Source organism: Rhodococcus wratislaviensis, from assembly GCF_900455735.1.
GTDB lineage: Bacteria > Actinomycetota > Actinomycetes > Mycobacteriales > Mycobacteriaceae > Rhodococcus_F > Rhodococcus_F wratislaviensis.
On sequence record NZ_UAUI01000010.1, the window covers coordinates 1 to 56420 of the forward strand.

General features: G+C 69.0%; 57 protein-coding genes and 1 pseudogene (1 of these 58 running past the window's edge). 21 read left to right on the forward strand and 37 right to left on the reverse strand.

Annotated elements, in window-relative coordinates:
* The 13 genes and pseudogenes from DTA22_RS13135 to DTA22_RS13190 all read right to left on the reverse strand — a co-directional run.
* Positions 1 to 113: pseudogene (locus tag DTA22_RS13135) on the reverse strand (phosphoribosyl-AMP cyclohydrolase); the annotation flags it as partial.
* A complete protein-coding gene (hisF, locus tag DTA22_RS13140; protein ID WP_005247506.1) occupies positions 110 to 883 on the reverse strand; it encodes an imidazole glycerol phosphate synthase subunit HisF in 774 nt (257 codons plus the stop codon). The pseudogene DTA22_RS13135 and the gene hisF, both read right to left, overlap by 4 nt.
* Complete coding sequence (locus DTA22_RS13145; protein ID WP_112299692.1) at positions 880 to 1713, reverse strand: inositol monophosphatase family protein; 834 nt, start codon at positions 1711 to 1713, stop codon at positions 880 to 882. The genes hisF and DTA22_RS13145 overlap by 4 nt, the downstream gene beginning before the upstream one ends.
* Before the next feature lie 9 nt (positions 1714 to 1722).
* Positions 1723 to 2457 carry a bifunctional 1-(5-phosphoribosyl)-5-((5-phosphoribosylamino)methylideneamino)imidazole-4-carboxamide isomerase/phosphoribosylanthranilate isomerase PriA gene (gene priA / locus DTA22_RS13150; protein ID WP_112299693.1) on the reverse strand — a complete coding sequence of 245 codons (735 nt, stop codon included), beginning with the start codon at positions 2455 to 2457 and terminating at the stop codon, positions 1723 to 1725.
* 19 nt (positions 2458 to 2476) lie between these two features.
* On the reverse strand, positions 2477 to 2734 hold the full coding sequence (locus DTA22_RS13155) for a hypothetical protein (protein WP_112299694.1): 258 nt from the start codon (positions 2732 to 2734) through the stop codon (positions 2477 to 2479).
* Complete coding sequence (hisH, locus tag DTA22_RS13160; RefSeq protein ID WP_112299695.1) at positions 2731 to 3366, reverse strand: imidazole glycerol phosphate synthase subunit HisH; 636 nt, start codon at positions 3364 to 3366, stop codon at positions 2731 to 2733. Before hisH ends, DTA22_RS13155 begins: the two co-directional genes overlap by 4 nt.
* A 9-nt stretch (positions 3367 to 3375) precedes the next feature.
* Positions 3376 to 4557 (reverse strand): MFS transporter, encoded by a 1182-nt coding sequence (locus DTA22_RS13165; RefSeq protein ID WP_112299696.1) that lies wholly within the window; start codon positions 4555 to 4557, stop codon positions 3376 to 3378.
* Positions 4557 to 4709 (reverse strand): hypothetical protein, encoded by a 153-nt coding sequence (locus DTA22_RS36265; RefSeq protein WP_007297398.1) that lies wholly within the window; start codon positions 4707 to 4709, stop codon positions 4557 to 4559. Before DTA22_RS36265 ends, DTA22_RS13165 begins: the two co-directional genes overlap by 1 nt.
* A gap of 13 nt (positions 4710 to 4722) precedes the next feature.
* Positions 4723 to 5337 carry an imidazoleglycerol-phosphate dehydratase HisB gene (hisB, locus tag DTA22_RS13170; protein WP_005247522.1) on the reverse strand — a complete coding sequence of 205 codons (615 nt, stop codon included), beginning with the start codon at positions 5335 to 5337 and terminating at the stop codon, positions 4723 to 4725.
* Positions 5334 to 6476, reverse strand: coding sequence for a histidinol-phosphate transaminase (locus DTA22_RS13175; protein ID WP_037237486.1), 1143 nt, complete (start codon positions 6474 to 6476; stop codon positions 5334 to 5336). The genes hisB and DTA22_RS13175 overlap by 4 nt, the downstream gene beginning before the upstream one ends.
* Entirely contained in the window at positions 6473 to 7795 is a 1323-nt protein-coding gene (hisD, locus tag DTA22_RS13180; RefSeq protein WP_112299697.1) for a histidinol dehydrogenase, read from the reverse strand. The genes DTA22_RS13175 and hisD overlap by 4 nt, the downstream gene beginning before the upstream one ends.
* A 106-nt stretch (positions 7796 to 7901) precedes the next feature.
* Complete coding sequence (locus DTA22_RS13185) at positions 7902 to 8963, reverse strand: zinc-binding metallopeptidase family protein (protein ID WP_112299698.1); 1062 nt, start codon at positions 8961 to 8963, stop codon at positions 7902 to 7904.
* Between the two features lie 111 nt (positions 8964 to 9074).
* Entirely contained in the window at positions 9075 to 11018 is a 1944-nt protein-coding gene (locus tag DTA22_RS13190) for an acyl-CoA dehydrogenase family protein (protein ID WP_112299699.1), read from the reverse strand.
* An 87-nt stretch (positions 11019 to 11105) separates the two neighbouring features.
* Between DTA22_RS13190 and DTA22_RS13195 the strand changes: the two genes are divergently transcribed.
* From DTA22_RS13195 to DTA22_RS13205, 3 genes are all read left to right on the forward strand, one after another.
* Positions 11106 to 12383, forward strand: coding sequence for a glycoside hydrolase family 1 protein (locus DTA22_RS13195; protein ID WP_112299700.1), 1278 nt, complete (start codon positions 11106 to 11108; stop codon positions 12381 to 12383).
* Positions 12384 to 12420: 37 nt separating this feature from the next.
* On the forward strand, positions 12421 to 13050 hold the full coding sequence (locus DTA22_RS13200; protein WP_112299756.1) for a LysE family transporter: 630 nt from the start codon (positions 12421 to 12423) through the stop codon (positions 13048 to 13050).
* Positions 13051 to 13182: 132 nt separating this feature from the next.
* Positions 13183 to 14382 carry a DDE-type integrase/transposase/recombinase gene (locus DTA22_RS13205; RefSeq protein WP_245973472.1) on the forward strand — a complete coding sequence of 400 codons (1200 nt, stop codon included), beginning with the start codon at positions 13183 to 13185 and terminating at the stop codon, positions 14380 to 14382.
* A gap of 65 nt (positions 14383 to 14447) precedes the next feature.
* Here the strand turns inward: DTA22_RS13205 and nadC are convergent, their stop codons facing one another.
* The 3 genes from nadC to nadA are packed head-to-tail and all read right to left on the reverse strand — an operon-like array spanning position 14448 to position 17919.
* Entirely contained in the window at positions 14448 to 15317 is an 870-nt protein-coding gene (nadC, locus tag DTA22_RS13210; RefSeq protein ID WP_112299701.1) for a carboxylating nicotinate-nucleotide diphosphorylase, read from the reverse strand.
* Positions 15317 to 16885, reverse strand: coding sequence for an L-aspartate oxidase (locus DTA22_RS13215; protein ID WP_112299702.1), 1569 nt, complete (start codon positions 16883 to 16885; stop codon positions 15317 to 15319). Before DTA22_RS13215 ends, nadC begins: the two co-directional genes overlap by 1 nt.
* On the reverse strand, positions 16882 to 17919 hold the full coding sequence (gene nadA / locus DTA22_RS13220; protein ID WP_005247541.1) for a quinolinate synthase NadA: 1038 nt from the start codon (positions 17917 to 17919) through the stop codon (positions 16882 to 16884). Before nadA ends, DTA22_RS13215 begins: the two co-directional genes overlap by 4 nt.
* Positions 17920 to 17997: 78 nt before the next feature.
* On the opposite strand from nadA, the gene DTA22_RS13225 reads away from it, so the two are divergent.
* Positions 17998 to 18723, forward strand: a complete 726-nt coding sequence (locus tag DTA22_RS13225) for an NUDIX hydrolase (protein WP_112299703.1) — start codon at positions 17998 to 18000, stop codon at positions 18721 to 18723.
* Positions 18724 to 18742: 19 nt separating this feature from the next.
* On the opposite strand, the gene DTA22_RS13230 is transcribed toward DTA22_RS13225, so the two are convergent.
* On the reverse strand, positions 18743 to 19342 hold the full coding sequence (locus DTA22_RS13230; RefSeq protein WP_112299704.1) for a TetR/AcrR family transcriptional regulator: 600 nt from the start codon (positions 19340 to 19342) through the stop codon (positions 18743 to 18745).
* A gap of 83 nt (positions 19343 to 19425) precedes the next feature.
* On the opposite strand from DTA22_RS13230, the gene DTA22_RS13235 reads away from it, so the two are divergent.
* A complete protein-coding gene (locus DTA22_RS13235; protein ID WP_112299705.1) occupies positions 19426 to 20238 on the forward strand; it encodes an SDR family NAD(P)-dependent oxidoreductase in 813 nt (270 codons plus the stop codon).
* Here the strand turns inward: DTA22_RS13235 and DTA22_RS13240 are convergent.
* The 3 genes from DTA22_RS13240 to bioB are packed head-to-tail and all read right to left on the reverse strand — an operon-like array spanning position 20228 to position 22051.
* Positions 20228 to 20785 carry a DUF2567 domain-containing protein gene (locus DTA22_RS13240; RefSeq protein ID WP_112299706.1) on the reverse strand — a complete coding sequence of 186 codons (558 nt, stop codon included), beginning with the start codon at positions 20783 to 20785 and terminating at the stop codon, positions 20228 to 20230. The genes DTA22_RS13235 and DTA22_RS13240 overlap by 11 nt on opposite strands.
* Before the next feature lie 10 nt (positions 20786 to 20795).
* Positions 20796 to 21041, reverse strand: a complete 246-nt coding sequence (gene bsaP, locus DTA22_RS13245; protein ID WP_409372239.1) for a biotin synthase auxiliary protein BsaP — start codon at positions 21039 to 21041, stop codon at positions 20796 to 20798.
* Positions 21038 to 22051 carry a biotin synthase BioB gene (bioB, locus tag DTA22_RS13250; RefSeq protein WP_037240763.1) on the reverse strand — a complete coding sequence of 338 codons (1014 nt, stop codon included), beginning with the start codon at positions 22049 to 22051 and terminating at the stop codon, positions 21038 to 21040. Before bioB ends, bsaP begins: the two co-directional genes overlap by 4 nt.
* 154 nt (positions 22052 to 22205) lie before the next feature.
* Between bioB and DTA22_RS13255 the strand changes: the two genes are divergently transcribed.
* From DTA22_RS13255 to DTA22_RS13270, 4 genes are all read left to right on the forward strand, one after another.
* On the forward strand, positions 22206 to 22835 hold the full coding sequence (locus tag DTA22_RS13255) for a TetR/AcrR family transcriptional regulator C-terminal domain-containing protein (RefSeq protein ID WP_005260290.1): 630 nt from the start codon (positions 22206 to 22208) through the stop codon (positions 22833 to 22835).
* A gap of 77 nt (positions 22836 to 22912) precedes the next feature.
* The gene (locus DTA22_RS13260) at positions 22913 to 24043 is read left to right on the forward strand and encodes a lipase family protein (protein WP_112299707.1); all 1131 of its coding nucleotides are present in this window, start codon (positions 22913 to 22915) and stop codon (positions 24041 to 24043) included.
* Positions 24044 to 24102: 59 nt separating this feature from the next.
* Positions 24103 to 24840 (forward strand): FadR/GntR family transcriptional regulator, encoded by a 738-nt coding sequence (locus DTA22_RS13265; RefSeq protein WP_112299708.1) that lies wholly within the window; start codon positions 24103 to 24105, stop codon positions 24838 to 24840.
* Positions 24837 to 25508, forward strand: a complete 672-nt coding sequence (locus tag DTA22_RS13270; protein ID WP_112299709.1) for a sterol desaturase family protein — start codon at positions 24837 to 24839, stop codon at positions 25506 to 25508. Before DTA22_RS13265 ends, DTA22_RS13270 begins: the two co-directional genes overlap by 4 nt.
* A 43-nt stretch (positions 25509 to 25551) precedes the next feature.
* Here DTA22_RS13270 and DTA22_RS13275 read toward each other — a convergent pair whose 3' ends face one another.
* From DTA22_RS13275 to DTA22_RS13290, 4 genes are read right to left on the reverse strand one after another with little or no spacing between them, the layout of a single operon-like run.
* Complete coding sequence (locus DTA22_RS13275; protein WP_037240754.1) at positions 25552 to 26304, reverse strand: succinate dehydrogenase/fumarate reductase iron-sulfur subunit; 753 nt, start codon at positions 26302 to 26304, stop codon at positions 25552 to 25554.
* A gap of 1 nt (position 26305) precedes the next feature.
* On the reverse strand, positions 26306 to 28240 hold the full coding sequence (locus tag DTA22_RS13280; protein WP_007297414.1) for a fumarate reductase/succinate dehydrogenase flavoprotein subunit: 1935 nt from the start codon (positions 28238 to 28240) through the stop codon (positions 26306 to 26308).
* Between the two features lie 21 nt (positions 28241 to 28261).
* Positions 28262 to 29086 (reverse strand): hypothetical protein, encoded by an 825-nt coding sequence (locus tag DTA22_RS13285; RefSeq protein ID WP_037240749.1) that lies wholly within the window; start codon positions 29084 to 29086, stop codon positions 28262 to 28264.
* A complete protein-coding gene (locus DTA22_RS13290; protein ID WP_037240747.1) occupies positions 29083 to 29367 on the reverse strand; it encodes a hypothetical protein in 285 nt (94 codons plus the stop codon). Before DTA22_RS13290 ends, DTA22_RS13285 begins: the two co-directional genes overlap by 4 nt.
* A gap of 171 nt (positions 29368 to 29538) precedes the next feature.
* Between DTA22_RS13290 and DTA22_RS36045 the strand changes: the two genes are divergently transcribed.
* The gene (locus tag DTA22_RS36045) at positions 29539 to 29925 is read left to right on the forward strand and encodes a VOC family protein (RefSeq protein WP_037240744.1); all 387 of its coding nucleotides are present in this window, start codon (positions 29539 to 29541) and stop codon (positions 29923 to 29925) included.
* Between the two features lie 22 nt (positions 29926 to 29947).
* Positions 29948 to 30322: a VOC family protein gene (locus tag DTA22_RS36050; protein WP_037240741.1), complete on the forward strand. Its 375-nt coding sequence runs from the start codon at positions 29948 to 29950 to the stop codon at positions 30320 to 30322.
* Positions 30323 to 30329: 7 nt separating this feature from the next.
* Here DTA22_RS36050 and bioD read toward each other — a convergent pair whose 3' ends face one another.
* Together bioD and DTA22_RS13305 are read right to left on the reverse strand one after the other, a co-directional pair.
* On the reverse strand, positions 30330 to 31025 hold the full coding sequence (gene bioD, locus DTA22_RS13300; RefSeq protein WP_112299710.1) for a dethiobiotin synthase: 696 nt from the start codon (positions 31023 to 31025) through the stop codon (positions 30330 to 30332).
* On the reverse strand, positions 31022 to 32176 hold the full coding sequence (locus DTA22_RS13305) for an 8-amino-7-oxononanoate synthase (RefSeq protein ID WP_037240736.1): 1155 nt from the start codon (positions 32174 to 32176) through the stop codon (positions 31022 to 31024). The genes bioD and DTA22_RS13305 overlap by 4 nt, the downstream gene beginning before the upstream one ends.
* A 65-nt stretch (positions 32177 to 32241) precedes the next feature.
* On the opposite strand from DTA22_RS13305, the gene DTA22_RS13310 reads away from it, so the two are divergent.
* The 4 genes from DTA22_RS13310 to DTA22_RS13325 are packed head-to-tail and all read left to right on the forward strand — an operon-like array spanning position 32242 to position 39211.
* A complete protein-coding gene (locus DTA22_RS13310; protein WP_112299711.1) occupies positions 32242 to 33537 on the forward strand; it encodes an adenosylmethionine--8-amino-7-oxononanoate transaminase in 1296 nt (431 codons plus the stop codon).
* 51 nt (positions 33538 to 33588) lie between these two features.
* The gene (gene glgX / locus DTA22_RS13315) at positions 33589 to 35844 is read left to right on the forward strand and encodes a glycogen debranching protein GlgX (RefSeq protein ID WP_112299712.1); all 2256 of its coding nucleotides are present in this window, start codon (positions 33589 to 33591) and stop codon (positions 35842 to 35844) included.
* Positions 35845 to 35857: 13 nt separating this feature from the next.
* Entirely contained in the window at positions 35858 to 38215 is a 2358-nt protein-coding gene (gene treY, locus DTA22_RS13320; protein ID WP_112299713.1) for a malto-oligosyltrehalose synthase, read from the forward strand.
* A 54-nt stretch (positions 38216 to 38269) separates the two neighbouring features.
* A complete protein-coding gene (locus tag DTA22_RS13325) occupies positions 38270 to 39211 on the forward strand; it encodes an NADP-dependent oxidoreductase (RefSeq protein ID WP_112299714.1) in 942 nt (313 codons plus the stop codon).
* Between the two features lie 17 nt (positions 39212 to 39228).
* On the opposite strand, the gene DTA22_RS13330 is transcribed toward DTA22_RS13325, so the two are convergent.
* Both DTA22_RS13330 and DTA22_RS13335 read right to left on the reverse strand, forming a co-directional pair.
* Positions 39229 to 39855, reverse strand: a complete 627-nt coding sequence (locus DTA22_RS13330) for a TetR/AcrR family transcriptional regulator (RefSeq protein ID WP_112299715.1) — start codon at positions 39853 to 39855, stop codon at positions 39229 to 39231.
* Between the two features lie 91 nt (positions 39856 to 39946).
* Entirely contained in the window at positions 39947 to 40135 is a 189-nt protein-coding gene (locus tag DTA22_RS13335) for a DUF1918 domain-containing protein (protein WP_005247576.1), read from the reverse strand.
* A gap of 109 nt (positions 40136 to 40244) precedes the next feature.
* Here DTA22_RS13335 and DTA22_RS36270 point away from each other — a divergent pair, with 109 nt between their 5' ends.
* Both DTA22_RS36270 and treZ read left to right on the forward strand, forming a co-directional pair.
* The gene (locus tag DTA22_RS36270) at positions 40245 to 40394 is read left to right on the forward strand and encodes a hypothetical protein (protein ID WP_005260252.1); all 150 of its coding nucleotides are present in this window, start codon (positions 40245 to 40247) and stop codon (positions 40392 to 40394) included.
* Between the two features lie 40 nt (positions 40395 to 40434).
* Positions 40435 to 42168: a malto-oligosyltrehalose trehalohydrolase gene (gene treZ, locus DTA22_RS13340; RefSeq protein WP_112299716.1), complete on the forward strand. Its 1734-nt coding sequence runs from the start codon at positions 40435 to 40437 to the stop codon at positions 42166 to 42168.
* On the opposite strand, the gene DTA22_RS13345 is transcribed toward treZ, so the two are convergent.
* The gene (locus DTA22_RS13345; RefSeq protein WP_112299717.1) at positions 42135 to 43700 is read right to left on the reverse strand and encodes an MFS transporter; all 1566 of its coding nucleotides are present in this window, start codon (positions 43698 to 43700) and stop codon (positions 42135 to 42137) included. The two genes, treZ and DTA22_RS13345, sit on opposite strands and share 34 nt — an antisense overlap.
* 124 nt (positions 43701 to 43824) lie before the next feature.
* Here DTA22_RS13345 and DTA22_RS13350 point away from each other — a divergent pair, with 124 nt between their 5' ends.
* Positions 43825 to 44349 (forward strand): TetR/AcrR family transcriptional regulator, encoded by a 525-nt coding sequence (locus DTA22_RS13350; protein ID WP_037226667.1) that lies wholly within the window; start codon positions 43825 to 43827, stop codon positions 44347 to 44349.
* Positions 44350 to 44353: 4 nt separating this feature from the next.
* On the opposite strand, the gene ilvA is transcribed toward DTA22_RS13350, so the two are convergent.
* The 3 genes from ilvA to DTA22_RS13365 are packed head-to-tail and all read right to left on the reverse strand — an operon-like array spanning position 44354 to position 48014.
* A complete protein-coding gene (gene ilvA / locus DTA22_RS13355; protein ID WP_037226701.1) occupies positions 44354 to 45706 on the reverse strand; it encodes a threonine ammonia-lyase IlvA in 1353 nt (450 codons plus the stop codon).
* Between the two features lie 43 nt (positions 45707 to 45749).
* Positions 45750 to 47525 (reverse strand): pyruvate dehydrogenase, encoded by a 1776-nt coding sequence (locus DTA22_RS13360; RefSeq protein ID WP_112299718.1) that lies wholly within the window; start codon positions 47523 to 47525, stop codon positions 45750 to 45752.
* 54 nt (positions 47526 to 47579) lie between these two features.
* Positions 47580 to 48014 (reverse strand): nitroreductase family deazaflavin-dependent oxidoreductase, encoded by a 435-nt coding sequence (locus DTA22_RS13365; protein WP_037226700.1) that lies wholly within the window; start codon positions 48012 to 48014, stop codon positions 47580 to 47582.
* 171 nt (positions 48015 to 48185) lie between these two features.
* Here DTA22_RS13365 and DTA22_RS13370 point away from each other — a divergent pair, with 171 nt between their 5' ends.
* Positions 48186 to 48422 carry a hypothetical protein gene (locus tag DTA22_RS13370; protein ID WP_112299719.1) on the forward strand — a complete coding sequence of 79 codons (237 nt, stop codon included), beginning with the start codon at positions 48186 to 48188 and terminating at the stop codon, positions 48420 to 48422.
* 3 nt (positions 48423 to 48425) lie between these two features.
* On the opposite strand, the gene dnaE is transcribed toward DTA22_RS13370, so the two are convergent.
* From dnaE to lspA, 5 genes are all read right to left on the reverse strand, one after another.
* Entirely contained in the window at positions 48426 to 51962 is a 3537-nt protein-coding gene (dnaE, locus tag DTA22_RS13375; RefSeq protein WP_037226662.1) for a DNA polymerase III subunit alpha, read from the reverse strand.
* A 98-nt stretch (positions 51963 to 52060) separates the two neighbouring features.
* Positions 52061 to 52978 carry an EamA family transporter RarD gene (gene rarD, locus DTA22_RS13380; RefSeq protein WP_037226661.1) on the reverse strand — a complete coding sequence of 306 codons (918 nt, stop codon included), beginning with the start codon at positions 52976 to 52978 and terminating at the stop codon, positions 52061 to 52063.
* Positions 52975 to 53652 (reverse strand): hypothetical protein, encoded by a 678-nt coding sequence (locus tag DTA22_RS13385; RefSeq protein WP_112299720.1) that lies wholly within the window; start codon positions 53650 to 53652, stop codon positions 52975 to 52977. Before DTA22_RS13385 ends, rarD begins: the two co-directional genes overlap by 4 nt.
* A gap of 1 nt (position 53653) precedes the next feature.
* On the reverse strand, positions 53654 to 54580 hold the full coding sequence (locus DTA22_RS13390) for an RluA family pseudouridine synthase (RefSeq protein ID WP_112299721.1): 927 nt from the start codon (positions 54578 to 54580) through the stop codon (positions 53654 to 53656).
* Positions 54577 to 55173 (reverse strand): signal peptidase II, encoded by a 597-nt coding sequence (lspA, locus tag DTA22_RS13395; protein ID WP_174233796.1) that lies wholly within the window; start codon positions 55171 to 55173, stop codon positions 54577 to 54579. Before lspA ends, DTA22_RS13390 begins: the two co-directional genes overlap by 4 nt.
* 51 nt (positions 55174 to 55224) lie before the next feature.
* On the opposite strand from lspA, the gene DTA22_RS13400 reads away from it, so the two are divergent.
* Together DTA22_RS13400 and DTA22_RS13405 are read left to right on the forward strand one after the other, a co-directional pair.
* A complete protein-coding gene (locus DTA22_RS13400; protein WP_112299723.1) occupies positions 55225 to 56178 on the forward strand; it encodes a hypothetical protein in 954 nt (317 codons plus the stop codon).
* Positions 56178 to 56420, forward strand: the beginning of a protein-coding gene (locus DTA22_RS13405) for a sensor domain-containing protein (RefSeq protein WP_112299758.1). It continues 510 nt past the right edge of the window; 243 of the gene's 753 nt are visible here — the first part of the coding sequence; it begins with the start codon at positions 56178 to 56180; its stop codon lies beyond the right edge, outside the window. The genes DTA22_RS13400 and DTA22_RS13405 overlap by 1 nt, the downstream gene beginning before the upstream one ends.

A 56420-nucleotide genomic window follows, 5' to 3' on the forward strand; every position in this document is an offset into this window, starting at 1 on the left:
TCCATCCACGCCACCATCAGGACGTCGCCCGTCGACCGCTCCTGCGCGACGGCACTGAACAGTCCCGCCTCGTTGCGCTTGAGGCGGGACGCGATGGCGGGGTCGAGACTCATCGGACGGTGATCCCTTCTTCACGCATGGACTTCTTCACGTCGCCGATCGTCATGTCGCCGAAGTGGAAGACACTGGCTGCCAGGACGGCGTCCGCGCCGGCGCCGACCGCGGGCGCGAAGTGCTCGACGGCGCCCGCTCCCCCGCTGGCGATCACCGGCACGTGCACGGCGGCGCGCACCGCCCGGATCATCGGCAGGTCGAAACCGGCCTTCGTGCCGTCCGCGTCCATCGAGTTGAGCAGGATCTCCCCGACGCCCAGTTCGGCGCCGCGGACCGCCCACTCCACCGCGTCGATACCGGTGCCACGCTTGCCGCCGTGAGTCGTGACCTCCCACCCCGACGGGGTGTCCGGCTGCCCCTGCGGCACGGTGCGCGCATCGACCGACAGCACGATGCACTGGGAGCCGAAGCGTTCGCTGAGTTCGCGGAGCAACTCGGGCCGGGCGATCGCCGCGGTGTTGACGCTCACCTTGTCGGCGCCGGCGCGCAGCAACCGGTCGACGTCCTCGACGGTGCGGACACCGCCGCCGACCGTGAGCGGGATGAAGACCTGCTCCGCCGTCCGGCTCACCACGTCGAGCATGGTGCCCCGGTCCGCGGTGGACGCGGTGACGTCGAGGAACGTGAGCTCGTCGGCTCCCTGGGCGTCGTATGCGGCAGCCAGCTCGACGGGGTCACCCGCGTCCCGCAGGTTCTCGAAGTTGACGCCCTTGACGACGCGTCCCGCATCGACGTCCAGACACGGGATCACTCGAACCGCCAGAGTCATTGCGTACGCCCTCCTGAAGGCTCGGAACGAGGATCACCCAGTGATCCGAGGATATCGAGAATTTCGCCGTGCACCCCGGGCGCCCCGGCGAGCACCGAGTCGGACGTCACGGTCCAGGGCTTGCCGCCCAGATCCGTCACCACACCGCCCGCGGCGCGTACCAGCGCGACACCGGCGGCGTTGTCCCACGCATTGTGGCCGAACACCACCGCGCCACCGAGTATTCCGGCCGCGGTGAACGCGAGGTCGACGCCGGTGGACCCGTGGATCCGGATCCGCGAGGACACCCGGCTGAGCTGCGCGAGGACCTGCAGCCGGTACGCGCCGGGGATGCGCCCGCGACTGTCGATGTTCAGTGCGCCCAGGCCCACGATCGACGACGCCAGCGAAGTGCGACCGAGCGCAGGCAGCGGCTTGCCGCCTTCGAGCAGCGGGCCGTCCGCGACGGCCGCATACCGCCGCCCGACGAGCGGCAGCCACGTGAGACCGAGAACGGGGACCCCGTCGTCGAGGAGCGCGAGCAGCGTGCCCGCCGTGGGCAGGCCGGCCGAGTAGTTGAACGTGCCGTCGATGGGGTCGAGCACCCAGACGGGTCCGCTGCCCAGATCGGGGCCGCCGAACTCCTCGCCGTGGACGTCGATGCCGGTGCGGTCGCGCAATTCGCCGGTCAGCCGCTTCTCGAGTTCGAGGTCGACGGCGGTCGCGAAGTCGTCGGGACCCTTGTGGACGGCGCTGGGCGCACCCACGCCCGAGACGAACCGGTCGTGCACTCCGTCGAGCAGATCACTGGCGACGGCGAGGAGCTCCCGGGGATCACGGGACAGGGGCATGGCGGGAACTCAGCCCGAGACCGCGGCGAGCGCCTCGGGGAGGGTGAACCGCCCCGCGTACAGCGCCTTGCCGACGATGGATCCCTCGACCCCCTGATCGACGAGTGCGGCGATCGCCCGGAGGTCGTCGATGGTGGACACGCCGCCCGAGGCCACGACGGGGGCGTCGGTGGCCGCGCAGACCTGCGCGAGGAGTTCGAGATTGGGGCCGGTCAGGGTGCCGTCCTTGCTCACGTCGGTGACGACGTACCGTGAGCAGCCGTCCTTGTCGAGCCGGGCGAGGGTCTCCCACAGGCTTCCGCCCTCGGTGACCCAGCCGCGCCCGCGGAGCTGGTATTCACCGTCGACGAGGCGCACGTCGAGACCGACGGCGATCTTCTCGCCGTACTTGGCGATGGCGCGGGCACACCACTCGGGATTCTCGATGGCGGCGGTACCGAGGTTGACGCGTCCGCAGCCCGTGGCCAGTGCGGCCTCGAGCGACGCGTCGTCGCGGATCCCACCGGACAGTTCCACCTGGACGTCGAGCTCGCCCACCACGTCGGCGAGGAGTTCACGGTTCGAGCCGCGACCGAATGCGGCGTCGAGGTCGACGATGTGGACCCACTCGGCGCCGTCGTTCTGCCATGCGAGGGCGGCATCACGAGGCGAGCCGTATCCGGTCTCGCTTCCCGCCTCCCCCTGGACGAGGCGAACAGCTTCACCGTTGACGACATCTACAGCAGGCAAAAGGACCAGGCTCACGTGCGACAACCCTAGTCGCTCAGCGGTCGGAACCCGGCTCCGGGTCCTCGGGATCGGGACCGTAGGCGTTGCGGGTCATGCGTTTCGACACGTAGCCCATGGCCGCGATCGCGCCTGCGACACCGAGCAGTCCGACGATCAGCCCGAGGACGGGGCCCGGTTTCACCACCAGAATGATCCCGGTGGCGAGTACCAGCACCGCCGTGGCGGCGCCCATCGCGTACACCGCGAGCCTGGCGATCGACAGGTCGCCGCGCCCGTCCCCGGGTTCGGTCACAGACTGTTGACCCAGTTCCGGAGCAGCTCCGCGCCCGCGTCGCCCGACTTCTCGGGGTGGAACTGGGTGGCAGACAGCGCGCCGTTCTCGACGGCGGCGAGGAACTTGCCGCCGTGGTCGGCCCACGTGAGCAGCGGAGGCGCGAGCCGCTCGGACGGCGGCATGTCCCAGGTCTGGGCCGCGTACGAGTGGACGAAGTAGAACCGGGTGCCGGGATCGATGCCCGCGAACAGCGTGCTGCCCGCCGGAGCCTCGACGGTGTTCCAGCCCATGTGCGGCAGCACCTCGGCCTGGAGCCGTTCGACGGTGCCGGGCCATTCGCCGCAGCCTTCCGCCTCGACGCCGAACTCGACTCCGCGGTCGAAGAGGATCTGCATGCCGACGCAGATCCCGAGGACCGGTCGTCCGCCGGCCAGACGCTGACCGATGATCCGCTCGCCTCGGACGGCGCGGAGTCCCTCCATGCACGCGGCAAAGGCTCCGACGCCGGGAACGACCAGACCGTCGGCCGCGAGTGCGACCTTGTGATCGGATGTGACCTCGACGCGCGCGCCGGTCCGGGCCAGAGCGCGGGTGGCCGAATGCAGGTTGCCGGAGCCGTAGTCGAGGACGGCAATCGTGGAGACGGTCATGACACAACCTTATCCGGCGGCTGCACGACGCCCGAGGGCGCGGCCGACGACCATCCCGGCGGCCGGGACCACCGCGACCGCGGTCGCCGCGACCGCGAACACCCAGGAGTACCCGGCCGCCGACGCGACGGCTCCGAGCGCGAGGGAACCGAAACCGGTTCCGGCGTCGAACCCGATGTTCCATCCGGCGCTCGCCGAGCCGAATCGGGTTGGTCCCGCGGCGGTGAAGATCATGACGAGGGATTCGTTCTGCACCGCGCCGAAGCCGAATCCGAAAGCCAGGGCCGCACCCACCAGCAGCGGCACCGGCGCACTCGTCGCCGCGGCGACGGCGAACAACACCAGGCCGAGGCACACGAACGCCAGGGCGGGAACCAGGGCGCGACCCACGCCCAGCCGGTCGGAGAACGTTCCGGCGGCGTATCGCCCGATCAGCGTCGCACCGCTCGAGACGGCGAGGATCACCCCGGCGAGCGAGGCCCGTTCCGAGATCGCGATCGGCAGCAGGCTGGAGAGGCCGCCGAATGCGGCTGCGGAGATCGCGATCGCGAGCCACGGCGTGAGTAGGACGGCGAGCGGGATGCGGCCCTGCGACGTGCGGTCCGCGGGAGCGTGGATCGCGGGGAGCCGCGTGATCGCAAGCACCGCGAGGGCGGGAATGAGGGCACCGATCACGAAGACGGGGGTCGCGGACCAGTGCTGCATGATCGCGAGCCCCGCGGGCAGACCGACCATCTGCGCGGCGGCCACCGCGATTCCCTGCGCACCCGTCGCCCGGCCGAGCATCTCGCGGGGAACGAGTTCGGCGACCAGCGCACTACTGGCGACGGTGAGCATGCCGAATCCCGATCCCCGGACGGCCGACACGGCCAGCACCGGGATCGCCTCGGTCGACAGGAGGAGGAGCAGCGACGGCGGCCCGAGCAGCATGCAGCCGGCGGCGAGCACCCAGCGATGCCCCCACCTGCGCAGGAGCCGGGGCACACCGAGTTGGGTGACGACGGTCGCGGCCATGAACACGGCCGTCACGCTGCCGGCGAGCGTGTCCGAGCCACCGGACAGGGAGACGATCAGCGGCACCACGGGCAGCAGCACCGCCCAGCCGCCGAACGCCGCCGCGCCCATCACCATCGCGGCGGGCATGCCGCGGGTGCGGAGCAGGCCGCGGCGCGGCTCCACAGCGACGGGCACTACATCAACCTGAGAACGCCTGCCACGGCTGCCAGCACCGCCAGTGCCAGCAGCACGCCCGAGGCCAGTTTGTTGAACTTCCACATGGAGTACGCGCCGCCCGCCGCGATCCCCGCGGCGATGAACAGGACGTAGACGAGGACGACACTCACGAATGCGCCCGGATCACAGGCTGCCCTTGGTGGACGGCACACCCGTGACGCGGGGATCCGGTTCGACGGCCTCGCGCAGTGCCCGGGCGACGGCCTTGAACTCGGCCTCGGTGATGTGGTGCTGATCGCGCCCGTAGAGGACGCGCACGTGCAGGGCGATGCGCGCGTTGAGCGCGATCGACTCGAACACGTGCCGGTTGATCACCGTCGCGTACGGCACGCCCGGGTAGCCGCCGATGACGGCGTGCAGCAGGTGTTCCGGTTCGCCGGTGTGAACGCAGTACGGGCGCCCGGACACGTCGACCGACGCGTGGGCGAGCGTCTCGTCCATGGGGATGAACGCGTCACCGAACCGGCGGATGCCCTTCTTGTCGCCGAGCGCCTGACCGAGCGCCTGACCGAGCACGATCGACGTGTCCTCCACCGTGTGGTGCGCCTCGATCTCGATGTCGCCCTTCGCGTGGACGGTGAGGTCGAAACTCGCGTGGGAGCCGAGCGCGGTCAGCATGTGATCGAAGAACGGGACCCCGGTGGAGACGTCGACGATGCCGGTGCCGTCGAGGTTCAGTTCGACGGTGATGCTGGATTCCTTGGTGGTGCGCTCCACGCGGGCGATGCGGTCGGTCATCCTCGGTCTCCTGAGCTGGTGAGTTCGGTGGCGGCGATGTCGTCGCTCGCCACGATGAAGGCGTCGTTCTCGGAGGCCAGCCCGACGGTGGCGCGCAGGTAGCCGGGGATCCCGACGTCCCGGATGAGCACTCCGCGGTCGAGGTAGGCCTGCCAGGCGCGGGCACTGTCGGTGAACTCACCGAACAGGATGAAGTTCGCGTCGCTGGGGATGACGCGGAAACCCGTGTCAGCCAACGCCTTCGACACCCGCACCCGCTCGGCGGCGAGAGCGTGCACGCTGGCGAGCGTCTCGTTCGCGTGCCGCAGCGCCGCGCGGGCAGCGGCCTGCGTGACCACCGACAGGTGGTACGGCAGCCGGACCAGGAGCAGCGCCTCGATGAATGCCGGTGCGGCCGCCAGGTATCCGAGCCGGCCGCCGGCGAACGCGAACGCCTTGCTCATCGTCCGCGACACCACCAGCTTCGACGGGTATTCGTCGATCAACGTCAGGGCGCTCGGCGCGTCGGAGAATTCGGCGTACGCCTCGTCGACGATCACGATGCCCGGTGCGGCGTCGAGGACCCGCCGCAGTTCCGCGATGCCGACGCTGTGCCCGGTCGGGTTGTTGGGGCTGGTGACGAACACGACGTCGGGCCTGCGCTCGGCGATCGCCGCGGTCGCGGCGTCCACGTCGAGCGCGAAGTCGGCACGCCGGAAGATCGGCAGCCACTCGGTTTCGGTGCCGTCCGCGATGATCGGGTGCATCGAGTACGACGGCACGAAGCCCATCGCACTGCGACCGGGACCGCCGAACGCCTGCAGCAGCTGCTGCAGGATCTCGTTGGAGCCGTTGGCCGCCCACACGTTGTCGACCGTCACCGGCACCCCCGTCTGGCGGACGAGGTAGGCGGCGAGGTCGGTGCGCAGCGCCACCGCGTCACGGTCCGGGTAACGGTGCAGTTCCCGCGCGGCCTCCCGCACGGATTCCGCGACGTCGTCGACGAGCGCCTTCGTGGGCGGGTGCGGGTTCTCGTTGGTGTTCAGCTGAACCGGGACGGTCAGCTGCGGCGCCCCGTACGCCGATTTGCCGCGCAGATTCTCCCGGATCGGCAGGGCATCCACCCCGATCGACGAGCCCGGCACGTTCGCCGCGGTCACCGCAGCGCCTCGAACCGCAGCCTCACGGCCTCACCGTGTGCGGGCAGGTCCTCGGCGTTCGCGAGGGTGATGACGTGGCCGGAGACCTCCTTCAGCGCGGATTCGGAGTAGTCGACCACATGGATGCCGCGCAGGAACGTCTGCACGCTCAGCCCCGAGGAGTGCCGGGCGCAACCCGCCGTGGGCAGGACGTGGTTGGACCCTGCGCAGTAGTCGCCGAGGCTGACCGGCGCCCACGGGCCGACGAACACCGCGCCCGCACTGGTCACCTTCGCGGCGACGGCGGTGGCGTTCTCGGTCTGGATCTCGAGGTGCTCGGCGGCATACGCGTTGACCACCCGCAGTCCGGCTTCGACGTCGGAGACGAGGACGGTGCCCGACTGCGTGCCGGACAGCGCGGCGGTGACGCGCTCCTTGTGCTTGGTGATCTCGAGCTGCGCGGCCAGCGCCGTGTCGACGGCGTCGGCGAGTTCGACGCTGGACGTGACGAGCACGCTCGCGGCCATCACGTCGTGCTCGGCCTGGCTGATCATGTCCGCCGCGACGTGCACCGGGTCGGCCGTGTGGTCGGCGAGGATCGCGATCTCGGTGGGGCCCGCCTCGGCGTCGATGCCGACGAGGCCGCGGCAGAGGCGCTTGGCGGCGGTGACGTAGATGTTGCCGGGGCCGGTGATGAGGTCGACCGGGGCGAGTTCGGCGCCATTCGTGTCGGTGCCGCCGTAGGTGAGGAGGGCGACGGCCTGACCGCCGCCGACTGCCCACACCTCCTCGACGCCCAGCAGGGCCGCTGCGGCGAGGATCGTCGGGTGCGGCAGACCACCGAACTCGGACTGCGGCGGCGACGCCACCACGAGCGACCGGACACCGGCGGCCTGAGCGGGCACCACGTTCATCACGACGCTGGACGGGTAGACGGCGTTGCCGCCGGGAACGTACAGCCCGACGCGGTCGACGGGCACCCACCGTTCGGTGACGGTGCCGCCCGGGACGACCTCGGTGGTGGTGTCGGTGCGGCGCTGGTCGGCGTGGACCTTGCGGGTCCGTTCGATCGCGACCTCGAGGGCGGCGCGGACGGCCGCATCGAGTTCGCCGAGCGCGCGGTCCAACTCGGACTGCGGCACCCGCACCTGCGCGGGACGGACGCCGTCGAACTTCTCGCTGAATTCGAGCGCCGCGTCGGCGCCGCGCTCACGGACCGCCTCCACGACGGGGCGAACCTGATGCAGGACCGCGTCCACATCCACTCCACCTCGAGGAAGTGCGGCGCGAAGTTCGGCCGTGGAAGGGGTACGACCACAAAGGTCGGTGCGGGCGAGCATGAGAGGTCCTCTCTGCGACTGTCGGGACACGGTGTCTCGGACGAGCGGCCCGTTCTGTGGAGAACAGGGCTCGACACCGATTATCCAGGATAGGCGCACCCCGTTTTCACCGGTCGGCGGCCGACCGGGTTTCCGTCGACGCGAGTGTCGGCTCGTCCCACACCGGGGCGGGCTGGATCAGCGAGTGGATGAACCGCATCTTCTCCAGCACCGCGGCGGGAAGCACGAACGGATACAGGTCGTGGTGGCCCATCGACCTGTTCATCTGGTTCAGCGCCCACGACAGCGGCAGCCACCAGTCGATGATCTGGTCGAACCCCACGTCACCACTGAGTTCGCTGCTCGTCGTCGCTCCGGCGGGCGCCATCGCGAAGGCTGCCGCGGTGTCGAGGGCGTCGCGGATGTGGAGGTAGTGCGCGAAGGTCTCCGCCCAGTCCTCGGCGGGGTGCATCGTGGCGTAGGACGACACGTAGAGCCGGCCCCAGCCCTTCGGCGCGCCCTCGCTGTAGTGACGTGTCAACGCGGCCTGGTAGTCGAGGGCCGGATCCCCGAACAGTTCCTCGAATCGGGCACGCTCGGCGTCGCCCCGGATCAGCATCAACTGGTAGTAGTGCCCGATCTCGTGCCGGAAATGGCCGACGAGCGTGCGATAGGGCTCGTCCATCTCGACGCGCAGCTGCTCCCGGTGCACGTCGTCGCCCTCGGCCAGGTCGAGGGTGATCACCCCGCCGGCGTGCCCGGTCACCACCGGGGTCCGCGCGCTCGACAGCAGGTCGAAGGCCAGCCCGGTGCCCGGGTCCTCGAACTTGGGGACGATCGGGAGACCGAGCTCGTCGAGTTCGAGAACGACCCGCCTCTTGTTGGTCTCGGCGGTCGCGAACGCGGCCATGCCCTCGTCGTCGCCGTCCGCGGGACGCGTCCGCGTCAACCGGCACGACGTGCACAGGTTCTGGACGTCGTCTTTCCGGACGAGCCAGTTGCACTTCGCCGCGGCGGCATTCGCGCACCGCACCCAGGTCTCGCCGTCCACCACCGCGCGGTCCGGGCCGTCGAGGACGACGATGGACCGGCTCGGCAGGTGGAATCCCAGAGCGCTGTCACATTTCAGGCAGAGACTGTTCTCGAACGACAGTCGTTGGCCGCATTTACGACACATGAAGCTGCGCACTGGTGTTCCCTCGGCTCGTCCCGCCCGCGTCCGAGAACGCAGGCGGGTGCCACGCTGGTGTGCGCGTCTCCTCGGAGGGTACCGCCGAGGAGACGCGGGGAACCGGACGGCCTAGAGGCGGGTGGAGTGCAGGAACCTCCTCGCCAGGTTCTCCTCGGTGGACGCGCCGGGGGTCCACTCGGTGATCCACGGACCGGTGCCGTCACTGGGGTCGACCACGCCACGCTCCAGCCACGCATACCGCCCCTCGAGGATCGAGTGCGCGACCTGCTTGTCCACGTCGTCGGTGTTGTGCCACAGACCGTCGAACAGCTTCTCGACGCGCAGGGCCGCCTGCCTGCAGAACACGTCGGCGAGTTCGTAGGCGGCCGCGCCCTCGGCCTCGTTCTCCTCGCGCTGCATCTCCGCCTTGACACACGTCGCGGACATCGCGAACAGTTCGGCGCCGATGTCCACGACCCGGCCGAGGAAGCCCTGCTGCTTCTCCAGCGCCGCCTGCCACCGGGCCATCCCGTAGAACGTGGAGCGGGCCAGCTTGCGGGAGTGCCGTTCGACGAACCGCAGGTGCTTGGCCAGGACGCCGAATTCGCTGTACGACGTCGGCACCTGCCCCTTGCCTGCCACGAGTTGCGGCAGCCACTTCGCGTAGAAACCGCTCGCCTTGGCGGCCGCGCGCGCCTTCGCACCGGTGTCGGCGTGCGGGTCCGCGAGATCGCCCGCCGCCGTGAGGTGCGCGTCCACGGCCTCGCGGGCGACGAGCAGGCGCATGATCTCGCTCGAACCCTCGAAAATCCGGTTGATGCGCAGGTCGCGGTCCAGCTGCTCCACCGGCACCGCGCGTTCACCGCGGGCGGCCAGCGACGCCGCCGTCTCGTATCCGCGACCGCCGCGGACCTGGATCAGCTCGTCCGAGATGACGCAGGCCATCTCGGACGACCACAGCTTGGCGAGCGCGGCCTCGATCCGGATGTCGTTGCGGCCCTCGTCGTTCATCTGCGCCGACAGGTCCACCACCGCCTCGAGGGCATAGGTGGTCGCGGCCATGAACGACAGCTTGTTGGCGACGGCCGTGTGCTCGGCGATGGGCTTGCCCCACTGGACGCGTACCCCGGACCATTCGCGGGCGATCTTCAGCGACCACTTCCCCGCCCCGGCGCACATCGCCGGGATCGCCAGCCTGCCGGCGTTGAGGGTGGTGAGCGCGATCTTGAGTCCGTCGCCCTCCCGGCCGATCAGGTTCTCGCGGGGAACGCGGACCTTGTACATGCGGGTGACGCCGTTCTCGATCCCCCGCAGCCCCATGAACGCGTTGCGCCGTTCGACGGTGATGCCCGGGGTGTCGGCCTCGACGACGAACGCGGAGATGCCGCCGCGGTGGCCTTCGCTCTTGGGTACCCGAGCCATGACGACGAGCAGTTCCGCGACGACGCCGTTGGTCGTCCACAGCTTCACGCCGTCCAGTTCGTAGGCGGCACCGCCCTCGATGGGGGTCGCGGAGGACGCCAGCCGCGCGGGGTCGGAACCGACGTCGGGTTCGGTGAGGAGAAACGCCGATATGGCGCCGCGGGCACAGCGCGGCAGGAATTCCCGCTTCTGCTCGGGGGTGCCGGCCAGCTTGAGCGGTTCGGGGACGCCGATCGACTGGTGAGCCGACAGCAGCGCGCCCAGGCTCGGATGCACCGACGCGACGAGCATCAAGGCCCGGTTGTACGCGACCTGCGAGAGTCCCAGGCCGCCGTACTCCTCCGAGATCTTCAGGCCGAAGCAGCCGAGGTCGGCGAGGCCGCGGACGTATTCGTCGGGAATGCGCGACTGGGATTCGATGACGCTGCCGTCCATCTCCTCGCAGTAGGCGCGGAGGCGAATGAGGAATTCCTCGGCCTTGGCGGCGTCCTCGGTAGCCGGGCGGGGGAAGGGATGAACCAGATCCAGCCGGAACCGTCCCAGAAACAGTTCTTTCGCGAACGAGGGTTTGTCCCAGCCGGATTCCCTCGCCTCCTCCGCGACCGCTCGTGCTTCTTCCTCGGTGACCTTCGGAGCTGAGGTGTCGACCATGACGCGCCTCCTACTGGCGGGTAGTCCTACTCACCAGTATCACCCAATCGGCGCACTCGGGACAGCGTTTCCGCTACTCTTCGGCCGATGCGGACTCCCTCGCGACTCCTGGGCGCCGGCGCGGTCCTCCTCTGCTTGCTGGCGCCCGCCACCGGCGCGCAGGCCGCCCCACTCCCCGACGACTTCCTGTGGGGTGTGGCGACGTCCGGCTTCCAATCGGAGGGCTCCTCGCCCGACAGCAACTGGCGGCGGTATTCCGACTCCGGACGGACCCACGACGCGATCGGCAACTCCGTCGACTTCCGTCACCGGTACACCGAGGACATCACCCGCGCCGCGGACCTGGGTGTCGACGTCTTCCGGTTCGGCGTCGAATGGGCCCGCCTGCAGCCCGCCCCGGGCGTGTGGGACGAGACGGAGCTGCGGTACTACGACGACGTCGTCCACGAGATCACCAGCCGCGGGATGACCCCGATGATCACGCTCGACCACTGGGTGTATCCGGGGTGGGTCGCCGATCAGGGTGGCTGGGCCAACCCGGACACCGTCGACGACTGGCTCGCGAACGCGCAGAAGGTGATCGAACGCTACTCGGGTCTCGGCGCGCTCTGGATCACGATCAACGAGCCGACCGTGTACGTGCAGAAGGAGCTGACGTTCGGCGGCATCGGCCCCGACCGGGCCCCGCAGATGCTCGACCGGCTCGTCGAGGTCCACCGCCGCGCCTACGATCTCATCCACGAGAACGATCCGGGCGCCCGGGTGAGCAGCAACCTCGCGTACGTCCCGGCCGCCATGGACGCGCTCGACGCCACCTTCGTCGACCGGGTCCGCGACAAGCTCGACTTCCTCGGCGTCGACTACTACTACGGCCTCTCCCTCGACAACCTCACCGCAGTACACGCGATCACCGACGACTTCTACGACATCAACCCCCAGCCGGACGGCATCTACCACGCCCTGATGCGGTACACCCGCGAGTTTCCGGGACTGCCGCTGTACGTCGTGGAGAACGGCATGCCCACCGACGACGGGAAACCGCGACCGGACGGCTACACCCGGTCCGATCACCTCCGCGACCACGTCTACTGGATGGAACGGGCGCGGGCGGACGGCGCCCCGGTGATCGGATACAACTACTGGTCGATCACCGACAACTACGAGTGGGGCACGTTCCGTCCCCGGTTCGGTTTGTTCACCGTCGACGCGCTGACCGATCCCGCCCTCACCCGGCGACCGACCGATGCGGTGACCACCTACCGGGACCTCGTCGCGAACGGGCTGCCGCCCGGCTACGAACCCGAACGCCGTGCCGGTGCCTGTTCCCTCGTCAATCCGCCGCTCAGCTGCACCGATCCCCCGTAGCAGGGTGTGCTGCCGCGGCGCGTCGTACCATCACCTGGTGTCGTGGCAGATGTGGTGTGCAGTGCTCGGGGCCTCGTGCGTGATCAGTCTGTCCCCGGGTGCCGGCGCGATCGCGTCGATGGCCACGGGGATGAGGTTCGGGCTGCGGCGCGGCTACTGGAACATCGCGGGTCTCCAGCTGGGGTTGCTGCTGCAGATCGCGGTGGTCGCCGCCGGACTCGGGGCGCTGCTCGCGAACTCGACACTCGCGTTCACGGTGATCAAGTGGTTCGGCGTCGCGTACCTGGTGTATCTGGGCGTCCGCCAGTGGCGGGCGAGCGCGACCGATGTGTCCGGCGTCGACGGCGAGGTCGCCGAGACCAGCGGTCCGGTGATGACGTTGCGCGGCTTCCTGGTCAATGCCAGCAACCCGAAGGCCGTCGTCTTCATGCTGGCCGTGCTGCCGCAGTTCATCACCCCGTCGGCGCCGCTGCTCCCCCAGTACCTGATCATCGCCGCCACCATGGTCGCGGTCGACGTCGTCGTCATGACCGGCTACACCGGTCTGGCGTCGAAGGTCCTGCGGCTGATGCGCTCGCCACGCCAGCAGCGCGCCACCAACCGCACGTTCTCCGGATTGTTCTTCGTGGCGGCCACATTCCTGGCGACAGTCCGCCGCGCCGTCTGACCCGTGAGTACTTGTTAACCGCGGGCGGTTTGTTGAGTCTGGGGACATGTGAGACAGATGATGTCTACCCAGATGTGAGACACGCTGCCGTCGACGAGGTGTGAGGCACCTGACTGGTCGTGAACTTGGTTCATGACCGGAACGGATGCCGTCATGGACCTGCTACACGCCCTGCTGGTGCTCGCCCACGCCACCGGCGCCGACATGTTCGACGGGAACTTCGCCCGCTGGTGCGCCGACCACGGGATCTCCCGCGCCACCGCCTACCGACACAAGAAACGGATCGAGGAGGAGGGCCGGTGGACCACCCGGTCCCGCCGGCCCACCTCCTGCCCACACGCCACCCCACTACCGGTCGAGATCGAAATCGTGCGGCTCCGCCTGAACCTGCCCCACCACGAGCGCGGCGCCGACACCATCGCCTACCACCTGCAGGCCGTCGCCGACAAACACCACTGGGCCGCCGAGGGCTGGACCATCCCGTCCCGGGCCACGATCAACACGATCCTCTCCCGCTACGACCTGGTGATCCCGGAACCGAAGAAACGCCCGAAATCGTCGTACCGCCGGTTCTGCTACCGCAACCCCCGCGACTGCTACCAGATCGACGCCACCCAGGTCCGGTTGGCCACCGGCGAGAAGGTCGTCGTCTTCGAGGTCCTCGACGACTGCACCCGCACCCTGGTCGCCACCCGGGTCGCGGACGCCGAGACCGCCGCCGGGGCGATCGCGGCGATCACCGCCGCGTTCACCGGCTTCGGGATCCCGGCGTTGGTGCTCGCCGACAACGGCAGCGCGTTCACCTCCCGCCGCACCAAGGGCGGCATCTCCGGCTTCACCCGGGTCGTGGAGCAGGCCGGGGCCCGGCTGATCCACTCCACCCCGTATCACCCGCAGACCTGCGGGAAGGTCGAACGCCACCACCGCACCTTCAAGCAATGGTTGGCCGCACGGCCCACCACCGCGGCCACCACCGCCGAACTGCAGCAACTGTGCGAGACCTACCAGCGGTTCTACAACACCGAACGCCCGCACAGCGCCGTCAAGATGCCACCGCTGCAGGCCTGGCGGGATGCGGCGATCCACGGTGGGCCACAGCACCTTCCGATCCAACACGACGCCACCGTGCACGCCCTGGTCGTCTCCTCCACCGGCACCGTGTGCGTCGACTCCCGCGCCCGCCTGAGCGTCGGCCGAAAGATGGCCGGGCAGACCGTCACCCTGCTGCGCGACGACGACCACGTCACCGCCTACACCACCGACGGCGACGTGATCGGCCACCTACACCTCGACCACACCAAGCGCTACCAAGGCAAACTCCGCCCCGCCTAAAATCTGTCTCACATCTACGTAGACAGCACAAACCGCGGGCGGTTGATAAGTACTCACGGGTGGGGTCACATGTCGAGGCCGAGATCCAGCACGGTGACGGAATGGGTGAGCGCACCGACCGCGAGGTAGTCGACTCCGGTGCCGGCGTACTCGGCCGCGACGTCCAGCGTGAGACCACCCGACGACTCCAGCTTGGTGCCGGGGGCGTTCGCGTCACGGCGTTGCACGGCGATCTGCGTCTGCCACAGCGGGAAGTTGTCGAGCAGCACCAGTTCGACGTTCTCGGCCAGCACCTCGTCTAGCTGCTCGAGGCTGTCGACCTCCACCTCGCACTCGATGTCCGGTGCCGCCGCGCGCACGGCCCGCAGCGCCGCCACGACCGAACCGGCAGCCGCGACGTGGTTGTCCTTGATCAGTGCCGCGTCGCCGAGGCCCATGCGGTGATTGACGCCGCCGCCCACCCGGACGGCGTACTTCTGCAGGCCGCGCAGTCCCGGCAGTGTCTTGCGACTGTCGCGGATCTTCGCCACGGTGCCGTCGACCGCGTCCACCCAGGCGGACGTCGCGGTGGCGATGCCGGACAGGTGGCACACCAGGTTGAGCATCGTCCGCTCCGCGGTGAGCAGCCCCTGCGTCGGCGCGGTCACCGTCAGCACGGCCTGGCCGGGCGCGACCCGGGTACCGTCGGCGACCCGGTCGAGAACCTGGTAGCGGCCCGCGCCGATCACTTCGTCGAGCACCAGCAGTCCCACGTCGAGGCCGGCGACGGTCCCGTGCGCACGGGAGACCACGGACGCCTTGGCCACCGCGTCGGCCGGGACCGTGGACGACGACGTCACGTCCGGTCCGTACCGCAGGTCCTCGTCCAGGGCGAGACGCACGAGCGCACGCACCTCGTCCGCGTCCAGACCGTCGGGAAGGACATGGTCGGACATCACCGCACTCCTGTCAGTTGGGGTTCGAGAAGCTCGAGTTCACCGTCGCGCAGGCGAACGTGCGTGCTGCGACGCCACTCGTCGGACGTCTGCGGGTAGTCGCTGCGGGTGTGGCATCCGCGACTTTCGGTCCGCGCAGCTGCCGCGAGTACCAGCGCAGACGCCGTCAGGGTCAGCGCGGCGTCTTCGAGCGCGGTCTCCCCCTCGGGCACCGTGCGCGGTGCACCGGACAGGGCGGCGGCCACCGCCTCGAGGCCGGCACCGTCCCGGACGACGGAGGCGTTGCCGGTCATCAACTGCTGCACCAAGTCCCGCGGTGCGGACGGCAGCGCCCGCCGCTCGGGGTCGGTCGCCTCGACGCGGAGGCCGGCGCGTTCGGCGGCCGCGGCGCCGACCCGCTCGCCGACCACCAGGCCCTCGAGGAGACTGTTGGAGGCCAGCCGGTTCGCTCCGTGCAGCCCGGTCCGGGCCACCTCCCCCGCCGCGTAGAGGCCGGGGACGGCGGTCCGTCCGTCGACGTCGGTGGCCACTCCGCCGCACGAGTAGTGCGCGGCGGGTGCGACCGGGATCAGCTGTTCGCGCGGATCGATTCCGGCTTCCAGGCAGGATGCCGTCACGGTCGGGAACCGCTGCGCGAACCCGGACAGGTGACGCGCGTCGAGGTAGACGTGGTCGTGACCCAGTTCCCGAAGCCTCGACGCGATCGCCCGCGACACGACGTCGCGGGGGGCGAGGTCGCCGCGCGGATGCACGCCGGCGGTCACCGAATCGCCGTTCGCGTCGACGAGAATCGCGCCCTCGCCGCGGACGGCCTCGCTGATCAGCGGGCGCCGTCCGAGACCGCCGGGGGTGAACAGGACGGTCGGGTGGAACTGCACGAACTCGAGATCGGCGACGGCCGCGCCCGCGTCCAGCGCGAGAGCGATGCCGTCCGCGGTGGCTCCGGGCGGGTTGGTACTGCAGGCGTACAGCTGCCCGAGTCCGCCGGTTGCCAGGAGGACGGCCGGTGTGTGGACGACGCCGAGTCCGCGCGGCGAGTCCACGAGCACGCCGGTGACGCCGCGCGCATCGGTGAGCACGCGTACGGCGCAACTGTCGAACAGGACGGGAAGCCCGGCGGCACCCAGGGCGCGCTGCACCTCCGCGCCCGTGGCGTCCCCGCCGGCATGGATGATCCGCCGGGTGCTGTGCCCGCCCTCGCGGGTGCGCGAGACGGCGCCGTCGCGGCCGCGGTCGAACACCGCACCCAGATCGGTCAACGCGGCCACGGCATCACGGCCGCCCGCCACGATCGACCGGACGGTGTCCTCGTCGCACAGACCCACCCCGGCCTCGCAGGTGTCGGCGACGTGTGACTCCACCGAATCGGTGACGGCGTCACCCACCACCGCGATACCGCCCTGCGCGTACTGCGTCGCGGTGTCCGTCGCCCCACCCTTGCTGACGGTGAGCACGGTCAGTCCGCGCAGCGAGGCGGTGCGTGCGGCCGTCAGTCCGGCCACACCACCGCCCACGACCACGAGGTCGGCGTGCTCTTCCCAGGAAATCCCCCGGGCCGGGCTGCTCACTCGCCGCCGCCCGGGTTTCCGATCTCGATCATGCGCTGCACCGACTTGCGGGCACGCTCCGCGGTCGCGAGATCGACGTGAACCTCGTCCTTGCCCTCGAGCAGGCAGCGGAGCAGGGCCGCGGGGGTGATCATCTTCATGTACGGGCACGACGCGCGGTCGTTGACGGCCTGGAAGTCGACCTCCGGCGCCGCCTTGCGCAGCTGGTGCAGCATTCCGACCTCGGTGGCCACGAGAACCTGCTTCGCCCCGGTCGCGCGGGCGGCGTCGAGCATGCCGCCGGTCGAGAGGATCTTCACCTTGTCCTCGGGCACGAACCCTTCGCCGGCCAGGTAGAGGGCCGAGGTGGCGCAGCCGCATTCGGGGTGCACGAACAGTTCGGCACCGGGGTGCGCCTTGGCCTGCGCGGTGAGCTCGTCGCCGTTGATGCCGGCGTGGACGTGGCACTCACCCGCCCAGATCTGCATGTTCTTGCGGCCGGTGACGCGCTTGACGTGGGCGCCGAGGAACTGGTCGGGCAGGAACAGGACCTCACGGTCGGGGTCGATCGACGCGACCACGTCGACGGCGTTGGACGACGTGCAGCAGATGTCCGTCAGCCCCTTCACCTCGGCGGTGGTGTTGACGTACGACACAACGACGGCGTCGGGGAACTCCGCCTTCCACTCACGAAGCTGATCGGCGTTGATCGAGTCGGCGAGCGAGCAGCCGGCGCGCTCGTCCGGGATCAGCACGGTCTTGGCGGGGCTGAGGATCTTCGCGGTCTCGGCCATGAAGTGCACGCCGCAGAACACGATGGTGTCCTCGGGGGCCTCGGCCGCGATGCGCGAGAGTGCCAGGGAGTCGCCGACGTGGTCGGCCACATCCTGGATGGCGGGCAACTGATAGTTGTGCGCAAGGAGGGTCGCTCCCCGCTCACGTGCCAGCCGTTTGATCTCGGCAGCCCACTCTTCGCTCGCCTCGACGCCCGCGTAACCGCCGGGACCGTCCTGAATCTGCGGGTTGGTACCCGCCCACAACGTCGTGGTCGTCATGGCTTGCTCCTTCACCGTGAACTCGGGCGGGCTGGCCCGAATTTCCGCAATCGAGGTTTTCGACTTAGGATCGAAAACATGCCCAATAGTAACACCACGCATGAAGTGCTTACCGCGGTGTTCCAGGTTCGCAACTTCCCCGACCACATCACCGCAGGTCAAAGCGGTGATGCGCGTCACGCCGGTGAGCTCGCCGTGCTGCTGTGGCAACGGGCCCTCGATCCCCAGGCGGGCGCCTGGTCACTGCCCGGCGGATTGCTCCACGAGGACGAGGACCTCACCACGTCCGCGCGACGCCAGCTGGCCGAGAAGGTGGACGTGCAGGAGGTCTCCCACCTCGAGCAGCTGTCGGTGTTCAGCGATCCGCATCGAGTGCCCGGTCCGCGCACCATCGCGTCGACCTTCCTCGGGCTCGTCCCGCTCCCCGCCGATCCGCAGCTGCCGCCGGACACCGCGTGGCATCCGGTGTCCGCGCTGCCCGAGACGGCGTTCGATCACGGCACCGTCGTCCGGCACGCCCGGACCCGCCTCGCGGCCAAGCTCTCCTACACCAACATCGCGTTCGGCTTGGCCCCCGACGAGTTCTCCATGTCGACGCTGCGTGAAATCTACTGCGCCGCACTCGGGTACCAGGTGGATGCGACCAACCTCCAGCGCGTCCTCGGACGACGTGGGGTGCTGACTCCCACCGGGAACACGGCGCCATCGGGCCGCACCGGCGGGCGTCCGGCGGCCCTCTACCGGTTCACCGACTCCACCCTGCGGGTGACGGACGAGTTCGCGGCACTTCGACCACCGAGCTGACTCCGCACGTCGGGCCGCCTCACCCCTGGACGAGACCCCGCCAGAACGTGTCCGATGCGGCGGTGACGACCTCGTCCACGGGCGCGCCGTCGAGCATCCCGCCTGCGGCGAGGGTCGCGATCCCGTGGAACGTCGCGAACGCGACGAGGGCGATGCGCGAGGCGTCCCCGGGTCCGATGTCGCCCGCGGCCTGGGCTTCGGTGACGATCCGGACCGTCAGGTCCATCGAGGCGTGGCCGGCCTCCACCACCTGGGAGGCGGCTCCGGGCGCGTGTTTGTTGCCGTACATCAGGGCCAGCAACTCCCGATGTGCGAGTGCGAAGCTCACGTAGGCACCGGCGAGCGCGGCGAAGCGGGCCCGGGCGTGCGGTTCCGCCTCCTCGACCGCGCGTTCGAGGGCGGCGGTGAGGCGCAGGAAGCCGGACTCCGCGAGTGCGTCGAGCAGCGCCTGACGGTCCCGGAAGTGCTTGCTGGGTGCGGCGTGGCTGACCCCGGCCTCGCGGGCGAGCTGCCGCAGGGAGAGTCCGTCGACGCCGTCCTTCTCGAGCGTGCTCTCGGCGCGCGCGAGCAGCACCCGGCGGAGACTCCCGTGGTGGTAGGGCTGTTCGGCGACGGGCATGCCGCCAGCCTAGCAAGATGTTGTCATTGACTACATAGATGGCACTGACTACATTCGAGGACACCCCACCGCTAGGAGCAGACATGTCCTTCGACGTATCCGGAACCACCGTCCTCATCACCGGCGCCAGCGCGGGCCTCGGTGTCGAATTCGCCCGCCGGTTCGCCGGGCGGGGTGCAGATCTCGTCCTCGTCGCCCGCCGCGCCGACCGGCTCGAACAACTCGCCACCGAACTCCGCGCCGCGCACCACGTGTCGGTCACCGTGCTGCCGTTCGACCTCGCGCTCCCCGGCGCCGGGGAGCGGTTGCGCGGCGAACTCACCGCCCGCGACATCGGCGTCGACTCGCTGATCAACAATGCGGGGTTCGGGACACACGGAGATTTCGCGTCCGCCGACCTGGAGCGCCTCACCTCCGAGATCCAGCTCAACGTCACCACCCTCGTCGAGCTGTCGCACACGTTCCTGCCCGACCTGCTCCGGGGACGCGGCGCACTCGTGAACGTGGCGAGCACCGCCGCGTTCCAGCCGACTCCCGGCATGGCCGTCTACGGGGCGACCAAGGCGTTCGTCCTCAACTTCACGGAGGCGCTGTGGGCCGAGGCGCGGGGCACCGACCTCACCGTGCTCGCCGTCTGCCCGGGCCCCACCCGCACCGAGTTCTTCGACGTCGTCGGTTCCGAGGACGCCGCGGTCGGCCGCATGCAGACCGCGGATCAGGTGGTGTCGACAGCGCTGCGGGCCCTGGACCGGCGCAGCACCCCGCCGAGTGTCATCTCCGGGCTGATGAACTGGGTGTCGTCGGTCAGCACCCGGTTCGCGACGCGCCGCATCGGCGCTCTCGCCAGCGGGCGCCTCCTCGGGGACGTGCGGATGCGGACGTCGGTCACGAGGTAAGGGTCGCGTCGCGCTCTTCCGGCTCGTCGAGTTCGACCGGGGGATCGCTGACGCCGAGATCGTCGTACGGGTTGAGCGCGGCGAGCACCAACGTCACCGCGCAGGCGACGAGGGGCTGGAAGATCAGCACCAGTAAGGTCCCGATTCCCGGCGCGACCGCCACGACGGTGCCTGCGGTCGAGGTGTCGGGGTCGGGGAACCGCAGCGCGGCCACGCCGATTCCACCGAGCGCCATCACCCCGGCCCCGACCACACTGCCCCCGAGGACGGCGCCCAGCGCCACCGGGCCGCGACTTGTCCGCGCCGTCCACGCCGCGACCGCGGTGAGGATGCCGACCACCATGCCCGCACACGCGAACATCCCGATCGCGTCGAACCGGTGCACGCTCTCCCCCGTCAGCGACACCCCGCGGTCGGGGGCGACCACCAGCAGGTGCTCGGGCGGCGCGAGGACCCCCCACAACACCCCGGCGAGCGCGCTCGCCACCACCGTCCCGCAGAAGATTCCGGCGGCAGATCGAAGCCTGAAGCGCGGGAGCGTGGTCACGCGTCCGACGCTACCGCCGTCCGCCGCAGATCGAGTCGAACACACCGTGGCGGGAACATTTCGCCCACCAGCCGTCCGGGCTGATCTGCACCACCATCCGGCGGCCGCACGCCTCACAGAAGCGGGGCGGTTCGAGTCCGAGCTGTGCGGCGGTGGGGACGGTGTCGTCCACCCCGGCCACCACGCGGCGGCCGGTGTACGGGTTGTAGCGCTCCCCGGGGCTGTCGCCCACCGTGGTCTCCGCCATGATCGTCACAGGGTGTCGTTGAGGGCTTTGATCGGCATCTGCAGATCGACGAGCAGGTCGAGATCCTGCTCGGCCGGGCGGCCGAGGGTCGTCAGGTAGTTGCCGACGATGACGGCGTTGATGCCGCCGAGGATGCCCTGTTTGGCCCCGAGGTCACCGAGCGTGATCTCGCGACCGCCCGCGAAGCGGAGGATGGTGCGGGGCAGCGCGAGGCGGAACGCGGCCACCGACTTGAGGGCCTCGCTCGCGGGCAGGACCTCGAGGTCGCCGAACGGGGTTCCGGGGCGCGGGTTGAGGAAGTTCAGCGGCACCTCGTCGGGTTCGAGTTCGGCCAGGTTGGCCGCGAACTCGGCGCGCTGCTCGAGGCTCTCACCCATGCCGAGGATGCCGCCGCAGCACACCTCCATGCCCGCTTCGCGGACCATGCGGAGGGTGTTCCAGCGCTCGTCCCACGTGTGTGTGGTGACGACGTTCGGGAAGTGGGACTTCGACGTCTCCAGGTTGTGGTTGTAGCGGTGCACACCCATCGCGGCGAGTTGGTCGACCTGCTCCTGGGTGAGCATGCCCAGCGAGCAGGCGATCTGGATGTCGACCTCGTTGCGGATCGCCTCGATGCCGGCAGCGACCTGGGCGAGCAGCCGCTCGTCGGGGCCGCGGACGGCGGCGACGATGCAGAATTCGCTGGCGCCGGACTTGGCGGTCTGCTTCGCGGCCTCGACGAGCGACGGGATGTCGAGCCACGCCGCGCGCACCGGCGACTGGAACAGGCCGGACTGCGAGCAGAAGTGGCAGTCCTCGGGGCAGCCACCGGTCTTGAGGCTGATGATGCCCTCGACCTCGACCTCGGGACCGCACCACTTCATGCGCACGTCGTGCGCGACGGCGAGCAGTTCCTCGAGCCGGTCGTCGGGGAGTTGCAGGACCTCGAGCACCTGGCTCTCGTTCAGCGCCTCACCGCGCTCGAGAACCTGCTCACGCGCGAGGGCGAGGATGTCTGTCTGTACCGGGGCCGATGTCACACGTATCTCCTGGAAAACGGGCCGATCACGTGTCGTGGATCGACGGAACCGCAAAATTGAACACCGTACAAGTTGAACGGTGTTCACGTTAGATCCGTGGTGGAATACTGTCAAAGCCGAAGCCGGCTTTCCGACGAGATTGGGAGATCACACAGTGCAATTGCGACGCGGCGACGTACTCGACGGCGCAATGGCCATCCTCGACGAGTTCGGCCTCGCCGACCTCACGATGCGCAGGCTCGCGACCGCTCTCGGCGTGCAGCCGGGCGCCCTGTACTGGCATTTCCCCAACAAGCAGACCCTGCTCGGCGCGCTCGCCGACAAGATCCTCGAAGACGTCGACGCCCCGGTCACGGCCCCCGGCTGGGACGCCGAATTCACCGAACTCGCCCACCGACTCCGCACCGCGCTACTCGCCCATCGCGACGGCGCCGAACTGGTCTCGGCCACGTACGCGTCCCGCATGACCAACTCCCGGGTCCGGGAGAGCTTCGCCGCCGTCGGTCTGCGGTCCGGACTGTCCCGCGAACACGCGGAACTGTCGTCCTACTCGCTGCTGTACTACGTCCTCGGCCACACGGTCGACGAGCAGTCGCGGGCGCAGATGGAGTCGGCAGGCGCCCTCACCCGGGCCGCCCTCTCCCCCGATGCGCCGCAGTCGCCGATCGCGGCGTACGACGAGGACCTCCTCGACGGCGATCCTGCTGTCCGGTTCGACTTCGGCCTGTCGCTGTTCGTCGACGGAATTCGCGCACGCCTGAAAGACTCCGCCCACCGCCCCTGAGCGCGCACAATTGAGTCGACGCCGCGTCGGCCACTCGAGGACCGCGCGGCGCCTCCGACGGCCCAGGGACGGACGCGATGACGTCTTCGCTCGGCCGCCGCACCGGAATGGTTCTCGCGGCGGCCCTCGCACTGTCGCTCCTCGGCGCGCCCACCCCGGCGGCAGCACAGACTGCGGGCGGCGATCCGGGTGCCGTCGTCGTCGCGACACCGGTGGCGCCGGACGCGCGACCACCGGGCGTCGCCGACGCCACGTACGTCACCTACTGGACGACGGGGCCGATGAACGAACCCGCGCTCAGCACCGGCGCGGTCCTGCTACCCCCCGGTGCGGCGCCGCCCGGCGGGTGGCCCGTCGTGTCCTGGGCCCACGGAACGGTCGGCATCGCCGACGCGTGCGCGCCCACGGTGACGGGAAAACTCGTCGGACCATACGTCCAGCACTGGCTCGACCAGGGCTACGCCGTCGTCGCAACGGATTATGTCGGCCTCGGCACACCCGGGGTGCACCCGTACCTGGACGGCCCGACGGAGGCGCACAGTGTGATCGACATGGTGCGCGCGGCGCGGACCGTCACGCCGTCCCTGTCGAACCGGTGGGTCGCCCTCGGTCAATCGCAGGGCGGCCATGCCGCTCTCGTCGCCGCGTCGATGGCCACCACGTACGCACCGGATCTCGACTTCCGCGGCACGGTCGCCACCGGCGCCCCGTCCAATCTCGAAAACCTGGCCCCCCTCGTCGGCCCGGGTTTCCCGGAGGTCCCCCTCACCGGGAGCACGGTGTTCGTGGCGTACGCACTCGCCGGACTGCGTGCGTCGCGGCCCGACCTCGACATCGACAGCTACCTCACACCACTCGGCGTCGATGTCCTGAATCGCGTCGAATCGCTCTGCTACGAGGAGGCGGCCCCGCAACTCGACGGCATCTCGATCGGACAGTTGATGTCCCGCCCCCTCGGCGACCCGGCGGTCCTGGCGGCGCTGCGCACCACCCTCGGAGTTCCCGTGCGGGGCTACGACCGGCCGCTGTTCATCGGACAGGGACTGTTCGACGACGTCGTCCCCATCCCCCTCACCTGGAAACTCACGTCCGACCTCGCCGCGAACGGGCAGCAGTTCGTGTTCCGGACGTATCCCACCGGCCATCTCTACACCATGCCCGCGTCCCTGCCCGACACCAGCGCGTTCGTCCGGAGCCTATTCGGATAGTCGCGATCCACTGGTAAGACCACTTGACCTCTTACCTATCGCCGCCTTAGTGTCGTGTCATGATGTTCGAGCCGATCGCGCGGAAATCCGCGTCCACCGAAGTCTTCGACCAGATCACCGCGCGTGTGCTCGGCGGCGACCTCGCCGCCGGCGACGCCCTGCCGAGCGAACGACGACTGGCCGAAGCCTTCGGGGTGTCCCGGCCCGCGGTCCGGGAAGCGATCCAGAAGCTTGCCCAGGCCGGACTCGTCGAGGTCAGGCAAGGCGATGCCACCTCGGTCCGCGACTTCCGGCAGCACGGCGGGCCCGAACTGCTGTCCCAGCTGCTGGTCCGCGACGGCGTACCCGATTGGGCGGTGGTCCGAAGCGTTCTCGAGGCCCGGCGGATGATCGGCGTGCAGGTCGCCCGCCTCGCCGCGGGACGGGCGACCGGCGAGTCGGGTGCCGCCCTCCGCGACGCCGTGGATCACCTCGCCTCGGACAGCGACCCGGTCGCGCAGCAGGTCGGCGCCCTGGCCTTCTGGGAGCGCGTCGTCGACACCGCCGATTCCCTCGCGTTCCGGCTCATCTTCAACAGCCTCCGCAACGCGTACGAACCGACCATGACGGCGATGGCCGCCGTCATGGTCGCAGAAGTCGGCCGCACCGACCTGTATTACCAGCTGGCAGAAGCGATCTCCGCTCACGACGAAGACACCGCGGGCCAGACCGCCACAACACTTCTCGACCTCGGAACGGCGGCCGTCACCGCCGTGATCGACACCCTGCACCACCACGATTCGGAGAAGGACACATGACCACGAACCCTCCCGCTGATCGCCGCCAACGCAGGTCGATCACCCTCCGCGACGCCGCGGACCAGTTCCGCCGCCATCCCTCCCCGTGGATGATCGGCGGCATGCTGGTCGCCGCGGTTGCCGCCCGCCTGGTCGTCGGTGACTGGCAGCTGACCGACGCCGTCCTTCCGCTGGTGATGCTGGCCGTGTTCCCGTTCGCCGAGTGGGTCATCCACGTGTGCATTCTGCACTGGAAGCCCCGAAAGGTTCTGGGCCTGACCGTCGATTCGCTGCTCGCCCGGAAGCATCGCGAGCACCACGTCGATCCCCGCGATGTTCCACTGGTCTTCATCCCGTGGCAGACGCTGACGTGGCTGATCCCGGTTCTCGTCGCCATCTCGCTGCTCGCGTTCCCGCGCACCGGACTCGGACTCACGTTCCTGGTGGTGCTGAGCGTCCTGGGTGTCCTCTACGAATGGACGCACTACCTCATCCACAGCGACTACAAGCCGAACTCCCGCCTGTACCGCGCGATCTGGCGCAACCATCGCCATCACCACTACAAGAACGAGCACTACTGGTTCACCGTCACCACCTCGGGAACCGCCGACCGGATCCTGGGCACCGACCCCGACCCCGAATCGGTCGAGAAGTCGCCCACCGCCCGCAACCTCCACTCGGTGCGCTGACGCGCCCGTGAGTACTTCTCAACCGCCCGCGGTTAACAAGTACTCACGGGCGGCGACGCCGCAGCTTGTTGCCCAACCAGACGATGGGGTCGTACCGGCGGTCGACCACCCTTTCCTTCATCGGAATGATGGCGTTGTCCGTGATCTTTATCCCTTCGGGGCACACCTCGGTGCAGCATTTGGTGATGTTGCAGAGCCCGAGACCGAATTCTTCCTGCGCCGCGTCACGACGATCGGCCGTGTCGAGTGGATGCATCTCCAGTTCGGCGACACGGATGAAGAAGCGGGGGCCGGAGAACGCCGGCTTGTTGTCGTCGTGATCACGGATGACGTGGCAGGTGTTCTGGCAGAGGAAGCACTCGATGCACTTGCGGAATTCCTGCGACCGTTCGACGTCGACCTGCTGCATCCGGTACTCGCCCGGCCCGAGCCCCGGCGGCGGGGTGAACGACGGGATCTCCCGCGCCTTCGCGTAGTTGAACGACACGTCGGTGACGAGATCCCGGATGACCGGGAACGCTCGCAGCGGCGTGACCGTCACGACCTCGTCTTCGGTGAACGTCGACATCCGCGTCATGCACAGCAGCCGTGGCTGGCCGTTGATCTCCGCGGAACACGACCCGCACTTGCCCGCCTTGCAGTTCCATCGCACCGCCAGGTCCGGGGTCTGCGTCGCCTGCAACCGGTGGATGATGTCGAGCACCACCTCACCTTCGTTGACGGGGATGGAGTAGTCCTGGAGTGCTCCGCCGTCGGCGTCGCCGCGCCAGACCCGGAACTGCGCGTCGTAACCCATCTCAGGCCTTCCTTCCCGGGTGTTCCGCGAGTTCGGCGTCGGTGTAGTACTTGGCCAGTTCGTCGATGTCGAAGAGTTCCAACAGCTCTGCGCGCATCGGGAGCTGCGGCTCGCGGGTGACGGTGACATCCGGCACCACCGAATCGGGATGCGCGGACATGTCGCCGACCACGCTGCACACCAGCAGGGTATTGCGCCACTCCGCCTCCATGCTCGGGTGGTCGTCGCGGGTGTGCCCGCCGCGACTTTCCGTGCGCAGCAAGGCCGCCTGCGCGACGCATTCGCTGACCAGCACCATGTTCCGCAGGTCCACGGCGAGGTGCCATCCCGGGTTGAACTGGCGGTGCCCCTCCACCTCCACGCCCCCGATCCGGCCCTTGATCTCCGTGAGTTTCTCCAGAGCGCGGACGATCTCGTCTTCCTTCCGGATGATGCCGACGAGGTCGTTCATGGTCTGCTGCAGTTCGGTGTGGAGCGTGTACGGGTTCTCGGTGGTGCCGCCCTCCCCGACCGCGGGATCGAACGGCGACAACAACATCCGTGCCGCAGCATCGACGGCGTCCGCGGAGACGACCGGCCGCTCCTGCAGCGACTTCACGTACTCCGCCGCCCCCAGTCCGGCGCGACGCCCGAACACGAGAAGGTCGGAGAGGGAGTTGCCGCCGAGCCGGTTGGAACCGTGCATCCCGCCCGAACACTCCCCCGCCGCGAACAGACCCGCGACGCTGGACGATCCGCTGTCGGGATCGACTTCGATGCCCCCCATCACGTAATGGCAGGTGGGCCCGACCTCCATCTGCTCCTTCGTGATGTCGACGTCGGCGAGTTCCTTGAACTGGTGGTACATCGAGGGCAGCCGCCGGACGATCTCGTCGGCGGGCATCCGTGAGGCGATGTCGAGGTACACGCCGCCGTGCGGGGTCTGCCGTCCGGCCTTGACCTCGGAGTTGATGGCCCGGGCCACCTCGTCGCGGGGCAGCAGATCCGGTGTGCGGCGGTTGTTGTCGGAATCCTTGTACCAGCCGTCTGCTTCTTCCTCGGTCTCCGCGTACTGGCCTTTGAAGACCGGCGGGATGTACGAGAACATGAACCGTTCGCCCTCGGAGTTCTTCAGGACCCCGCCGTCGCCGCGAACGCCTTCCGTCACGAGGATGCCCTTGACGCTCGGCGGCCACACCATGCCGGTGGGGTGGAACTGCACGAACTCCATGTTGATGAGGTTGGCGCCCGCGCGCAGGGCGAGGGCGTGACCGTCGCCGGTGTACTCCCACGAGTTCGACGTCACCTTGAACGACTTGCCGATCCCGCCGGTGGCCATCACGACCGCCGGCGCCTCGAACAGGACGAAACGTCCACTCTCGCGCCAGTATCCGAATGCACCCGAGATCCGGTCGCCGTCCTTGGTCAGCTCGGAGATGGTGCACTCGGCGAAGATCTTGATCCGGGCCTCGTAGTCGCCGGTGGCGGCGAAATCTTCCTGCTGCAGCGACACGATCTTCTGCTGCATGGTGCGGATCAGTTCGAGTCCGGTGCGATCACCGACGTGCGCGAGCCGCGGATACGTGTGACCGCCGAAGTTGCGCTGGCTGATCCGGCCGTCGGGGGTCCGGTCGAACAGGGCGCCGTACGTTTCGAGTTCCCATACCCGGTCGGGAGCCTCACGGGCGTGCAGTTCGGCCATTCGCCAGTTGTTGAGGAATTTGCCGCCGCGCATCGTGTCCTGGAAATGGGTCTGCCAGGTGTCCTTCTCGTTGGCGTTTCCCATCGCGGCGGCGCAGCCACCCTCCGCCATGACCGTGTGCGCCTTGCCGAACAGCGACTTGCAGACGACGGCGACGGATAGACCCTGTTCGCGGGCCTCGATGACCGCTCGCAGTCCGGCGCCGCCGGCACCGATGACCACGACGTCGTACTGGTGCCGTTCGACTTCCGTCATTCCACTCCCTCTTCGATGAAGTCAGTTGATCAGGCGCAGGTCGGAGATGGTGCCGCTGGCCACGAGCATCACGTAGAAGTCGGTGATGATCAGTGTGGCGAGGGTGGTCCAGGCGAGCTGCATGTGCCGGGTGTTCAGTGTGCTGACCCAGGTCCAGAGCCGGTACCGGATCGGGTGCTTGGAGAAGTGGGTGAGTCTGCCACCCATGACGTGCCTGCAGGAATGGCAGGAGACGGTGTACGCCCAGAGCAGGATCACGTTGCAGACCATGATGAGTGTGCCGAGCCCGATTCCGAATCCGCCGTCGGCGCCGTGGAACGCGCGGATCGCGTCGTACGTGTTGATCAGCGAGACGACGAGTGCGACGTAGAAGAAGTAGCGGTGTGCGTTCTGGACGATCAGCGGCAGGCGCGTCTCACCCGTGTAGGTGCCATGGGGCTCCGCGACCGCGCACGCGGGCGGCGAGAACCACACCGACCGGTAATAGGCCTTGCGGTAGTAGTAGCAGGTGAGCCGGAATCCGAGCAGGAACGGCAGCACCAGGAACCCGAGCGGGATGATCATCGGCAACTCGCCGATGGGTGTCCCGAAGTCGCTCGAACCGGGCACACAAGAATCGCTCAGGCACGGCGAGTAGAACGGCGTCAGGTAGTGATAGTCCTCGACGAAGTACGCGGTGCGGACCCACGAGCGGACCGATGCATACACCACGAAGACGGACAGGCCGAGCACCGTCAGCAGCGGGGCCAGCCACCACCGGTCGGTGCGGAGCGTGCGTTCCGCTATCCGGGCACGCGTCGGCGCCCCCACACCGGCACTTTCGGGCTTCTTCGGCGGCGCGCTCATCCGCGCTCGTAGTGGAGCCCGCCCAGCCCCTCGTCGTCGACGCCGAGCCACATCGACGCGTCGTACGGGGTGTCCGACACCTTGATTCGCTCCACCGGCTCGCGGTGGACGACGTTCGGCGGCGATGCGTCGAGGTCGCGCGCGTCGATCTCGAGCCGTTCCAGATCGTTGGTCAGTCGCCGCACGGATGCGGCGTCGCCGTACATCGAATGCAACGACCCGACAGCGCGCCGGAGACGGTCGATGGTGCGATTCAATTCGAGCATTTCGGAGGTCGACATGTGACCCCTCCCAACCCAGCCGGATGTAGCCGTGACACGAATCACACTACCGACATTCCGGGAACCCGGGGCAGCTTTCGGCCCCCGGCAACGCCGTGGCGATGAATTTCGCCGGGCAGCCGAGTCCATACCTGTAGGACAACCGAAACCGAACCCCACCGGGAGGAAATCATGGCCGACGCCACGATCGGAAGCATCCTGCTCGCCAGCACGCGCCCCGAGCGATTGCGGGACTGGTACACGGCCGCATTCTCGCCGAAGGTCGAACGCACCCCCGGCGAACCCGGCTACGACGTCCTCGATTTCGACGGCTTCTACATCATGCTCGACCGCCGCGACGACGTCGGCGACACGAATCCCGAACCCGGCCGCGTACTCCTCAACGTCGAGGTCACCGACGCCCGCGCCGCAGCAGGCCGGATCGACGAACTCGGTGCGACGTGGCTGTCCCCGCTCGAGGATCGTGACGGCAGCTGGTTCGGCACCGCCGTCGACCCCGACGGCAACTACGTCCAGATCATCCAGCTCAGCGCGCAGGCGCGGGCCGAGATGTCCTGACCGGCAGAGAAAGAGAACAGACATGTTGAACAATGCGAGAGCATTCAGTGGATTCGCCGTCGACGACATCGCCGCGGCCAAGTCCTTCTACACCGACGCCCTGGGCCTCGAGGTCACCGAGGAGGAGATGGGCCTGCTGGGCCTGCATCTCCCGAAGGGGCCCGTGGTGCTGATCTACCCCAAGCCCGACCACACGCCGGCGACGTTCACCATCCTCAACTTCGCCGTCGAGGACGTCGAGAAAGCCGTCGACGCGCTCACCGAACGCGGGATCCAGTTCCTGCGGTATGACGGTTTCGATCAGGACGACAAGGGAATCATGCGCGGCAACGGTCCCGACATCGCGTGGTTCACCGACCCGGCCGGCAACGTGCTGTCGGTGCTGGCGGAATCCTGACGGCCGCTCAGCGGGCCGTCAGCGTCGCCTTCAGCCAGGTGCCGTCGAACCACGTGGACGCGGCCGCACCGAACGACGCGGAGTCGAGGCGTCCGCTGCCCGCAGGCACCGAGCCGACGACGTCGACCCCCGTGACGGCGGGCAGGTCGTCGAGATTGCACCGCTCGGCCAGGCCGGGCTCGTCCGGCCACGACCCGATCACCGTTCCGGCGCACGCGAGACCGGCCGCCGACAGTGCCCGGATCGTGAGCTCGGTGTGGTTGAGCGTGCCGAGGGCTGCCGCGGCGACCACGACAGCCGGTGCGTCGAGGGCGCGCGCGAGATCGACGAGCGTGAAGCCCTCCGCGCCCAATCGCACCAGCAGGCCGCCCGCTCCCTCGACGAGCACCAGATCGTGCCGGTCGTCGAGAGCGCGGACCGTCTCGACGACGTCGGCGCACCGCAGCATCGGCAGGCCGCTGCGCCGGGCAGCGGTGTCGGGGGCGAGGGGTTCGGGGTAGCGGGCGAGTTCCACCACCGCCGTGACACCGGACAATCTGGTCACCTCGGCCAGATCGCCCGGTTCTCCCGGGGCGACGCCGGTCTGCGCGGGCTTGCACACCGCCACGGACAGGCCGGCCTCGCGTGCAGCCGCCGCGAGCGCCGCCGTGACCACCGTCTTGCCGACGTCCGTCGACGTGCCGGTGACCACCAGGATGCTCACGCCGACGCTCCCGTCAGGACGTCGGTCAGCACGGTTTCGATCCGCGCCAGCTCGTCCGCGTCGAGCGTCGCACGCGCGGTGAGCCGCAGACGCGACGTCCCCTCCGGCACCGACGGCGGCCGGAAGCAGCCGACGTGCAGTCCCTGTTCCCGGCAGGCGGCGGCGGCGTCGACGGCGCGTTGCGGGTCGCCGAGGATCACGGAGACCACGGCGGACTCCGGTGTCCCGGCGCCGGTAAACCGCGCGAGATCCCGTGCGCGATCGAGCACGGATTCGGCACGGTCCGGTTCACGCCGCAGGACGGCGAGCGCCGCCCGCGCCGCGCCGACGGCCGCGGGGGCCAGTCCGGTGTCGAAGATGAACGTGCGCGCGGCGTCGACGAGATGCGCGCGCACCTTCTCCGACGCCAGCACCGCACCGCCCTGACTGGCCAGCGACTTCGACAGCGTGGCCGTGACGACGATGTCGGGTTCGCCGGCGAGCCCCACCTCGTGCACGAGTCCGCGGCCCCCTGCGCCGCGGACTCCGACGCCGTGCGCCTCGTCCACGACGAGGAACGCGCCGTGGTCGCGGCACACCCGGTGGAGGTCGACGAGGGGTGCGAGATCACCGTCCGCGCTGAACACCGAGTCGGTGACGACCAGCGCCCGCTCCTCCGGCCGGGTGGCCAGTGCACTGCGGACGAAGTCGAGATCGGAGTGCGGTGCGACGGCGACGCGGGCCCGGGACAGCCGGCATGCGTCGACCAGCGACGCGTGGCTGCCCGCGTCGGAGACGATCAGCGATCCGGCGCCGGACAGTGCGGTGACGGCACCGAGATTCGCCGTGTACCCGGAGGAGAACACCAGCCCGGCCTCGGCGCCGACGAACTCGGCCAGTTCCGTTTCGAGGAGTTCGTGTTCGGTGGTCGATCCCGTGACCAGACGGGAGCCGGTGGCCCCCGCACCCCAGCGACGCAGCGCTGTCATCGCGCCGTGCAGCACCTCAGGGTGCCGTACGAGTCCGAGATAATCGTTGGACGCCAGGTCGATGAGCGCGTTGCCGGGCGTGCGTGGACGCAACTCGCGGCGCAGTCCCGCGGCACGCCGCCGGTCCTCGACGTCGTCGAGCCAGGTGGTGAAGGTGCGGTCGATACTCACCCCCGGCACCATACGCGACTTGAACGGTGTTCAACCCGGGTGGGCCCGGTTTTCCTCGGGTGGCTAGGGTCGAGACCGTGACCACCCCGAGCCTGTCCGTCGACGACATCACGTCCCTCGATGCCTCCCTGCTCTGGCATCCGTACGGCGCCTTCCCCGCCTCGACCACCCCGCTCGTGGTGGCGGAGGCGAGCGGGACGCGCCTCACTCTCGCCGACGGACGCGAACTCGTCGACGGCATGAGTTCGTGGTGGGCCGCGGTCCACGGGTACCGGCATCCCGTCCTCGACGCGGCGGCGACGGCGCAGCTCGGGCGGATGAGCCACGTGATGTTCGGCGGGCTCACCCACGAACCGGCCGCGCGGCTCGCCCAGCTGCTCGTGGAGATCACCCCGAACGGACTCGACAAGGTCTTCCTCGCCGATTCCGGGTCGGTGTCCGTCGAGGTCGCCGTCAAGATGTGCCTGCAGTACTGGCGCAGCCGCGGCAGGCCGGAGCGACATCGGCTACTCACCTGGCGCGGCGGGTACCACGGCGACACGTTCGCCCCGATGAGCGTCTGCGACCCGGACGGCGGCATGCACTCCCTGTGGACGGACGTCCTGGCACGGCAGGTCTTCGCGGGACCGCCGCCCCGCGAGTTCGACCCGCAGTACGTCGCGGAGTTCGAGCGTCTGGTGGCGTCGCACACCGGCGAACTGGCGGCCGTCATCGTGGAACCGGTGGTGCAGGGCGCCGGTGGCATGCGCTTCCACGACCCCCGGTACCTGTCGGAGCTGCGGCGGATCTGCGACGAGCACGGGCTGCTGCTGGTGTTCGACGAGATCGCGACCGGTTTCGGCCGCACCGGCGAGCTGTTCGCCGCGGACCACGCCGGTGTCCGGCCCGACATCATGTGCGTCGGCAAGGCCCTCACCGGCGGGTACCTGACGCTCGCGGCGACGCTCTGTTCCACCGACGTCGCCGAGACCATCAGCGCCGGGGACGCCGGCGGGCTGATGCACGGTCCCACGTTCATGGCCAATCCGCTCGCCTGCGCCGTCGCGGTGGCGTCGATCGACCTCCTGCTGTCGCGCGACTGGCGAGGCGAGGTCGAGGCCGTGCGCCGCGAGCTCGAATCGGGACTCGCGCCGGCGCGGGAACTGCCCGGCGTCCGCGAGGTCCGGGTGCTCGGCGCGATCGGTGTGATCGAACTCGCCGAACCCGTCGACATGCGGGCCGCCACCGACGCCGCGGTGGCCGCCGGGGTCTGGTTGCGGCCGTTCCGGAACCTGATCTACGCGATGCCGCCGTACGTGTGCACCACCGAGGACGTGCGGAAAATCACAGCCGGAATGCTTGCTGCCGCACGGAGCTCCACCCCGGGCCGCTAGCCCGCTCTCGTCGAGCTGAGAGCGACGCCGACGCGGGCTAGTGTTCTCGATATGGAAGCAAGCGAGTCGACCGGCACCACGCCCATTCCCGTGTGGCCCGGCAGCGCCTACCCCCTGGGTGCCACCTACGACGGGGCCGGGACGAACTTCTCCTTGTTCTCCGAGGTCGCCGAGGCGGTCGATCTGTGCCTCATCGCGAAGGACGGCACGGAGACGCGGGTGCGCCTCGACGAGGTCGACGGCTACGTGTGGCACGCGTACCTGCCGACCGTCGTTCCCGGTCAGCGCTACGGGTACCGGATCCACGGGCCCTGGGATCCCGCGGCCGGGCACCGCTGCGACCCCAGCAAGCTTCTCCTCGACCCCTACGGCAAGGCGTTCGACGGCGAGTTCGACGGAGACCGGTCGCTGTTCTCCTACGACATCGACGCGCCCGACGAGCCCGCCTCCGAGGACTCGGAGGACGTCATCGCGATCGTCGACACGGACGACGACATCGAGGCCGAGGACGACGCCGAACTCGCAGCGGAACCCGAGGACACCTCGGTGCCGGGACTGCCAGGACACGACTCGCTCGGCCACACGATGACGACGGTGGTGATCAACCCGTTCTTCGACTGGGCCGCCGACCGCGCGCCGAAACACCCCTACCACGACACCGTGATCTACGAGGCCCACGTCAAGGGCATGACGGCGACGCACCCCGGCGTGCCGGAGGAGCTTCGCGGCACGTATGCGGGGCTCGCGCATCCGGTGATCATCGACCACCTCGTCGACCTCGGGGTCACCGCGATCGAACTGATGCCGGTGCATCAGTTCATGCACGATCAGACGCTGCTCGACAAGGGGTTGCGGAACTACTGGGGCTACAACACGTTCGGGTTCCTCGCCCCGCACACCGGGTATTCGTCGGCGGAGAAGCCGGGCGCCGCGGTGTCGGAGTTCAAGGCGATGGTCCGCTCGTTCCACGAGGCGGGCATCGAGGTCATCCTCGACGTCGTCTACAACCACACCGCCGAGGGCAACCACCTCGGTCCGACCATCTCGTTCCGCGGCATCGACAACGCCGCCTACTACCGGCTCGTCGACGGCGACGCCGAGCATTACATGGACTACACGGGCACCGGGAACAGTCTCAACGCCCGGCACCCGCACACGCTGCAACTGATCATGGACTCGCTGCGGTACTGGGTCACCGAAATGCACGTCGACGGATTCCGGTTCGACCTCGCGTCCACGCTGGCCCGTGAACTGCACGACGTCGACCGGCTCTCCGCGTTCTTCGACCTCGTCCAGCAGGATCCGATCGTCAGCCAGGTCAAGCTCATCGCCGAGCCGTGGGACATCGGCGAGGGCGGCTACCAGGTGGGCAACTTCCCGGGCCTGTGGACGGAGTGGAACGGCAAGTACCGGGACACGGTGCGCGACTACTGGCGCGGCGAACCCGCGACGCTCGGCGAATTCGCGTCCCGGCTCACCGGCTCCTCCGACCTGTACGAGGCGACCGGGCGCCGTCCCGGCGCGAGCATCAACTTCGTCATCGCCCACGACGGGTTCACCCTGCACGACCTGGTGTCGTACAACGAGAAGCACAACGAGGCCAACGGCGAGGGCAACAACGACGGCGAGAGCCACAACCGGTCCTGGAACTGCGGTGTCGAGGGACCGACGGACGATCCGGAGATCCTCGACCTGCGCGGGCGGCAGAGCCGCAACATCCTGGCCACCCTGCTGCTCAGCCAGGGGACCCCGATGCTGGCGCACGGCGACGAGATGGGCCGCACCCAGCAGGGCAACAACAACGTGTACTGCCAGGACTCGGAACTGTCGTGGATGGACTGGTCGCTGGCGGACTCCAACGCCGACCTGGTCGAGTTCACCAAACGGGTGATCGCACTGCGGATGAAGAATCCGGTGTTCCGTCGTCGCCGGTTCTTCGAGGGCACCCCCATCCGCAGCGGTGATCAGACCCGCGACATCGCGTGGCTCACCCCGGCCGGTGAGGAGATGACCCCCGAGGACTGGGACAGCGGTTTCGGGAAGTCGCTCGCGGTCTTCCTCAACGGCGAGGGCATCCCCGAACCCAACCACCGCGGCGAGCGGGTGGTCGGCGACTCGTTCCTGCTGTGTTTCAACGCGCACGACGAGGAGATCGAGTTCTCCACGCCGAACTCCGATTACGCCGACGAATGGGCGGTCGTGCTCGACACCGCCGTCCCGACGGGGGCGAAGGAAGCGGTGATCAAGGCCGGGAATCCGCTGCAGGTCGAGGCCCGGTCGCTGGTCGTGCTGCGCCGGACCGCCTGAGCCGGGGACGACGATGTCGATCACGGCCACCTACCGGCTGCAACTGCGCGGTGACTGCTTCACCCTGGCGGACGCCGCCGCCGTCGCCGACTACCTGGACGACCTCGGGATCTCCCACGTCTATCTGTCGCCGATCCTGACGGCCACCACCGGGTCGACCCACGGCTACGACGTCACCGACGTGACCCGCGTGTCCCCCGCACTCGGCGGGCGGGAGGCGCTGGCCGCGCTGGCCCAGGAGTTGCGGGGCCGCGGCATGGGCCTGGTCGTCGATCTCGTCCCCAACCATGTGGGTGTCGCGAATCCGCGTGAGAACGCGTGGTGGTGGGACGTGCTCACGCACGGTCGCCGCTCCGAGTACGTCGAGTTCTTCGACATCGACTGGAGCGACGACAACGGCGCAGGCGGCCGGCTCGCGCTGCCCGTCCTCGGATCGGACGCCGATCTCGAGTCGCTGACCGTCGACCGCTCGGGACCCGAACCGTTGCTCGCGTTCTACGAGCACCGTTTCCCGATCACCCCCGGCACCGACGCCACCGAGCCGAAGGCGGTGCACGACGCGCAGTCCTACCGTCTGGTCCCGTGGGACTCCGGGCTCATCGGGTACCGCCGGTTCTTCGCGGTCAGCGAACTGGCCGGCATCCGTCAGGAAGACCCGCGGGTATTCGAGGCCTCGCACCGCGAACTGCGGAGCTGGGTGGCGGACGAGTTGATCGACGGAGTGCGCATCGACCACCCCGACGGGTTGTCCGATCCGTCCGAGTACCTCGACCGGCTGCGCGACGTGATCGGCGCTGACCGGTGGCTCGTGATCGAGAAGATCCTCGGCCACACCGAACCACTGGACGACCACCTGCCGATCGCGGGCACCACCGGCTACGACGCACTGGCCGAACTCGGCGGCGTCTTCGTCGACGCGTCGGGAGCGCCCGCGCTCACTGCCCTGTCGGCGGCCCGCACGGGCGATCGGGGTGACGCGACGTGGATCCACGATCACGAAACGGCGATCAAACGCGACGTCGCCGGAACCATCCTCGCCCCGGAGGTCCGGCGCCTCGTCCGCGCGATCCGCGCGGAGACCGGCACCGACAGCAGCGATGCGGACCTGCGCGACGCCGTCGTGGACGCCGTCGCGGCCATGCCCGTGTACCGGTCCGACTACAGTCCGCTGGCCGGGCTGGCGAAGCGCGTGATCGGTGACGTCCTACGGCGCGAACCGCAACGGTCCGACGCGCTGTCCGCCCTCGCGGCCGCCCTGATCGCCGGCGGTGAGGCAGCCACCCGCTTCCAGCAGGTGTGTGGCGCGGTGATGGCGAAATCCGTGGAGGACTGCCTGTTCTACCGCACCGCCCGGCTCGTGTCGCTGCAGGAAGTGGGTGGCAATCCGGCGAACGTCGGCGTCTCCCCCGCCGAATTCCACCTGGCCGCAGCCGAGCGAGCCACCCGGTGGCCGCAGGCGATGACGACGCTCTCGACGCACGACACGAAGCGCGGGGAGGACGTCCGGTCCCGGATCGGCATCCTGTCGCAGGTGCCGGATCTGTGGGCGGAATGCGTCGATCAGTGGGAACGCATCGCACCCAGCCCGGATCCCGTCACCGGACTGTTCCTGTGGCAGAACCTGTTCGGGGTGTGGCCGGTCGACGGCCGGGCCGCGGGCGACGTGCCCGACTTCCGCGACCGCGTCCACGCGTACGCGGAGAAAGCGGTCCGTGAGGCCGGGACCCGGACATCGTGGCACGAGGTGAACGAGGACTTCGAAACAGACCTCCACCGTTGGCTGGACACGGTGATCGACGGCACCGTCGGCAGGGCGCTCGGTTCGCTGTGCACCCAGCTGGCCCCGCACGCCTGGTCGGACTCGCTCGGTCAGAAGCTCCTGCAGCTGTGCGGGCCGGGGATCCCGGACGTGTACCAGGGAACCGAGCTGTGGGAGGACTCGCTCGTCGACCCGGACAATCGCCGTCCCGTCGACTACGGCGTGCGACGGACCGTGCTCGCGGGGCTCGGCACTCCCCCGGTCGATGCGACGGGTGCGGCGAAGATGCACGTCGTCCGCACGGCTCTGCGCCTGCGCCGGGAACGTCCGGACAGTTTCGTCGGCGGGACCTACGCGCCGGTCTTCGCGTCGGGGACCGCGGCGGAGCATCTGATCGGTTTCACTCGCGGACGACAAGGAGCGGCGCCGGACGTCGTGGCACTGGCCACCCGGCACACCGTCGGACTCGAGCAACGCGGCTGGGGCGACACGACCGTGACCCTCCCGGACGGCACCTGGACCGATCTGCTCACCTCCGAGGCGTACACCGGCGGCCGCGTCGACACCGCGACGCTGTTCGCCCGCTACCCCGTTGCCCTTCTGGCCCTGTGAGTACTTCTTAACCGCCCGCGGTTAACAAGTACTCACAGGGGTACTGGCTCTGGTATGTCGCGACGTGTGGTTGCCCGGGCGTATGGAGGGCCGGAGGTCCTCGCGGTCGTCGACGCGGAGCCGGTGGGTCCCGCACCCGGCGAGGTGGTGATCGAGGTTCGCGCCATCGGGGTCAACCCGATCGACTACAAGCTCTACAGCGGCGCGTTCGGCGCCGACCCGGACGCCCTGCCCCTGCGGCTGGGCAGCGAGGCTGCGGGCATCGTCGGCGAGGTGGGTGACACCGCGGCCGGACCGGTGGGCCCGATCTCGGTGGGCGACGAGGTGATCGTGTATCCGGTGTCGGAGTCGTACGCGGATCGACTTGTCGTGTCCGGTGATTCGGTGATCCCGAAACCGGCGTCGTTGCCGTGGAACGAGGCTGCCGGACTTCTCGCGGTGGGTGCCACCGCGGTCGACACCCTCGACACGGCGAACGTCGGCGCCGGCGACCTCCTGCTCGTGCACGGAGCGTCAGGCGGCGTCGGGTCGTTCGTCGTGCAGTTGGGGCGGGCCCGCGGTGCCACGATCATCGGCACGGCGCGCCCCGAGCACCACGACTACGTCCGTTCGCTCGGCGCCACCCCGGTGTCCTACGGCACCGGCCTGAGCGATCGGGTCCGTGTCCTGGCACCGGACGGGGTGGATGCCGTCATCGACACCGCGGGCAGCGACGAGGCGGTCGACGTGTCCGTGGACCTGGTGCGGGACCGGTCGCGGGTGGTGACGACCGTCCCCGGGCCCCGGCCGGCGGAAGCCGGTTTCCAGATCGTGGGTGCGCTGGGGCCGGAAGGCATGGAGCCGCGTAAACGGGCCCGCGTCTACCTCGTCGACCTCGCGGGCAACGGGGACGTGCGGGTGCGCGTCGCGCGCACGTACGCGCTGTCCGAGGCGGCGCGGGCTCACGCCGATCTCCGGAAACCGCACGCGGCGGGCAAGTTCATCCTGCTGCCGTAGGCGGGACGCACCTCGCATCAGTGGAGCAGACTCGCCCGGATCGTCGCTTTCACCCAGTTCCGGTACTCGTCGACGTCCCACCCGCACTGCCGGCGCAGCATCGAATACACCTGCGGCGACACGACCGTGAACAGCACGTCGGCGGCTCGCTGGACGGAGATCTCGGGACGCAGCAGTTCGTGCGCGGCGAGTCCCTCGGCGAGCGTCATCGCATTCTCGGCCGAGGCCCGCGCTCCCTCGTCGGCGAACCGCCGCATGTCGTCGTCCGCTCCCGAGGATTCGATCGACGTCGTCATCAGGGTCCCGGCCCGCTCCAGGACGTCGGTGCTGAATCCGACCATCTGGTCGAGGATCCGTTCGACCGGGTCGCCGTCCCGGGGCACCGGTGTGGGGGCCGCGGCGCCATCACCCTCGATGGCCGCGTGAAGTACCTCGTGGAACAGTTCCGCCTTGCCACCGGGAAACGCGGTGAACACCGTGCGGGTCGAGACCCCGGCGGCCTCGGCCACGGTCCGCACCGTCGTGCTGACGTATCCACGGTCGATGAACAGCCGGGCCGCGGCGTCCCGGACGAGGAGACGGGTCCGGCGCGCCGATTCCGCACGCAGCGGCGAACTGTAGGGCCTCTTGGCGGATTCGGGCATGGGCTCACGATAGACGCATTCGATACATCACTCGTGCAACCAATATGGCACGGCGATTCGCCGCACATCGACCAGGCGAAACGCCCGATACCTACGACTTCGGGTGTTCCACCCAGGCATCGGATCCAGGAAACACGAGCGCCTCGTGGCCGTCGTCGTACCGGACGAGATAGGGCGGTTCGCCGTTCTCTCCGTGTACCTCCACGACCTCGGCGGTCGTCTCGTGCACTCCGACCACCCGCCCCTGAACGTGCAACCGGTCTCCCACTGCTACGTGCATGACTGCTCCTCGCGACGTTCGAGTCCGTACTCTCAGCTTGCTACTTCCGGAACCGGGGCGAAAGGGCCGACTCGCCGCCATCTCTGCCGGCGTGTGCCATCGTGGGGACATGGCTACGTATCGATACCTCGACAAGGACCGTAACGTGCTCGAGGAGCAGGACTTCGGCACCGTGCAGGACGCCGAGGAACACCGGTTGTCCGTTCTCGGCGCCGAGATCATCGAGGAGGTCGAGGACTCCGGCACGCCCGAGAGCTGACTGTTCTGCGCGGCCCGCCGCGTCGAGGCATGCTGATCGGGTGCACACATTCGAGGTATGGGCCCCGATTCCGGAATCCGTCTCTGTAGAGGTCGACGGCCGACGCCACGACTTGACGCCGTCACCGGACGGATGGTGGCGAGCCGACGTCGACGCGTCGCCGGATTCCCGGTACGCGTTTCTCCTCGACGACAGCGACACCCCACTTCCCGATCCCCGGTCACCGCGCCAGCCCGACGGAGTCCACAGTCCGTCGCAGCTCCACACCCTCGACGAGAGCCTCTGGACCGACTCGCGGTGGACCGGGCGGCAACTCGCCGGCTCCGTCGTCTACGAATTGCACGTCGGCACGTTCACCCCGGAGGGCACGTTCGCAGCCGCCGTCGACAAGCTCGACCACCTCGTCGCCCTCGGCGTCGACTTCGTGGAACTGATGCCCGTCAACGGTTTCAACGGGACCCACAACTGGGGCTACGACGGGGTTCTCTGGTACACGGTGCACGAGGGTTACGGCGGGCCGGACGGACTGCAGACCCTCGTCGACGCGTGCCACGCCCGCGGTCTCGGCGTGGTCCTCGACGCCGTGTACAACCACCTCGGACCGTCCGGCAACTACCTCGACCGGTACGGCCCGTACCTGGCGCAGGGCGCCAATACGTGGGGCCGGAGCATCAATCTGGACGGACCGGACAGCGGCGAAGTACGCCGATACATCATCGACAACGCGCTGCGGTGGTTCCGCGAGTTCCACATCGACGCGCTCCGCCTCGACGCGGTCCATGCGCTCGTCGACCACACCGCCACCCACCTTCTCGAGGACCTGGCCATCGAGACCCGCCGGCTGTCCGCGCATCTGAGGCGGCCGTTGACGCTGATCGCCGAGAGCGACCTCAACGATCCGCGCCTGATCACGTCGCGGTCGGCAGGCGGCTGCGGCCTCGACGCCCAGTGGGACGACGACGTGCATCACGCCATTCACGCCGCGGTCTCGGGCGAGAGGCAGGGCTATTACGGGGATTTCGGTTCGATGGCCTGCCTCGCCGACACTCTGCGCCAGGGGTGGTTCCATGCGGGCACGTTCTCGACGTTCCGCGGTCGCACCCACGGCAGGCCGCTGGATACCCGCCGGACCCCGGCCAGTTCTCTGGTCACGTACACGTGCACACACGATCAGATCGGCAACCGGGCGATCGGCGACCGCCCCGGCACGTATCTCGATTCCGGGCAGCTCGCCGTGAAGGCCGCGCTCGTGCTGTGCTCGCCGTTCACGCCGATGCTGTTCATGGGTGAGGAGTGGGGGGCGAGCACCCCGTTCCAGTTCTTCACCTCCCACCCCGAACCGGAACTCGCGAGAGCGACGGCGGAGGGGCGCAAGGCCGAGTTCGCCGAGCACGGCTGGAGCACGGACGACGTCCCCGACCCGCAGGACCCGGAGACGTTCGAGCGGTCCAAGCTCGACTGGGACGAACTGGTCCGCGAACCGCATGCCCGGCTGCTCGACTGCTATCGCTCGTTACTGCACCTACGACGGGAGCGCGCCGAGTTGACGGATCCGTGGCTCGAGAACCTGTCCGTCGACTACGACGAGGCGGAGCAGTGGATCGTGGTGCACCGCGGGGCACTTCGGATCGCGTGCAACCTGGGTGCCGAACCGGTGACCGTCCCGGTCGGCGGCTCCCCTGTGCTGTGGTGGGAGCCGCCGACACAGGACGAGACCGCGTCGGCGACGGTGCTACCGGGTCACTCGTTCGTGGTGCTCGACAGCTCGCCCTGACGGTCGCGCAGCATCCGCAGGACGAGGATGGCGGTCGCGAACAGGATCACGGCCGTCGCGCCCGCGGCGACGTGCATGCCGTCGACGAACGCCGACTGCGCGGACTCCAGGAACGCCGCCCGGACCGTCTCCGGGAGGTGCTGGGCCTCCGCGACGGCGGCACCGAGCGTGCCCTGCGCGGGCTCGACCTGTTCCGGTGGCAGCATCGACGTGTCGAGGCCGCTCCGGAAAATCGCCATGACGACGCTGCCGAGCACTGCGACGCCGAGTGCGATACCGAGTTCGTACGCGGTCTCGGACACCGCGGAGGCGGCGCCGGCCCGTTCGGGCTCGACGGCGCTGACCACGAGGTCGGACGTCAGGGTCAGTGCGATTCCGACACCGGCGCCTGCGAGGCCGAAGCCGATGACGAACATCGTCGGGGCACCGTCCACACCGAGCGTGAGCATCAGCGCCGCACCCACCGCCGCGGTCGCGAGACCGCCGCCGAGCACGTGCGACGTGGCCCACCGGCGGACCATCCAGGCCGCCGCGAGTGCGGTGACCGCGCTCATCAGCATGCCGGGCAGCATCAGCACGCCCGATTCGAACGCGCTGTTACCCAGCACCAACTGCAGGTACTGCGAGCCGAAGAACAGCACGCCGGCCAGCGCGAAGATGGACAGCAGGTTGGTGAGGACGGCGGTCGAGAACGCCGGCTTGGCGAACAGGCCGATGTCGATCATCGGGTCCTTCATCGCCTTCTGCCTGCGCACGAACACCACACCGGACACGACGCCGACGAGTCCGACGGCGAGCAGCACCGGGTCGACACCGTGCACCACGGTCTCCTTGACCGCGTAGACCAGCGGCAGCATCGTCGTCATCGACAGCGCCGCGCTGAGCAGGTCGAAGCGTCCCGGGGCGGGGTCCTTGGACTCGGGAATGACGAGCGGTCCCACGGCGATCAGAACCAGCATCACGGGGATGTTGATCAGGAACACCGAACCCCACCAGAAGTGCTCGAGCAGCCAGCCGCCGATCAGCGGGCCCGCCGCGGTGCCGCCACCGGCCATCGCGCCCCACACGCCGATGGCGAGGGTCCGCTGGCGAGGGTCGACGAAGATCGTGCGGATCAGACCGAGTGTCGCGGGCATCAGCGTCGCACCCGAGATTCCCTGCAGTACGCGCGCCGCGATCAGCATCTCGGGTGTCGGCGACCACGCCGCGATCAGCGACGCGATGCCGAATCCGGCGGCACCGACGAGCAGCAGGCGACGCCGTCCGATCCGGTCGCCGAGCGTGCCCATCGTGATGAGCAGGCCGGCGAGGACGAACGAGTAGACGTCGATGATCCACAGCAGCTGTGTGCTGCTGGGTTCGAGGTCTGCGCTGATGAACGGCAATGCGAGGTCGAGCACTGTGCCGTCGACGGCGATCAGGAGGACGGCGAAGGCCAGGACGACCAATCCGAGCCAGTCTCGGCGTGATGCGGAGGTCTGATCCGGCGCGCCATGAGCGTCGTTGATCCCGCGATCCGTGGAGACAGACATTTATCTTCCTGCGACTTTCCGATTAGAGAGCTGGCGGTAATGAACCGTCCAGCCGGTACAGTTCCGTTACATTACCGTGAACCGTCCGGACGGTAAAGTTATTTCCCGGGTACAGTCCGTCACCATGGCTGCCGGTACGCGCGATCGAATACTCGACGCCCTCGAGAAGCTGCTGCTCGACGTGGGAATAGCCCAGGTGACCCTCGAAGCCGTCGCGGCGGAGGCGGGAGTCTCCAAAGGCGGACTCCTCTACCACTTCCCCAGCAAGGAAGCCCTCCTCGCCGCCATGGTGCGCCGGCTCGGTGAGCGTGCGGACGCCCAGCGCGCCGACGCCGTGTCCGGCGGCACGTCACTGTCCGAGTGGTATCTCCAGGTCCCCGACGCGAGCACCACCGAGGAACTCGCCCTCTACCGGTCGACCATCGCCGCGCTACGGAGCGTCGACGGTCAGCACGACGAGATCCAGAAGGCCGTTACCGAAGTGATGCGCGGCTGGGACGAAGGTCTCCAGAGCGAGATCGACGACCCCGTGCAGGCCGAGATCGTGCGCCTCGTCGGCGACGGCATCTACCTGGCCGCCCTGCTCGGGCTCCCCATGCCCGAGCCCGAGCTGTACAAGATGGTCGTCGCGCGGCTGCTGCAGAAGTAGCGGCTCAGGTGAGGTAGCGGTACGCGGGGCTCCCCGGCTCCAGGCGTTCCACCTGCATCCGGGACTGCTCCATCCGCTCGAGCAGTTCGCCGAGCCCCTCGGCCTTGCCGAGTTCGATACCCACCAGAGCGGCGCCGGTCTCGCGGTTGTTCCGTTTCACGTACTCGAACAGGGTGATGTCGTCCTCGGGGCCGAGCACCTCGTCCAGGAAGCGGCGCAGCGCGCCCGGCTCCTGCGGGAAGTCGACGAGGAAGTAGTGCTTCAGGCCGAGATTCACCAGCGAGCGTTCCAGGATCTCGCCGTACCGCGACACGTCGTTGTTGCCTCCGGAGATCAGGCACACCACCGTGGAACCCGGTTCGAACGTGATGTTCCCGAGGGCCGCCACCGACAGCGCGCCTGCCGGCTCCGCGATGATGCCCTCGTTCTGGTACAGCTCGAGCATCGTGGTGCACAGGGCGCCCTCGTCGAGGTTGGCCATCACGAAGCTCTCGGGATCGAGCCGGATCGTGGTGGACCGGTCGGACTGGCCCAGCGACGTGTGGGTCACCACCTCGGCGCCCAGGGCGGAGACCACCGCGTAGGGAAGGTCGCCGACCCGCTTCACCGACGCGCCGTCGACGAACGGGTCGATCTCCGTCAACGTCACGGGACCACCGGCCACCAGGGCCGCCGTCATCGACGCCGCCCCCGTCGGCTCCACCCCGACGATGGCCGTACGGGGTGCATGCGCACGCAGATACGTGGCGATACCGGCGATGCACCCGCCGCCACCGACCGGGACCAGTACGGAATCGGGGGCCGCACCGAGCTGCGCGAGGATCTCGGCGGCGATGGTGCCCTGCCCGGCCGCGGTACGGGCGTCGTCGAACGGCGCAACCATCGTCGCGCCCGTCCGCCGCACGTCGTCGGCGGCCGCAGCGGCAGCGGCGTCGTACGTCTCCCCCGTCAGGATCAGCTCGACGAACTCGCCGCCGTGCGCGCGGATGCGATCACGCTTCTGCTTGGGGGTGTTCGACGGAACATAGATGCGGCCGGTGATTTCCATTGTCCGGCAGGCGAACGCAACGCCCTGCGCATGGTTGCCCGCGCTGGCCGTCACCACTCCGGCCGCACGCTCGCCGGCATCGAGCTGGGCCATGAGGTTGTAGGCGCCGCGCAGCTTGTAGGAGCGGACGACCTGCAGGTCTTCGCGCTTGAGGTAGACGTTCGCGCCGGTCAGCGACGACAGGCGCTCGCTCCGCTGCAAAGGGGTCGCGTCGATCACGTGGGAAATTCGCTCGATGGCCGCGTCGATGTCGCCCACTGTCAGGGGCAAGGTGATGTTCTGGGCTGCGGTATCGGGCGATGTGGACACCCGGATATGTTCCCACTCTCGCGCCATGGGATACCAGTCGGGTTCAGCCGCGCGGATCGAACTGGGACGGTCGCGGCACGTTGCGGACGTTCGACTTCGCCATCTTCACGGCCTCGCCGACACCCCCGTTCATCACCATCTTCGACAACGCCAACGCGAAACCGGTGACCTGCCCGCCCGTGATGGTCGGTGGCAGCGACAACGCCAACGGGTCGGTGACCAGATCGACGAGAGCCGGTCCGTCGTGATCGAACGCCTGCCGCAGACCCGATTCGATGTCGGCCGGATCCTCGATCCGGCGGGCGAAGATGCCCAGTGCCGACGCCACCGCCGAGTAGTCGACGGGCGCGACGTCCACCCCGAAATCCGGCAGCCCGTCCACCAGCATCTCCAGCTTGACCATGCCCAGAGTGGAATTGTTGAACACCACGATCTTGACCGGGAGCCGGTACATCGCGACCGTCACCAGTTCCCCCAGCAGCATCGACAGCCCGCCGTCGCCCGACACGGACACCACCTGCCTGCCGGGTGCGCACACCTGGGCGCCGATCGCATGCGGCAGGGCGTTCGCCATCGATCCGTGCAGGGCCGAGGACAGGAACCGCCGCGACCCGTTCGGCGTCAGGTAGCGCGCCGTCCAGACGTTCGACATTCCCGTGTCGGTGGTGAAGATCGCGTCCTCGGCGGCGAGGTCGTCGAGGATCGACGCCGCATACTCCGGGTGGATCGGGATGCGCTGCTTCGCGGGTTTCGTATACGCACCGACCACCTTGTTCATCAGCGTCCGGTGCTTCTCGAGCATGTCGTCGAGGAATCGGCGATCGTCCTTCCGCCGGATCAACGGGGCGAGGGAACGCAACGTGCTCGCCACGTCGCCGTGCACGGCCAGGTCGACGTTCGTTCTCCGGCCGATTCGCTGTGCAGCCCAGTCGATCTGCGCGGTGCGGACTCCGTCGGGCAGGAACTGGTTGTACGGGAAGTCCGTTCCGACGAGCAGCAGAAGGTCGGCGCCGTGCATGCCGTCGTGCGCCGCGCCGTATCCCAGCAGCCCCGTCATTCCGACGTCGAAGGGGTTGTCGTACTGGATCCATTCCTTGCCGCGCAGCGTGTGGCCGATCGGCGCACCGATCGTGTCGGCCAGGGTCAGCAACTCCTCGCGAGCCTCCCGCACCCCTTCGCCGGCGAAGATCGCGACCTTTCCCGCCGCGTTCACGGCGTCGGCGAGCGCCTGCACGTCGGCCTGGGCGGGCACGATCGCCGGTGCGCCGGTGCGCGGCACCGACGGGGCCTTCCCCTCGGCGGGGCGGTCCGCGATGTCGCCCGGAAGGGTGATCACCGCAACGCCGGACAGCGCGGTCGCGTGCGCGATGGCGGACGCGGTCACGCGCGGCGCCTGAGCGGGACTTCCGATCAGTTCCGCGTACCGGGAGCACTCGACGAACAGGCGGTCCGGGTGGGTCTCCTGGAAGAAGCCGAGCCCGATCTGCTCGCTCGGGATCTGCGCCGCGATCGCGAGTACCGGCGCCCCCGAGCGGTCCGCGTCGTAGAGACCGTTGATCAGGTGCAGGTTTCCCGGGCCGCACGAGCCGGCGCACACCGCCAGCTTGCCGGTGACCTGCGCCTCCGCTGCCGCGGCGAACGCGGCGGCCTCCTCGTGACGCACGTGGATCCAGTCGATTCCGCCCTTCTCCGCGCCGCCCGACCGCCGGACCGCGTCGACGACGGGATTGAGGCTGTCGCCCACGATTCCGTAGATCCGCTGGACGCCGGCGTCCTGGAGTTGACGCACCAGCTGATCGGCAACGGTTTTCGCTCTCATCGGGCCTCCGGTCGGGGGACGGTCGAACGGCGAAGGACAGCGGTGGTTCGGATGTCAGGCGGATTCGAGCACGAACACCGGGATCTCCCGGTCGGTCTTCTTCTGGTACTCGGCGTAGTCCGGGAACGCGGCGACGGCGCGATCCCACCACGTGACCTTCTCGTCGCCCGTGACCTCACGGGCCACCATGTCCTGTGTGGTCGAGCCGTCGCGGAGTTCGACGTGCGGCTCGGCCTTCACGTTGTAGTACCAGACCGGATTCTTGGGGGCGCCGCCGAGTGAGGCGACGATCGCGTACGTCCCGTCGTGTTCGACACGCATCAACGGCGTCTTGCGAAGTTTGCCGGATTTCGCGCCGCGCGTGGTCAGCAGGACGACGGGCCTGCCGCCCAGCGTCGTGCCCTTGGCTCCGTCGGTGGATTCCATCAACTCGGCCTGATCTGCTGCCCACTTGGACGGACTGGGCTCGTATTCACCTGTGAGTGGCATGCGTCCAGTCAACACCTGATCCGCGAGAACGCGCCACCGATTCCGCCGAACGAGCGCACATGCGAAGAACCGCATCCGTTTGTTCGTTGCGCCGAACTCCGGGTTCCGAGTACCCTGATCCCACGCGGGGGACGTCCGCTCCCCCGACCCGCGCCAGTGAGGTGACCTGCGATGACGACACACGACGCATGGGTGCGCCGCGAGGTTCGCCGCAGCGGCCCCGCCCGGACCGTCGACATCGCCGGCACCCCGTGGCCCCTCTACAAGCTGGAAGCGCTGGCCGTCGCGCTGCTGGTCTTCGTCACGATCCTCGTCGTCACCCAGACACTGCAGGCGGCCGTCCTCACCGCCGCCGCGGTGGCCGTCGTGGTGTGGTGGGCGCGGCGCTTCTTCCCGCCGCGCCCCTAGCCGTCACACGGACAGGCAGCTCGGCCCGAGCAGCGCCTTGAGATCGCCCATCAACGCCGACGACGGTTCCACCCGGAGCACGTCGTCGACCTTCCACAACGTGACCTCGGTGCCGCCGATCAACCGCACGTGCACGTCCGATGTGCCGGGATGGCGCGTGAGCACCTGACGCAGCGCACCGAGCTTGTCCTTGGTGCACTGACGCAGCGGCAGACTGACCGCGAGCGGCTTCGCGACCCCCACCGCGGAGAGGTCCGGTACCGCAAGGTCGTTGGCGATGAGCGAGATCCGGTCGTCCCGGATCGACACGCGCGCCTTGACGAGCACGACGGAGTCCTCCGTGACGTCCATCCCGTACACCGAGTAGGCCTGCGGGAAGAACAGCACCTCGATACCACCGGTCAGATCCTCGAGCTGCGCGGACGCCCAGGTGAGACCGTTCTTGTTGATTCGCCGGTTCACCGACGCGAGGATGCCGCCGACGGTGACCTGGGTGCCGTCCTTGATGTCGCCTTCGAGGATCGTCGGGATCGCGGTGTCGGACTGCGCCGACAGCACGTGTTCGACGCCGTTGAGCGGGTGCCCGGACACGTACAGTCCCAGCATTTCCCGCTCCAGCGCCAACCGGTGCTTCGAGTCCCACTCCTCCTCGGGGATCTTCACGTTGAACACCGAGGAGATCGACTCGTCGGCGTCGTCGCCGCCGAACAGGTCGAACTGTCCGATCGCCTCCGCCTTCTTGGTGCCCATCACCGCGTCGATGGCGTCGGCGTGGACGAGCATGAGTCCCTTGCGCGGATGGCCCAGCGAATCGAAGCCGCCTGCCTTGATCAGCGACTCGGTGACCTTCTTGGAGCAGGCCGCGGCGTCGATCTTGTTGAGGTAGTCGGAGAAGTCGACGAACTTGGACTTCTCCTTGCGCGCCTTGATGATCGAGCCCACGACGTTGGCGCCGACGTTGCGGACGGCGCCCATGCCGAACCGGATGTCCTCACCGACGGAGGCGAAGTTGACCTCCGATTCGTTGACGTCCGGCGGCAGAACGGTGATCCCCATCTTGCGGCAGTCCGCGAGGTAGATGGCGGCCTTGTCCTTGTCGTCACCGACCGAGGTGAGCAGACCGGCCATGTATTCGGCCGGATAGTTGGCCTTGAGATACCCGGTCCAGAACGACACCAGGCCGTATCCGGCCGCGTGCGACTTGTTGAACGCGTACCCGGCGAACGGGAGGATGGTGTCCCACAGCGCCTTGATGGCGGGCTCGGAGAATTCGTTGGCGAGCATGCCCTCGCGGAAACCGGCATACGCCTCCTCCAGCACCGAGAGCTTCTTCTTACCCATCGCCCGGCGGAGAATGTCGGCCTGTCCGAGCGAGTACCCGGCCACCTTCTGAGCGATCTGCATGATCTGCTCCTGGTAGACGATCAGGCCGTACGTGTCGGCCAGGATCTCCTTCAGGGGCTCCTCGAGCTCCGGGTGGATGGGTTTGACCTCTTGCCGCCCGTTCTTGCGGTCGGCGTAATCGTTGTGCGCGTTCATGCCCATCGGACCGGGCCGGTACAGGGCGAGCACCGCGACGATGTCCTCGAAGCCGGTGGGCTGCATGCGGCGCAGCAGGTCGCGCATCGCGCTGCCGTCGAGCTGGAACACGCCGAGAGTGTCTCCGCGCGAAAGCAGTTCGTACGTGGCCGCGTCGTCGAGCGCGAGGGTGTCGAGATCGAGATCGATTCCCCGGTTCGCCTTGATGTTGTCGATGGCGTCACCGATGACGGTGAGGTTCCGCAGTCCGAGGAAGTCCATCTTCAGCAGGCCGATGGCCTCGCACGACGGGTAGTCCCAGCCGGTGATGATGGCGCCGTCCTGGGCGCGCTTCCACACGGGAATCGCGTCCATCAGCGGTTCGGACGACATGATCACCGCGCAGGCGTGGACGCCGGCGTTACGGATCAGGCCTTCGAGCCCCTTGGCCGTCTGGTAGATCTTCGCGACGTCCGGGTTGGAGTCGATGAGGGCGCGAACCTCCACCGCTTCCTTGTAGCGCTCGTGGTTCGGGTCGGTGATGCCGGACACCGAGATGTCTTTGGCCATGATCGGCGGCGGCAGCGCCTTCGTGATCTGGTCGGCGATCGCGAAACCGGGCTGGCCGAACTGGACTCGGGCGGAGTCCTTGATGGCGGCCTTCGTCTTGATCGTGCCGAATGTGATGACCTGCGCGACGCGGTCGCTTCCCCACTTGTCCGTCGCGTAGCGCACCATCTCGCCGCGACGGCGATCGTCGAAGTCGATATCGATGTCGGGCATGGAGACGCGCTCGGGGTTCAGGAACCGCTCGAACAGCAGGCCGTGCGGGATGGGGTCGATGTTGGTGATGCCCATCGCGTAGGCGACGAGCGAACCGGCCGCCGAGCCTCGGCCGGGGCCGACGCGGATGCCGACCTCCCGGGCGTGGTTGATGAGGTCGCCGACGACGAGGAAGTAGGCGGGGAAACCCATTTCGAGGATGACGCCGATCTCGTAGTCGGCGCGGGCGAGGTACTCCTCCGGAGGTCCGTCGGGGAACCGGCGGTCCAGTCCGCGCATGACCTCCTTGCGCAGCCAGGTGCCCTGCGTCTCGCCCTCGGGGACCGGGAAGATCGGCATCCGGTCGTGGTGCGCCCACACGTCGTCGTACGACTGGACCCGCTCGGCGATCAGCAGTGTGTTGTCGCATGCGCCCGGCACCTGGTCGTCCCACAGGGCCCGCATCTCCGCGGCGGATTTGAGGAAGTAGCCGTCGCCGTCGAATTTGAACCGGGTGGGGTCGGACAGCGTCTTCCCGGTCTGGATGCAGAGGAGGGCCTCGTGGTTCTCCGCTGCCTCCTTGGTGACGTAGTGGCAGTCGTTGGTGGCGAGCGGCGGAATCTCGAGCTTCTTGCTGATCTCGAGCAGGCCCTCACGCACCCGTCGCTCGATCGACAGTCCGTGGTCCATCAGCTCGAGGAAGAAGTTGTCCTTACCCCAGATCTCCTGCCACTTGGCGGCAGCCTCGAGTGCCTCGCGGTCGTGGCCGAGTCGCAGCCGGGTCTGGATCTCCCCGGACGGGCAGCCCGTGGTCGCGATGATGCCCTCGTGGTGGGTGGCGATGAGCTCTTCGTCCATACGCGCCCACTTGCCGAGCTGTCCCTCGATCGAGGCGAGCGAGGACAGCTTGAACAGGTTCCGCAGACCGGTCGCGTTCTCCGCGACCATCGTCATGTGGGTGTACGCACCGCTACCGGAGACGTCGTCGGACTTCTGGCTGCGGTCGCCCCACAGCACACGCTTGGTGTTGAAGCGGGACTCGGGCGCGATGTACGCCTCGATGCCGATGATCGGCTTGATGCCCTGCTTCTTCGCCACGTTGTAGAACTCGCTGGCGCCGTACATGTTGCCGTGGTCGGTCATGCCCACCGCCGACATCCCCAGTCGCTCGGCCTCTTCGAACAGGGGGCCGACCTTGGCCGCACCGTCGAGCATCGAGTACTCGGTGTGATTGTGCAGATGTACGAACGAGTCAGCCACGTGCGCCTCTCTGAAGGTCTGGGAGCCTCACGAGTGTAGGCCCTCGGACCGACAGCACCGGTCGCCGACGGCGGGTGTCGGCGAAGTCGTGACGCGAGTTACGGGACGGACGCCTGGGACGGTTCGATCTTTCGCCGCTCGCGCCGGACCCGTACCAGCGCATCGGTACTGAAGATCGCGAGTGCCACCCAGATCAGCGCGAAACCGATCCACCGCGACGCCGGCATGTCCTCGTGGAGGACGGCGACACCCCACGCCATCTGCAGCGCCGGCGTCAGGTATTGCAGCATGCCGAGTGTGCGCAACGGCACCCGTTGCGCCGCCGCGCCGAACAGCAACAGCGGCAGCGCGGTCACCGGTCCCGCGGCCATCAGCAGCAGGGTGTGACCGAGCCCGAACCCGAGGAACGTGCCTGCCCCGGTGAGGGCCAGGAACACGAGGTAGCCGACCGCGACGGGCGCGGCCACGATCCCCTCCGCGGTGAGGCTCGTCCGCGGGTCGAGCGGCACCACCTTCTTGCACAGCCCGTACAGCGCGAACGAGGCGGCCAGGGTCAGCGCAATGTACGGCGGATGCCCGTAGTCGACGGTGATCACGATCACCGCGACGGCGGCGAGCGCGAGCGCGACGATCTGGGCGGGGACGAGCCGTTCCCGGAAGATCACGACCCCGAGCAGCACGCTCACCAACGGGTTGATGAAGTAGCCGAGCGCCGTCTCGACCACCCGGTCCGAGGTGACCCCGTAGATGTAGGTGCCCCAGTTCACGGCGATGGCCGTCGATGCGGCCGTGACCAGCAGCCAGGTGCGCACGCTCAGCCCGCGCAGCGACCGGAGCCGGCCCGAGACCGCGAGGACGACGAACATGAGCGCGAGAGTCCACACCACCCGGTGCGCGAGGATCTCGACCGACCCGGCCGGGCCGAGCAGTCCGAAGAATGCCGGGAACGCGCCCCACAGCACGTAGGCGCCGACTCCGCAGGCGGCGCCCACACTCTCCGCCTGCCTCGCCTTCACGAACCGCTCCCCGGGACGATGCCGTCGTCGGGGCCGGGCCCGACGATCTCGACCTGCTCCGGCAGCAGTGGGCGCACGGCGAATCGCCCGGCGACGGCGTCGGCGCCGAGTGCCTCGACCGCCCGGACGTCCGGGGCGGACCGCAGGGCGGTGAGGGCTTCGCGATCGCCGCGGACGACGACGCCGATCACGCAGGCGCAGTTCCGCGCGAGTTCCGCCGACGACACCGCCGCGATCTGCGCCTGCCGCTCCGTTTCGCCCGTCACCGCCTGGGCGCGTCCGGCGGCCAGGGCGCTCGCCCGTGCGAGCGCCGCGTCGCCTGCCGCAACGGGCACGGAGACGAGGGGTGTCTGCACCCGGTCCAGGGGCACGCGGAAGAGAACCTGCGACACCCGGATGCCGGACGCGACGTCCCGGACGGCCTCCGTCGTCACCGGGCGGGTGAACGAGACCAGCGCCCAGTGCTCTCGGCGCCCGTCCGCCGCGTCGAGCGATCGGTCCGCCCGGGCCAGATAGTCGGCCACCACTTCCCCGTTGTCCGGTCCCAGGGTGTCCGTCGACACGGGCGCGCGCCGGACGGGATGCAGCACTCCGAGCACGACCGTCACCGCGATCAGGACGACGGCGGTGAGCACTGCCGGCACCGCGGTACCGCTCGAGTGCGGGCGTCTCACCTCAGCTCGCCCGCAGGACCTCGAGAGCGTCCTCGAGATCCTTCGGGTACTTGGACGTGATCTCGACCCACCGCCCGTCCGCGGGATGCGCGAAACCGAGCGACCGGGCGTGCAGCCACTGCCGTTCCAGCCCGAGTCGTTCCGCCAGCCGCGGATCGGCTCCGTACGTGAGGTCGCCGCAGCACGGGTGCCGCAGTGCGGCGAAGTGGACGCGGATCTGATGGGTCCGCCCCGTTTCGAGGTGGATGTCCAGCAGGCTCGCCGCCTGGAACGCCTCGACCGTGTCGTAGTGGGTGATGCTGGGCTTGCCGTCCGCGGTGACGGCGAACTTCCAGTCGTTGCTGCGGTGCCTGCCGATCGGCGCGTCGATGGTTCCGCTGCTCGGATCCGGGTGACCCTGCACCAGCGCGTGGTACCGCTTGTCGATGGTCCGCTGCTTGAATGCGCGCTTGAGGAGGGTGTAGGCGCGTTCCGACGTGGCCACCACCATCACTCCGGACGTGCCGACGTCCAGGCGGTGCACGATGCCCTGCCGTTCGTGCGCACCGGACGTCGAGATCCGGAAGCCCGCGGCGGCGAGACCGCCGATCACGGTCGGACCGGTCCAGCCCACGCTGGCGTGGGCGGCGACACCCACCGGTTTGTCGACGGCGACCACGTCGTCGTCGGCGTACAGGATCTCCATGCCCTCGACGGGTTCCGCCTCGATGGTCAGCGCACGCGGCGGTTCGGGCAGTTCCACCTCGAGCCAGGTGCCTGCGGACAGGCGATCGGACTTGCCGACGGGTGCGCCGTCGACGAGCACCGAACCTTCCTCGGTGAGCTGAGCCACCGCGGTGCGCGACAGGCCGAGCAGTCGAGCGAGGCCGGCGTCGACCCTCATCGCTTCGAGCCCGTCCGGGACCGGCATCGACCGTGTTTCCCTCACTTCTCTACCCCCTTACGTGTTCCGTCCGGTTCCAGCCCTATGAGGGTGAGCACGACGAGCAGGATCGCACCGCACACGATGCCGGAATCCGCCACGTTGAACACCGGCCACCAGCCGACGGAGACGAAATCGACGACGTGACCCTGCATCACTCCCGGGGCCCGGAAGAACCGGTCGACGAGATTGCCGAGCGCGCCCCCCAGTACCAGCCCCAGACCGAGCGCCCACCACGGCGACCGCAGCGTGCGGCCGATGCGGACGACACCGATCACCACACCCACGGCGACGAGCGTGAGCAGCCACGTCATGCCGGTGGCCATGGAGAACGCCGCACCCGGGTTGCGCACGAGCCGCAGTGAGACGACGTCCCCGATCAGCCAGACCGGCCGGCCGGGCTCGATGTTGGCGACGGCGAGGATCTTCGTCAGCAGGTCCGTGGCCAGGACGGCACCTGCGATCGCGAACAGCAGAAGCCTGCGCTGATGCTTCACCGGCTGGGGCGCTGCGGTGCCGGACGGGTCACCGTCGTTTCGGTCTTCTGCGTCGGTCTCGTTCTCTGCCGTGGGGTCTTGACTCACCCGTTCATCATCCACTACGGAGGCAAGCCTCCGTTCACGCGCTCCCGCGCGCACTAACCTGGGGGCGTGCCACTGTTCTCGAAAGCTCTGCGACCCGGATTCTGCCTACTCGCCACAACCCTCTCCCTGGTCGCTCTGACCGCCGGGTGCGGAGGTGACGGCGACTCCTCGGAGTCGAACCCCGCAGGGTCCACGTCCACTCCCGCCGAAGTGACCGTCCCGATCTCCGCCACCACCGTCGAACTGATCCAGCCCGGCGAGGAACCGCGCGAGGTGATCCAGCGCAGACCGCCGGTGGGGGTCACGCAGCAGGTGCAGCTGACCACCGACGCGCAGGTGTTCCAGCAGATCGACGACCAGCCCGCCCAGGACTTCTCCTCACCCGAGATCACACTCCCGCTCACCGCCGCCGTCGGGCAGGCCACCGACGACACGGACGGCGGCACCACCGTCGACCTGACGCTCGGTGACGTCACCAGCCCCGACGACCGCCTCGGCAGCGCGCTCGAGGCCAGTGCCGGTTCCGGCGCCGGCTTCACGGTCGACCCGACCGGTGCGATCACCGCGCTGCGACTGCGCCCGGACGCCGAAGCCCAGGACATCGCCCGCTCCGCGATCGAGCAGGCTTTCTACCAGGCCGTGTATCGCACGGTCCCGTTTCCGGCGGAACCCGTCGGGGTGGGCGCCCAGTGGACGATCCGCCAGCAGGTGATGAGCGGCATCGCCCTCGACCAGACCACCGTGGCCACCCTGACCGCCCGGGACGGCAACCGCCTCACCGTCGACTACACGATCGACCAGAAGCCGAAGTCCCCGGTCTGGGAGCTGCCCGGCGAGGCAGGCACGCTGAACGTCGACCAGTACGTGATGCAGGGCTCGGGCACGATGACCGTCGACCTCGGCCTGCCGCTGCCCGTCACCGGGGCCGTGACGGTGGGCGGCGACCAGGAGTACAGCGACCCGGACGGCGCCACCCGCCTGCACCAGACCACGTCGAACTCGGTCCGGTGGGGTTCCTGATGCGCCGCGGACCCGTCGCCGTCTCCTGCTGTCTGTTCGCCGTGCTCGCACTGTCGTCGTGCACGTCGAACGCGTCCGGCGACGCCGGCGACGCCGCCTCACTCGCGCCGCTCGGACCGGTGGTGACCGCCGCACCGGACGCGGCGGGCACACCGTTCGCCGATCAGGCCGCACTGAAGGCGGCCCTGCTCGACATCGGCGACCTTCCCGTCGGATTCACCCCCGTGCCCGATCCCGAGGAC

What these genes read in the sequence shown, in the direction of transcription:
- hisF (WP_005247506.1), bottom strand. Translation starts at nt 883, where the DNA reads ATGACTCTGGCGGTTCGAGTGATCCCGTGTCTGGACGTCGATGCGGGA.
- DTA22_RS13145 (WP_112299692.1), bottom strand. Translation starts at nt 1,713, where the DNA reads ATGCCCCTGTCCCGTGATCCCCGGGAGCTCCTCGCCGTCGCCAGTGAT.
- hisH (WP_112299695.1), bottom strand. Translation starts at nt 3,366, where the DNA reads ATGACCGTCTCCACGATTGCCGTCCTCGACTACGGCTCCGGCAACCTG.
- hisB (WP_005247522.1), bottom strand. Translation starts at nt 5,337, where the DNA reads ATGACCGACCGCATCGCCCGCGTGGAGCGCACCACCAAGGAATCCAGC.
- hisD (WP_112299697.1), bottom strand. Translation starts at nt 7,795, where the DNA reads ATGCTCGCCCGCACCGACCTTTGTGGTCGTACCCCTTCCACGGCCGAA.
- DTA22_RS13190 (WP_112299699.1), bottom strand. Translation starts at nt 11,018, where the DNA reads ATGGTCGACACCTCAGCTCCGAAGGTCACCGAGGAAGAAGCACGAGCG.
- DTA22_RS13195 (WP_112299700.1), top strand. Translation starts at nt 11,106, where the DNA reads ATGCGGACTCCCTCGCGACTCCTGGGCGCCGGCGCGGTCCTCCTCTGC.
- DTA22_RS13205 (WP_245973472.1), top strand. Translation starts at nt 13,183, where the DNA reads ATGACCGGAACGGATGCCGTCATGGACCTGCTACACGCCCTGCTGGTG.
- nadC (WP_112299701.1), bottom strand. Translation starts at nt 15,317, where the DNA reads ATGTCCGACCATGTCCTTCCCGACGGTCTGGACGCGGACGAGGTGCGT.
- nadA (WP_005247541.1), bottom strand. Translation starts at nt 17,919, where the DNA reads ATGACGACCACGACGTTGTGGGCGGGTACCAACCCGCAGATTCAGGAC.
- DTA22_RS13225 (WP_112299703.1), top strand. Translation starts at nt 17,998, where the DNA reads ATGCCCAATAGTAACACCACGCATGAAGTGCTTACCGCGGTGTTCCAG.
- DTA22_RS13230 (WP_112299704.1), bottom strand. Translation starts at nt 19,342, where the DNA reads ATGCCCGTCGCCGAACAGCCCTACCACCACGGGAGTCTCCGCCGGGTG.
- DTA22_RS13235 (WP_112299705.1), top strand. Translation starts at nt 19,426, where the DNA reads ATGTCCTTCGACGTATCCGGAACCACCGTCCTCATCACCGGCGCCAGC.
- DTA22_RS13260 (WP_112299707.1), top strand. Translation starts at nt 22,913, where the DNA reads ATGACGTCTTCGCTCGGCCGCCGCACCGGAATGGTTCTCGCGGCGGCC.
- DTA22_RS13265 (WP_112299708.1), top strand. Translation starts at nt 24,103, where the DNA reads ATGATGTTCGAGCCGATCGCGCGGAAATCCGCGTCCACCGAAGTCTTC.
- DTA22_RS13270 (WP_112299709.1), top strand. Translation starts at nt 24,837, where the DNA reads ATGACCACGAACCCTCCCGCTGATCGCCGCCAACGCAGGTCGATCACC.
- DTA22_RS13275 (WP_037240754.1), bottom strand. Translation starts at nt 26,304, where the DNA reads ATGGGTTACGACGCGCAGTTCCGGGTCTGGCGCGGCGACGCCGACGGC.
- DTA22_RS13280 (WP_007297414.1), bottom strand. Translation starts at nt 28,240, where the DNA reads ATGACGGAAGTCGAACGGCACCAGTACGACGTCGTGGTCATCGGTGCC.
- DTA22_RS13285 (WP_037240749.1), bottom strand. Translation starts at nt 29,086, where the DNA reads ATGAGCGCGCCGCCGAAGAAGCCCGAAAGTGCCGGTGTGGGGGCGCCG.
- DTA22_RS13290 (WP_037240747.1), bottom strand. Translation starts at nt 29,367, where the DNA reads ATGTCGACCTCCGAAATGCTCGAATTGAATCGCACCATCGACCGTCTC.
- DTA22_RS36045 (WP_037240744.1), top strand. Translation starts at nt 29,539, where the DNA reads ATGGCCGACGCCACGATCGGAAGCATCCTGCTCGCCAGCACGCGCCCC.
- DTA22_RS36050 (WP_037240741.1), top strand. Translation starts at nt 29,948, where the DNA reads ATGTTGAACAATGCGAGAGCATTCAGTGGATTCGCCGTCGACGACATC.
- DTA22_RS13305 (WP_037240736.1), bottom strand. Translation starts at nt 32,176, where the DNA reads ATGGTGCCGGGGGTGAGTATCGACCGCACCTTCACCACCTGGCTCGAC.
- glgX (WP_112299712.1), top strand. Translation starts at nt 33,589, where the DNA reads ATGGAAGCAAGCGAGTCGACCGGCACCACGCCCATTCCCGTGTGGCCC.
- treY (WP_112299713.1), top strand. Translation starts at nt 35,858, where the DNA reads ATGTCGATCACGGCCACCTACCGGCTGCAACTGCGCGGTGACTGCTTC.
- DTA22_RS13325 (WP_112299714.1), top strand. Translation starts at nt 38,270, where the DNA reads ATGTCGCGACGTGTGGTTGCCCGGGCGTATGGAGGGCCGGAGGTCCTC.
- DTA22_RS13330 (WP_112299715.1), bottom strand. Translation starts at nt 39,855, where the DNA reads ATGCCCGAATCCGCCAAGAGGCCCTACAGTTCGCCGCTGCGTGCGGAA.
- DTA22_RS13335 (WP_005247576.1), bottom strand. Translation starts at nt 40,135, where the DNA reads ATGCACGTAGCAGTGGGAGACCGGTTGCACGTTCAGGGGCGGGTGGTC.
- DTA22_RS36270 (WP_005260252.1), top strand. Translation starts at nt 40,245, where the DNA reads ATGGCTACGTATCGATACCTCGACAAGGACCGTAACGTGCTCGAGGAG.
- DTA22_RS13345 (WP_112299717.1), bottom strand. Translation starts at nt 43,700, where the DNA reads ATGTCTGTCTCCACGGATCGCGGGATCAACGACGCTCATGGCGCGCCG.
- DTA22_RS13350 (WP_037226667.1), top strand. Translation starts at nt 43,825, where the DNA reads ATGGCTGCCGGTACGCGCGATCGAATACTCGACGCCCTCGAGAAGCTG.
- DTA22_RS13360 (WP_112299718.1), bottom strand. Translation starts at nt 47,525, where the DNA reads ATGAGAGCGAAAACCGTTGCCGATCAGCTGGTGCGTCAACTCCAGGAC.
- DTA22_RS13365 (WP_037226700.1), bottom strand. Translation starts at nt 48,014, where the DNA reads ATGCCACTCACAGGTGAATACGAGCCCAGTCCGTCCAAGTGGGCAGCA.
- DTA22_RS13370 (WP_112299719.1), top strand. Translation starts at nt 48,186, where the DNA reads ATGACGACACACGACGCATGGGTGCGCCGCGAGGTTCGCCGCAGCGGC.